This is a genomic window from Heyndrickxia acidiproducens DSM 23148 (assembly GCF_000374345.1).
GTDB classification, from domain to species: Bacteria; Bacillota; Bacilli; order Bacillales; family Bacillaceae_C; genus Weizmannia; species Weizmannia acidiproducens.
This window is the reverse complement of record NZ_KB893977.1, coordinates 57,672-113,279: the sequence shown is the minus strand read 5'-3', so window position 1 is coordinate 113,279 and position 55,608 is coordinate 57,672. Positions and strand designations below refer to the sequence as shown.

Genomic DNA, 55,608 nt, shown 5'->3' with positions numbered 1-55,608 from the left:
TACGGGCCCGGCTCGATTATCCGGGCGGTGTCGCTGCTTGACGCCGGGCAGGCGCTGGACCGCGCCAAAAAGATAGGAGGGCATTATAAATGAGTGAGTATTTGCACCGCGGAAACAAGCTTTGGGAGGGATCACGCATGTTTTTGCCGGAACACAAGCAGGCGATTTTGGAACGGAAAAGGCGCCAGCAGAAACGGGAAAAACCCGAATTGGATGAGCAGCAGCTCGAAAAGATGAATGAAATGATCCAGCTGTCGAGACAGAAAAAGCTGCCCGTTTCGGTCCGCTGTTTCGAAGCGGGTGCCTTCCGTAAAGTAACAGGCATCGTTTTGGATTTCCGCCCGTTTGAGCAGGAGGTGAGAATGCTGGATGAAACAGGGGGGCACATCCTTTTAAAAACAGCCGGCATCATCGATGTCAGCCGTGTTTAGCGCCGTACAGCAAAAAAATCCGGCATCCTTTTCCTCAGGAGGGGCAGGCCTGAAAAAAATGCCGGTTTCTTGCAATTAAAGTTTTCTTGCCCGCACGAGGTCTTCCTGCACAATCCAATTTTGCGGAAACGGGTTGCCAAGCACCCAGTAGCTGATGCCGCGCAGGCCGTACTGGTTCAGCAGATTGATTTTTGCCCGCATGCTGCGCGCGTCTTCAAACCACACTTCATGCTGCTGGCCGCTTTCGTCGGTGTAATTGAAATACGGCGATTGGGATGTTGGATGGTAACGGATAGAAGCGCCGTATTTCACCGCTAAAGCAACGGCTTCCTGCGGGCTTACGGTCCGTGCGAGCGTGCCCTGCTGCCACGGGATTTTCCAGTCACGGCCGTACAGCGGCGCACCCATCATAATTTTTTCAGGCGGGATAACGGTGATGGCATAATCGAGAACGCGCTTTACTTCGTTTAACGGCGCGATCGCCAGCGGCCTGCCGCCGGCCCAGCCCCATTCGTATGTCATCAGGATGATAAAATCAACAATCGCAGCGTGCGCTCCATAATCATGGGCTTCATAAAGCAGGCCTGTTTGGGTTCCGGAAGTTTTCGGGGCGAGCGCAGTCGAAACGAGAAAGCCTTCCGGGTGAAGACGCTCGGTAACCCGTCTTAAAAAAGCGGTATAACGGTCGCGGTCTTCCGGGTAGACATATTCAAAATCGAAATTTACACCACCGTATCCTTTTTGCCTCATCACTGTTAAAAGATTGTTTATCAGCGTGTTTTGAATCGCTTCATTCCGCAAAAGCTGTGCCGCCAGGTCGGAACTAAAGCCGTTTTCTGCAAAATTGGCAAGAATCAACAGCGGCAGGACGCCATGCGCCCGGGCTGCTTCCAGAACCGGGCGGTCATTCAAAGAGGTCAGGCTGCCGTCTGCCCGAAAAGCGTAGCGGAAAGGGGACAGGTAAGTAAGATAAGGCCCTAAGCGGCTGACTTCGCTGATTCCCCCGGCGCCAAAACCGGTTGTATAAGTATTGATTTCTTTTACCGGCCGCAGGGGGGGCGGAATCCGCAGCATCCGGTTTACCATGAGGGTGTCTGCGCTCCCAAGCTGGTTGGCCCGGATGATTCTTTGCAGGCTTACCCCGTAGGTTTGGGCGATACTGTATAAAGTTTCACCCGCTTTCACCGTGTGATCGCGGTAAGGCATGGTTAACATCCGCCCGGGAGAAATCGCAGCCGGATTTCTAATCTGATTGGCCTGTGCAAGCGCCTGTACTGTTACGCCATAGCGTGCGGCAATTGTGCCGAGCTGGTCGCCGGGCTGGACGATATATTGCCATACCGGGTTCGGCACTGCCAAAGCCTGGCCGGGCACAAGCCTTGATGTAGCAGTTAACCCGTTGGCCGAAAGCAGTTGTGCGAGATCTACGTTCAGCCGGTTTGCGATCCGCCAAAGTGAATCGCCTTGCTGCACCACATAAACTTCCATCTGAAAACACTCCCCATTTAACATATTCTTATTACTTTATTCAAAATCATGGGCGAATGTTATGGAAAACGGCGGGATAGCGAAGAACCGGCAAAAAAAACAGGGGGAAGCGGTCCCGCCTGCCTTGTTAAGAGTGATTGTGAGCACGGACAATATGTTCAAGAAATGCATCAATTGCCTTTTCGTACATTTCCCGGTTTAAATTAAAAGACTGCGCGTGGGCGCCGTTTTTGGCAATAAACAGTTGTTTTGCCCCTTTTTTCTTTTCGTACAAAGCCTTCGTCATTTCCGGAAGGATGTAGTCATCCTGCTCACTGTGGATAAATAAGACCGGTTTTTGGATGCGATCCACCACATCGAGGGGCGAAACATGGCGAAGAGAGTAGCCGTCACGGATCCGGATAAACAAATCGGCGAGCGGAAAGAACCATTTTCCCGGCAGTTTTAATTCGTGGGTGAACTCCTGGATCAATTGCGTACGGAAGCTGGAGAAGGGGCAGTCAGCAATATAGAAGTCTGCCCGGTCTTCCACCATCCCGGCATACAGTAAAAGCGTCGCCGCGCCCATTGATTCGCCGTGGATGCCGAAAAAGACATCCGCGCCTTCGCGGGCAACCAATTCATCCACGACTGCTTTTAAATCAAATTTTTCGTAATAGCCGTAACTGGTTGTCTTCCCCCCGGATTCGCCGTGGCGCCTGTGGTCGTAAATAATGGCATTGAATCCCCTTTCGAGAAAGAGATTCATATATTTAATGGAGTTCATTTTATTTTCAGTGACCCCGTGGCAGAAAATCATAAACTTTTTAGAAGATACATGGGGTTTGACCCATATGGATTTAAGCATATAGCCAAAAGGGGATTGAATCCATACTTCTTCTTTCGGCAGTAACTTGTAATCATTCAGATTCAGGCGTTTTGCTGAAACTTCGCGGCTGATAATCAATTGTTCATTTTTTTTCCGCATATGCATGACCCGTTCCGACATGTAAAAGCCGAGCCCGGAAGCGAGCACTGCCGCACTGCCCAGCCACGATAAAACTGTTTTCAAATGAAAATCCCTCCAAAAGCTTAACTAAAGTGAAACTTCCAGGCTGCCTGCATTATTTTAAATCTAGTAATTTTTGTTTCAACTCGTTTTCCATCGTGACCAGTTCCTGTTCAGCCTGGTGGCGTTTCGCACGGCCTTCCTGCTGGATGCGCAGCGTTTCTTCTAAAGTGGAAACGAGGCTTTCCTGCGTTTTTTTCAACGTTTCAATATCGACAAGGCCGCGTTCGTTTTCCTGTGCAGTTTCGACTGTATTGGCCTTCAGCATTTCCGCATTTCGTAAAAGCAATTCATTTGTCGTTTTCGAGACCTGCTTTTGCGCTTCAACTGCATGGCGCTGACGGATGAGCGTCAAGGCAATTGCGATCTGGTTTTTCCACAGCGGGATCGCGGTCATAATCGATGACTGGATTTTTTCCGCTAATGTCTGGTTTGTATTTTGAATCAGGCGGATTTGCGGCGCGCTTTGGATTGTGATCTGGCGGCTTAATTTCAAATCATGCAGCCGTTTTTCAAGGCGGTCGGTAAACTGGATCATATCATTGACTTCCTGAAATGCCATCTGATCCCCGGTTTCTTCCGCCTTCTTTTTCAGTTCGGGAATCGTCCTGGTCTGCAGTTCCTCAACTTTTAATTCCCCGGCCGCAATATAAATGTTGAGAGCATGGAAGTAATCCTTATTCTTTTCATAAAGCTGCTCAAGCATTTGGATGTCTTTCAGCAGCGTTTTTTTGGATAGGTCGAGTTTGACACTGATACGGTCAATCTGTGCACTTGTTTTCTGGTATTTGGATAGTATTTCCTGGACCGAATTGGAGATTTTCCCGAACATGCGCGAGAAAAAGTTTTTCTTTTCGGGCGCCAGTTCTTCCGGGTTAACCTGATCCAGCTTGCGCATCAAATCATTTAAAATATCGCCAATTTCACCAATATCCTTCTTTTGCACCTGATCGAGCATCGTGTGCGAAAAGTTGAGCAGCTTGGATTGTGCCTGCGTGCCGTATAGAATCACAGCCTGATGGTTGGCCGGGTCAATTTGTTTAGCGAGTTCATACGCTTTCTGGCGGTTTTCTTCCGGAAGCATGTCCACCAGCCGGGCTGGTTTCCGGCTGCCGGCATTCTGCACGCTGCTGTTTGCCTGCTCTTCTGCAAGTTCCCGGCCGCCAAAAGGGTCGGCAAGCAAATCGTCAAGTTCACCGCTTGTTTCCTGCCACAGCGGTTCTTTTGCTTCTGTCATTTCTTAACACTCCTTTCATTTTGGAGAGGGGGGTTGCGCTTTAGCGAATGTTTTGCATAAGCCAGTTCAAAGTCAAGTTCATCGATGTCAGTGGAGAGCATATGGTATAAATCTTTCTCCGTTTCATGGCTCAATTGTTTTAATGTTTCAGTGGTAGCCTCGATGCTGTCCTCGATTTCTTTATTTTTAACCGGCTGCGTATTCAGGAGCGCAAATTTTTCCGCGAGTTCCACCATCGAATCCAAATGGTAGAAATAAAAAGATTCTGCCTGGTAAAAGCGTTTTGGCTCCTTCTTCACAAGGGCATGAATTTTTTTGATTACTTTATTCATATCATAAAAGAGCTTGAAAGTTCCAATTTTGCGGACGGAAAAAAACGTTTTTTGCAGGCGTTTGATTTTTGGTTCCGCTTCCTTCAAGTTTTTACGGATATAGGCATAATCCTGTTTGGACAGCTGCTGCTCTTTCAGGAAACTTCTCAGCATCCGCCATTTGATGAAACGGTTGATCAAAAATCCGCCTGCAAGCGATACAAAAAGTGACAACCAAAACAATTGGTGGAAACTGAAATAAACCAGGGCCCATAGCAAGACCATGCAGGGAATTGTGATTGTGGTACGGATGAATGTGTCAAAAAAAGATTTCATACATGGACACTCCTGTCTGTCAATCGAAAGTGAGACATCTGTTACTTGACGAAAAGATAAGGCGGAAAGGATTCAAAAAGGGCAGGCATAAACGATACCTTTACTGATACTATACCAAAGTTTGCATCAGTTTTTAAAGGCGAGTTCTGTCAATCATCATTTTTTTTAAACCATCTCCAGTGTATAATGATAGAAACGAATGAATTTAAGTGAAGAAAGGTGGCGGATCTGCCTGTAAATCCGTGTACACAACAGCAGGGCGGCGTCTATGAAAGCAGCCGCGCGCAGGCTTTGCAGGCAGGAAAAAATGGCGAAAAAGAAACAGGTGCGGTCTAAAAGCGGGAAACGTGAAGAAAAATTACGTTTGCAGGATGCACTCGGGTCTGATGTTTTGGCGAAACTGAAACAGGCCAAACAGGAATTGGCCACGGCCGAGGAGAAGAAGAAAAAAGCGGAAGCAGAAAAGAAAAGGGAAGAAAGAAGGCAGCGGGACAAAAATAAATCGTTTGCTGAACTGCTGGATGAGTCGCCAATGGATTGGCATAAATACAAATAATGTCCCGGCCGGGCGCAGATATAAAAGCACGGGCAGCCTGCGAAAGAGCAGCTGCCCGTGCTTTTATTTTCTGTGCAATTTCCATTTGTTAAATTCAAGAAACTCGCGAAACTCTTCTTTAGACACGCCGGAATTCATGGCTTCTATTACAAGCTGCTCCCATTCGGCATCCAGTTCAGCCGTTGTTTCATCTATTTTATCATGGAGTAAAGTATTCACCGGCACTCCGAGTACTTGCGAAATTTTTTCGAGAAACTGAATAGATGGATTAGATTGGATATTGCGTTCAATCGAGCTCAGATAAGATTTTGCCACTCCTGCCTTTTCGGCTAATTCAGATAAAGACAATTCCTTCTGCAGGCGGTAGCTTTTAATTCGATCTCCAATCATGCAGTTCACCTACCTCCGTTATATTATAACATATAACGGAGCGTGTGTTTGATATACAGAACAAAAGGGGCACAAAGAATCAGAAGCTTGTTCCGTGCCCTGTTAAGCCCTGTAATTTGCTGAATCTTTTTTTCTTAAAAACGATTGGACCTCAGAAACCGTAAGCCCTTTCTCTTTTGCCAAACTGATCAAATCGACCCATTCTTTGTCCAGTGGTTTATTTGAATGATGGATATTTTCCCCCATTAACATCCCCCTACATATATCTTATTCCATCCAGCCGTATGCGCTCATACTTTCGGCCTGCAGCTTTTTTTTGCCCTCTTTTTCAAAAGGTCTGCCTGTACCTGTATTTCTCCCTGAATACCTGAAGGCCTATCATGAGTATAGATATTTTTTCCTAGTAGGGGTGGTGAAACTTGTCGAGTGTTCTTGAACTTTATTCCGACAAAATGATCTCTTTTCTTTTCCGAAAAATGAAAAGGGTATCAGGATTTCATTATTTCTTTCCTTTATTTGGGATTTCGACAGACAGAGGTGTCGGTTGTAAAAGAAAATTGTAGAAAATACGGGCGTAAAAGTTTTTCTTCCGGGCTGGGGGAGTCATAAACGTCCGGATATCGTACAAAGCAAAGAACGGCATGTCCGTTCTTTGCTTTGCAGCGGGGAAAGGTCAACGATGTGACTGGTAGGTATTTTGTTTCGTGATAGAAGACAACCGCGTGAGTTCACGGCTGCTTAACGGCCTGGCCTGAACCGCTTTTGCATTGGCGCGGACCTGCGCGGGCGAGCTGGCGCCGGCAACCACGGCGGCAACAGGGGCATGTGCAAGATTAAACTGGAGAGCGAGTTCCAGAATTGTCCGGGCTCCGCCTGATGTCATGTCTTTTATTTCTCCTAAAAGTTTTTCAAGTTCTTCATAGGAATAGTCAAGAAAACCGCTGCCCGGCACTTTCGCCAGCATTTTTTCGCTTAAAATTCCTTTGGCAACAGGCCCTCTTGTGACCATACTGATCTGGTTATCTGCCAGCAGGTCCATCACCGACTCTTCCGGGCGGCGGTCCAATAAACTATACTGCATCATGACGCTTGTGATATGGGATCGCTTTACATACGCCCGGATCACATTCGGGCGGATCGATGAAATCCCGTAGTGGCGGATGATGCCTTCTGATTTTAATTCTTCAAAAGCTTCAATTGTTTCATCAATTGGATCATCCAAAGTGCCGCCGTGCAATTGGTAAAGATCGATATAATCGGTACCCAGCCGCTTTAAACTTTGTTTTGCAGCCTCTTTCATATAGGCTTTCGATGCGTCCCAATGCCACCCTTGGCCGTCATCATCCCAGCGGTTCCCGGCTTTTGATGCGATGATGACTTTTTCTCGCACCGGCTGCAGGGCCTTCCCGACTATTTCTTCATTTACCCCGTGATCGTAAAGATCGGCGGTATCAAAATAATTGATGCCTTCTTCAAGGGCCGTTTCGATGATCGCCCTTGCGTTTTTTTCATCTGTTCCGATTGACATACAGCCGAGGCCGAGTTTTGATACATAAAGATCGGAAGTGCCTAAGCGGTTTTTTTCCATATTCAACTCCCCTTTTTTCTTCTATTGTAACGGGAAGAGGGGAAGAAAACAAAAAAGAAGTTATGCACCGGCTTTTTTAATCCATTCGGCTACAGTCGTAAACTCGCGGCTGTATTTTTTCAGCTGTTCACGGATTTCCCAGGCTTTCCCTTTCATGATGATGCCTTTTTGATGGACAATAATCGTCAAATGATTCCCTCCCGGTTTCGGCATACCGATAACGAAGTCTGTTTGTGCTAATATATATGAGAGAGATTTCGATTAAGAACAAGGAGATTAGGACATGCATAAATTTGAAGAAAAGACTTTAAAGACAGAAGAAATTTTTAACGGCAAGATTGTGCATCTCAAGGTGCTGGATGTCAAACTGCCGGACGGAAAAACGTCCAAGCGCGAAGTTATTTACCATCCCGGTGCAGTTGCGGTGCTTGCTGTTACTAAGGAAAATAAAATTGTGCTTGTCGAGCAGTACCGGAAAGCGGCGGAACGTGCCTTGATTGAGATACCGGCGGGAAAACTGGAACCGGGGGAAGAGCCGGTAAAAGCAGCGCTCCGCGAACTGGAGGAAGAGACGGGGTATGCGTGCGAAAAACTGGAACCTGTTACCGCTTTTTATACATCGCCCGGCTTCGCCGATGAGTGGATCCATCTGTACCTGGCTACAGGCCTTGAAAAATTGGCGAACCCGAAAGCAACGGATGACGATGAATTTGTTGAAATTACGGAATTCACAAGGGAAGAAACGAGGCAGTTATTGGCGTCCGGAAAAATATGCGATGCCAAAACACTGATTGCGATCCAGCACTGGCTCATGACAGAGGCGCAAAAATGAGTTTGCAGCGATTTTTTGCGGATCTTCATATCCACATCGGCCGTACCCGTACAGGCAAGGCAGTGAAAATTACGGGGTCTCGCACGTTAACTTTGTCAAATATTTTACAGGCTGCCAAACAGCCGAAGGGATTGGATATTGTCGGCGTTATTGACTGCCACTCACCCGAAGTCATTTTGGAATTGAAAACGCTGGTTGATACAGGGGATTTGGTGCCGCTTACGGCGGGCGGTTTCCGGTATCAGGATAAAGTGACGCTGATTCCGGGGGTAGAGGTGGAAGTCAACGATGCACATTGCCTTGGCCCGATCCATGTGCTTGGCTATTTTCCAACGCTGGAAGCGCTTGTGGCATTTTCCCGGTGGTATGCCGCAAAAGTGTCGAATCTGCATTTGAGCACGCAGCGGATCCGGGCATCTGCTTCCGAACTGCAGGAAAAAGTAAAAGCACTGTCCGGGATGTTTATTCCCGCCCATGTCTTTACGCCTTTTAAAAGTCTTTACGGAAAAGGCGTCCATCGTTCGCTCACAGAAGTACTTGATCCGGACCTGATCGATGCCGTTGAATTAGGCTTAAGCTCAGACACCTCGATGGCAGACCGGATCGGAGAACTGCACCGCTATACTTTCACCACCAATTCGGATGCGCATTCGCTCGCAAAAATCGCAAGGGAGTACCAGGCACTGCAGCTTAAAGCCCCCGATTTCGATTCTGTGTTACAAGCGTTCCATGGCTGCGGGGATCAAAAAGTCCTCGCCAATTACGGGTTAAATCCTTTGCTTGGCAAGTACTACACCACGACCTGCGCAAAGTGCCGGATGCCTGCCGGTGAGGAAAGATGCCTGCACTGCGGTTCAACGCAAAAGGTAAAAGGTGTTTCAGAAAGAATAACGGAACTGGCCGATGCTGTGCCGCTTGCAACGCGTCCGCCTTATATCCACCAGGTGCCGCTTGAATTTTTGCCGGGGCTCGGGCCGAAAACCATGGCCGGACTTCTCGACCATTTCGGAACGGAAATGGATATTTTGCACCGGGTACCGGCGGCTGCGCTTGCAGAAGTCGTGAAACCGGAACTGGCTGATATGATCGTGAAAGCGCGGGAAGGCACACTTCAGCTTGAATCAGGCGGAGGCGGGAAATACGGCAGGGTAAAAAATGGGCAGATGGGCTAATATGCGGCCGGGGGACCGCCCCCTGGCTGCAGTGATAAGAAAAAACGTTTAAACTGAAAAACTTATCGCCTGCAAGTGATTTCCGGCAGAAACCCTGTTTTTCGCAAAAATATTAAAAGCATAAAAAGCTTCCCTGCGCCATAAATTGTCCATAGAGATGATTTATGATCCAGGGGGGAAATCCATGCGGAAATTAAACGAGCCAGCTAATCCAATCAGTCGCCATATCCAAGAAAACTCCTCTATCTATTCTTTTATTATTGTACTCTTTTTGATGGGCGTCATATTTGGGGCAATTATTGTGAACAGCTTGTCCATTGCCCAAAAAGAAGATTTATTCTTTTACTTGAAACAGTTTTTCGGACAAGTGTCGGCCGGTAAAGTTGCTGCCGCTGAAGATTTGTTCCGGTCCAGCTTTTTTCACAATATGAAATTTCTCGGGCTGATCTGGGTGCTTGGCATTTCCATTATCGGCCTGCCGCTGATTTTGATCCTGCTATTTTTAAAGGGGCTGGTTGTCGGATTTTCAATTGGGTTTTTGGTCAACCAGATGGGCTGGAACGGATTTTTGCTGTCATTTGCCACCGTCCTGCCGCAAAACCTGCTGATTATTCCCGTATTCATCTTTACTTCCGTCATGGCGGTGATGTTTTCCTTAAATTTAATCCGTAAAATTTTTATGAAGCAAAACGTTCATTTTGCGTTTTTCCAGCTGTTCATGAAGTACTGCATGGCCCTTGTTGCTGCCTTTCTGATCGCCCTTATGGCTGCAGGCATCGAAGCGTATATTTCTCCTGAATTAATGCAAACTGTGATGAAAATCATAAATGAATAATCATTCCTTAATAGTAATCATTATATTTAATAGTTTATAATCATTTCATTTTGATTATTTCCCTTAATCTGCTATAATGTCATAGACAGCGGCAAGGGGGAGAAAAAATGGAAGAAGCTCGCATAGAGAGAATAAAAAAACAATTACACTCGGCCAGCTACAAGTTGACACCACAACGGGAAGCGACAGTGCGTGTTTTGCTGGAGCATGAGACAGACCACTTGAGTGCGGAAGATGTTTACCTCCTTGTAAAAGAAAAGTCTCCGGAGATCGGGCTTGCCACCGTCTACCGCACACTGGAATTATTAACGGAACTTAAAGTTGTCGATAAAATCAATTTTGGCGATGGAGTATACCGTTATGATCTCAGGCAAGAGGGCGCTGCGCATTTCCATCATCATCTTGTCTGTATTGAATGCGGCGCTGTGGATGAAATTCAGGAAGATTTACTGGAGAACGTTGAGAAAATTGTCGAGACCCGCTGGAATTTTATGATAAAGGATCATCGCCTGACTTTTCACGGGATCTGCCACAGGTGCCAGGCAAAGGAAAAAGAAGCCCGGAAAAAAGAAAATACGGATGAAAAATAAACAAGCCTTTTCAATCAGGAAAAGGTTTTTATTATTCGCAAACCTGCCTGAAGGTTATTCTAATCTCAGACGGGCAGGATGGAAATTTTACTTGATTTCGGAAAAAATGTATAAAACGGCAAAAGTCTGTCATAGCTTGTATTAGGACAATACGGGAAAGGACGGGCGGACAATGCCGTGGTTTAAAATGATGCTGCATGCACTTAAAATCTTTATTCTGTTTTCGGGTTTCACACTGCTTTTTTACTTTGCTATTATGTGGGTGAATCAGGAATATGAAAGCTACCACCGCTATCAAAAACCAAAGGGGGCTGCAGTGAAAGTGAGTGCAGAGTCGCCGGAACAGCCGGCATGGGTACAGCGCCTGCTGCTCTTTTATTTGGACGGGGAGTAATGAAAATGGAAGATCAATTGAAAGACTTTATGCATTTTATGGTTGTTGAAAAAGGGCTGGCGGACAATACGGTCAAATCGTATGAGCGTGACCTGCACAGTTATATCCGGTACATGCAGAAAGTGGAGCAGCTCGGTTCTTTAAATGATGTGACGCGTGTCCATATCCTCCACTTTTTGAATTTTTTAAAGACACAAGGTAAATCATCGAAAACGATCGCACGCCATATTGCTTCCATCCGTTCTTTTCACCAGTTTCTTCTGAGGGATAAGGCAACGGACCAGGATCCGACCGTCCATATTGAAACGCCGCGCCCGGAAAGAAGCCTGCCGAAAGTTTTAACGATCCAGGAAGTCGAAGCGTTGCTTGCCGCGCCGAAAGGGGACACACCTCTCCATATGCGTGACCAGGCGATGCTCGAAATGCTGTATGCGACCGGGATGCGGGTTAGTGAATTGATCCAGCTGAATTTAGATAGCCTTCACTTGACTATGGGATTTATCCAGTGCATCGGCAAAGGCGACAAAGAAAGGATTATCCCGATCGGCAGGACAGCCGCCAGCTCGGTTGAACGCTACATAAAAGACGGGCGCCCAAAACTGATATCCGCGCAGCACAGGACGGATGCGCTGTTTTTGAACCACCACGGCCGCCGTTTGACGAGACAGGGGTTTTGGAAGATTTTAAAAGGGCTCGCGAAAAAGGCAAACATTGAAAAAGATATTACGCCGCATACGCTCAGGCATTCTTTTGCGACCCACCTGATCGAAAACGGCGCCGATTTAAGGGCGGTCCAGGAAATGCTCGGCCATGCCGATATTTCCACCACCCAGATCTACACCCATGTTTCAAAAACGAGATTAAAAGATGTATACGCAAAGTTCCACCCGAGGGCCTAGCACCGCTTTCTTAAAGTGGACGGAAATTTCCGTCCCGATGAAAACCGGTGCCCGGCCTTTTTTTTCTTTTTGAAAGAGACGAGAATAATGAAGAGATAGGCGCAAAGTCAATTCGGTGCCGCATTGCCTGAATACGGATCTTGCTTTTTAGCGGATTACAATGGTTTTGCACCGATAGCGGCCTGCATGATCCCTCTCCCAGGAGTGTTGTTGCTCCGGTTTTTTTGTTTTTTGCTTTCCTGCTTGTTTCGGTAATATGCCTCCAGTTGCTGTTCTTATTTTTCTAAAGGAAAACGCTGTATAAAAATCATGATGTTGGAAAAACTGGTTCTGTATATGCAGGAATTGAATCACCTTTTGATTCGTGGATGTTGCATGAAGGTTTTACTATTCTACAAGATGGAGGGTCATCATGAAGAAAATCGGAAGTCTCCTTATTTGTCTGATCTTTGCGGCCGCAGTTTTCCAGCCCCGTGCGGATGCCGCCGGGAAAAAGAATGAACTGGCTTCGAATGCCCGTTCAGCCATTTTGATTGAACGGGACACTGGCACGGTATTATACAGTAAAAACAGCCATGAAGAACTGCCGCCTGCCTCCATGACGAAAATTATGACGATGCTGTTAATCATGGAAGCACTTGATAAAGGCAGCATTAAAATGGACGAAAAAGTGCGGACCAGTGAGTATGCGGCATCAATGGGCGGATCGCAAATCTTCCTTGAACCGGGTGAAGAAATGACGGTTGAACAAATGCTGAAAGGGATCGCAATCGGATCGGCGAACGATGCGGCGGTCGCGATGGCGGAAAGGATCTCCGGCAGCGAAGAAGCATTTGTCGACCGCATGAATGAAAGAGCAAGGGAACTCGGGCTGAAAGACACCAAATTTGCAAATGTCACAGGGCTTCCTGTAAAAGGCCACTACAGTTCGTCCTACGATATGGCCATGATGGCGAAAGAACTTTTAAAACACGAGGAAGTCACGAAATTTACGGGCAAATATGAAGACTACTTACGGGAAGATACGGATAAAAAGTTCTGGCTTGTGAACACCAATAAGCTTGTCCGCTATTATCCGGGCGTGGACGGCTTAAAAACCGGCTTTACCAATGATGCGAAGTTTTGCCTGACTGCCACGGCCAAAAAAGACGGGATGCGGGTGATTGCTGTTGTATTTGGCGCACCGTCGACAAAAGACCGGAATGCCCAGGTAACGAAAATGCTCGACTTTGCCTTCAGCCAGTACATGACACATTCGCTTTATAAAAAAGGGGCCGTACTTGCTGAAGTAAAAGTCAGCAAAGGCAGCGCAAAACGGATCCGTGCCGTGACAACTGAGCCGGTTTCCGTCTTAACCAAAAAAGGCGAAAAATTATCGCGCATTAAGAAAACAGTAAAACTGAAGGAACATATAAAAGCGCCTGTAAAAAAAGGGGATCCGATCGGGACGCTGACCATCACGGAAGACGGAAAACAATTGGCAAAAACAACACTTGTTTCCAACCAATCCGTGAAGGAGGCCGGCTGGTGGCAGCTGTTCAAACGGACAATCGGCATGTTTGCCCGCTCAAACTAATGTCGAATGGGACCTATTTTTGTTGATTTCCTACTTCTTTTGTCAACAGGAAGGAAAATCGGGAACCAAAGTCGAATGACTCACTATTAAAAGCGAAGGAGGCTATTAATTGTGAGTCTAGCGATTGACTTGGAAGTGAAAAAAGATGTTTTATGTATCAGGCTTCAGGGGGAATTGGACCACCACACGGCTGAAGCGCTGCGCGAGAGCGTGACAAAGGCAATTGACCAGAACGGCATCCACCATCTTGTCCTGAACCTGGAACAGCTTTCCTTTATGGACAGCTCCGGTTTGGGCGTCATTTTGGGAAGATATAAGCAAATTAAACAGAAAAACGGGGAAATGGTCGTTTGCGCGATTTCTCCGGCCGTGAAGAGATTGTTTGAATTATCCGGCCTGTTTAAAATTATCCGCTTAGATAAATCCGAACAATATGCGCTCCACAGATTGGGGGTTGCCTGAATGAAAAATGAAATGCACCTGCAATTCACAGCGCTCAGCCAAAATGAATCCTTTGCCCGTATAACCGTTGCGGCTTTTATTGCACAGCTTGATCCGACACTTGACGAATTGACTGAAATTAAAACCGTTGTCTCAGAAGCGGTAACAAATGCGATCATCCACGGTTATGAAGGAAATCCGGAGGAGACTGTCTATTTGTCGGCGGCTATTGAAGAAGACGGGACAGTTGAACTGGTGATCCGCGACGAAGGCAAAGGCATTGAAGATGTGGAAGAAGCCCGCCAGCCCTTGTTTACAACAAAGCCTGAACTCGAAAGATCCGGGATGGGCTTTACCATTATGGAGAACTTTATGGACGATGTGGAAATCCAGTCACAACCAGAATCAGGCACCGTCGTTCGTCTAAAAAAGCATTTGGCCCTGAAAAATGCCTTATGCAATTAAGGAGTCGTGCCGATGGATGTAGAACTGAAAAAAGGCAAAAAACACACCTATTTAAAGGATGAAGAGGTCAAAGACTTAATCAGGCGCAGCCAAAGCGGGGAGCAGGCGGCACGCGATCTGATTGTTGAAAAAAATATGCGGCTGGTCTGGAGCGTTGTCCAGCGCTTTTTAAACCGCGGATACGAACCGGATGATTTATTCCAAATCGGCTGTATCGGCCTCCTAAAATCGGTGGATAAATTTGACTTATCCTACGATGTAAAATTCTCAACCTATGCGGTTCCCATGATCATCGGGGAGATTCAGCGTTTTTTGCGTGATGATGGTACCGTAAAAGTCAGCCGGTCTTTAAAAGAAACGGGCAACCGCATCCGGAAAGCACGTGATGAGTTAACGAAAAAGCACGGCAGGTCGCCCACCGTACTTGAGCTTTCCGAATGGCTCGGGATTACCGTTGAAGACGTTGTAATGGCGCAGGAAGCGGGAAAATCCCCTTCTTCCATCCATGAGACGGTTTATGAAAACGATGGCGACCCCATTACTTTGCTTGACCAGATTTCTGACCAGAATGACCAGAAATGGTTTGATAAAATCGCCTTGCAGGAAGCCATCAGGGGATTGGAAGAAAGGGAACGCCTGATCGTCTACCTCAGATATTACAAAGACCAGACCCAATCTGAAGTCGCCGACCGGCTTGGCATTTCCCAGGTCCAGGTTTCCCGGCTTGAGAAAAAAATATTGGAAGTCATGAAAGAGCGCATGGAGATGTAAAAAGCTATGCGCTTTTTTTGCGCGCAAAAATTCACCCCGAACGATCCATAACAGGGGCGGTTCATCCCCTTTGTTCCTCAAATCATTTCCCCTGTATGCATGAATTGCCCACATTACCGCATACTAACAACGACTAAGATATCGGCGGGGTGATTAAAATGGATGAAACGATATATTTGCGGCCGCGCCACCGGATCCGCGTAAAACCTGATAGTTTAATCCTTCTAACCCATATTGCACAAATCAATGCCCCCGGCCATTTGCAAGGCCTCCTTCCGCAAATTCCTATTTACCATCTTTCAAAAGCGGACCGGGAAACAGTTGTCATTGATTTAATGAAAATGATTACGGCGATAAAAAAACAAGTTCCGGCAGCTGAAATTTCGCCGGTCGGGCCTTCGCAAACCATCATTGAAATTGCCGGGCGGAAAAGGAAAGTGCCGTTCCTGTTATTTACATTGATATGGATCCTGCTTTTTCTCGGGTCAGCCCTTGCGATCATCAATTTTCATGTGGACGTGGGAATGCGGGCGGCCCAAGAGAAAATTTATTATATGATTACCGGTATTCATGACGACACGCCGCTGCTTTTTCAAATTCCATACTCTTTCGGGCTCGGGGCCGGGATGATCATTTTTTTTAACCATTTATTTAAAAAACGGTTTAATGAAGAGCCAAGCCCGCTTGAAGTGGAAATTTTTAATTACCAGCAGGATATCGACCGCTATATTTTGCTGAACGAAAACGAGGAGAACATCAAACACTTTGATGATGATCGTTAAAGATTTATTCGTGGTCCTGCTCGGCTTGGGCGGCGGGCTTGTCGCAGGATGCGGATTTGTAGCTTTTCTCACGGTACTGGGCATTGTACCGAGGCTGGTACAGCTGTCAAAAACAGCCCGGTTTATCCAATCCTATGAATGGTCTGTCGTATTAGGAGCGCTGGCGGGAACATGGGGCAGCCTGAGAAACCCGGCCGGGCAGTTTTCTCCCTTGCTTGCGGTACCTGCCGGCTTATTTTGCGGGGTTTTTGTCGGAATGCTTGCAGCGGCTTTAACAGAAGTCATTAATGTGATTCCAATTTTTGCAAAAAGAATCGGAATCGACGGCCAGCTGGCAAGCGCGCTGATGGCGATTGCCCTCGGGAAAATCATCGGATCCTTGTTCCAGTGGCTCTATTTTATAAATCTTTAAGAAAGGGGCGGATAAGCATGGATAATACGGGCAAGAAAAGGCCGATTCCGGACAACCCGGAAGTGTTGGAAACTTTTTTTAAAGAACATGTTGGTTTAGGCGTCAGCTATGACATCGGGGTAAGAAAGGTCCAAATTCTAAAAAAGGAGTTACAACTTTACTATCTTAACGGACTGGTGGATACCATGTCCATTATCCAAATTCTGAAAACACTCTTCGCGCTGAACAAAGGTGACCATCCTTCCAATAAAGCAGCATATGAGCTGATCCAAAATCAAATTGCCCATATGCAGGTCGAAACTGCCAAAACGCTTGATGAAATGGTGGACCGGGTTTTGTCAGGGCTGATTGCCATCGTTGTGGAAGGGGAAAATGAAGCGATTATCATTGATGTCCGCAATTATCCGGGAAGGACGCCGATGGAGCCGGATACAGAGAAAGTGGTAAGGGGATCACGCGATGGCTACGTGGAAAATATTGTCTTTAACACGGCTTTAACACGCAGGCGCATCCGTGACGAGCGCCTCCGGTTTGAAATGATGAAGGTGGGGGAACGCTCGAAAACAGATGTATCCATTGCCTATATTGATGGTGTTGCTGATCCGGAATTAATCGAAACGGTCAGGCGGGAGATCAAAGCGATAGATACTGACGGCATTACGATGGCGGACAAAACGGTCGAAGAATTTCTGCAAAAACAGGGGTTTAATCCATTTCCGCTGATCCGTTATACTGAGCGTGCAGATGTCGGCGCCGCCCACCTGCTTGAAGGCCATGTATTGATTTTTGTGGATACATCGCCAAGCGTGATGATCACCCCGACCACTGTTTTCCACCATATGCAGCATGCGGAAGAATACCGGCAGGCCGCAGCCGTCGGGACATTTATCCGCTGGGTACGATTTTTGGGGATTTTTACATCCATTTTTCTGCTGCCGCTCTGGTATTTGGTTTCGGTTGACACAGCATTGCTGCCGGACAAGCTGGAATATATCGGCCCCAATAAAGAATCCCACATCCCGCTTATTCTCCAGCTTTTGATTGCCGATCTCGGCGTTGAATTTATGCGGATTGCCGCGATCCATACACCGACGCCGCTGGCCACTGCGATGGGCTTGATTGCGGCCGTTATGGTGGGGGAAATTGCCGTCGAAGTCGGGCTGTTTGTATCAGAAGTGATTCTTTACGTATCAGCAGCAGCCATTGGCACATTTGTAACGCCAAGCTATGAATTAAGCGTTGCCAATAAGATCGCACGTGTTACGCTGTTGATTGCCGTCGGATTTTTTCAGGTGAAGGGATTTGTCATCGGCAGCACGGTGTTCCTTTTATTTCTGGTGTCCATCCGTTCATTAAATACCCCCTATTTCTGGCCGTTCATTCCGTTCAACCCAATGGCGTTTTTGCAAATCATCTTCAGAAGGCCGGTGCCGGGTTCGAAACTGCGGCCGAGCATCGTTCATCCCGGTGACCGGTTCAGGCAGCCGCCCGATGCATAAACTATTGCGGAAATCGCATTTTTATGATAAGTTTAGCATAATTTGATAGAAGATTAAGGCCGGCCCCTGGTGAAAAGATGGCCAGCCCGGTAAAAAGATAGACAGTTTCAATCACGGGCTGTCTATACTTCTTTTCGGCTGCTGCACGGCTTATTGATTCAGGGAAAAGCGAAAGGAATTTATTGTGAACGGTGGGGTTGAAACAATGATTGAATACGGAACGATGAAAGTAAATGGCAAGGGGCATTTGGAAATCGGCGGCGTCGATACGGTTGACCTGGCTGCCCGGTTTGGGACGCCCCTTTATGTATATGATATTGCTTTAATACGGCAGCGGGCCAGAGCATTTAAAGAAACGTTTCAAACGCTTGGGGTAACGGCGCAGGTGGCATATGCCAGCAAAGCTTTTTCGTCCATTGCCATGCTGCAGATTGCGAATGAAGAAGGTTTATCCCTCGATGTGGTTTCAGGCGGGGAACTGTATACGGCCCTGGCTGCTGAATTTCCAGTTGAAAAGATTCATTTTCATGGCAATAATAAAAGCCGCGAAGAACTGGAAATGGCTTTGGATGCAAATATTGGCTGTATCGTTGTCGATAATTTTTATGAACTGGACATGCTGGAAAGGCTGTGCCGCAGCAGAAAGTGCAAAGTGCCGGTTTTATTGCGGGTAACGCCCGGGATAGAGGCACACACGCATGATTATATATTAACGGGCCAGGAAGATTCAAAATTCGGCTTTGGCCTCCAGAATGGGCAGGCTGAAGCCGCACTCAAACAAGCCTTGCAGTCAAATTCTTTTGAACTTCTCGGTATGCACTGTCATATTGGGTCACAAATTTTCGAAACGACCGGTTTCGTTTTGGCGGTGCAAAAAATTATGGCAAAACTGGTGGAATGGAATCATAAATACCATTACTTCCCTGAGGTGCTGAATTTAGGGGGCGGGTTTGGCATCCGCTATACAAACGAAGACCATCCGCTTCCACCCGGTTATTATGTTGAAGAGATTGTAAAAGAAGTAAAAAAACAGGCCCGGGACAACGGCCTCAAGGTACCTGAAATCTGGATTGAGCCTGGACGCTCACTTGTCGGAGAAGCCGGAACGACATTATATTCTGTCGGATCAAGCAAAGAAGTGCCGAATGTCAGAAAATACCTGGCTGTAGACGGCGGCATGAGCGATAATATCCGCCCTGCGCTTTATGATGCCAAATATGAAGCTGTATTTGCCAACCGCCCGCTGGAAAAATGTGAAGAAACCGTGTCAATTGCCGGGAAATGCTGCGAATCCGGGGACATGCTGATATGGGATTTGCCTGTCCCGAAGCCCGAAAGTGATGATTTGCTTGCTGTATTCTGTACCGGCGCTTACGGCTACTCGATGGCCAACAATTATAACCGGATCCCGCGCCCGCCGGTGGTTTTTGTCGAAAGCGGCAGGGCAGAACTTGTCGTCAAACGGGAAACTTATGCCGACTTAATCCGAAATGATATCCGCCTCCGTGTATCCCTGACTTAAGATGCCATGCTTGTTTTTCTGCCATGCATATGGTAAATATGAAGTTGGGTATTTTCCTGTTTACATTCTCTAAAATAAGAATATACTAATAAGTAAAGCGTTTTGAATTAAAACGGATAACATGACGAGGGATATATATGCTAATTCGGTATAAAAAATCATTTGATAAGATCGCAATGGGTCTTTTATCGTTTATGCCAGATGAAAAAGATTTAAAAAAACTCCAGCAAACGAAAAATTTGTATGAAACAGAAGAAAACTGGCAGCTTTTTCTTTGGAAGGAAGATGATGATATCATTGGCCTGATCGGGGTCGTGGTAAACGATGACCGTGTCGAAATCCAGCATATTTCTGTTAATCCATCCTATCGGGACCAGGGGATCGGGAAAAGCATGGTCAAGGCATTGAAACAACTGTATGAAGAAAAAGAAGTGATTCCGAACAAATACATTGTCGATTTTTTTCATAAGTGCAATGAAAAAGAAGACCGGTCATGATCAGGTCTTCTTTTTGCAGACATGATTTTCTTTAAAAAGCGGGAATCATCAGCCAATATAAAGGAACCCCGGTTTTTTCCGGAGTTCCTTTACGGTGGTTACCAGATATAGGCACTGCCGACAATAATCAACAAAATAAAAAGCACAACGATCAAAGCAAAGCCGCTGCCGTAAGCAAATCCGTCTGACATGAGAAACCCTCCCTCAACATTCATTTCATGGTATACTATGTAGACGCCCCCGCTGTTGTATGGGCCTGTGCCTATCCCGGCGGATGCGTTTTGTTTGCATGCCTGTATTGGAAAATGAGTGCTGCTGGAAAAGGAACGGTGTAAGGATTTTATGGAATATAAGGTGAAAATAGATGCGTTTGAAGGCCCGCTTGATCTTCTGCTGCATCTGATCAATCAGCTGGAAATTGATATATATGATATCCCGATGGCTGACATCACAGAGCAGTACCTGGATTATATACATATGATGAAAACGTTGGAACTGAATGTTGCCAGTGAGTATTTGGTAATGGCCGCCACTTTGCTGGCAATCAAAAGTAAAATGCTGCTTCCAAAGCAGGAAACAGAACCGCCCGGGGATGAACTGGATAATGAAGAAGATCCGCGTGATGACCTTGTCGGAAAATTACTGGAATATAAGAAATACAAGGAAGCAGCCCGGGAACTGAAACAACTGGAAAACAACCGCAGCGACATGTTCACAAAACCTCCAAGTGATTTGTCGGAATTTGCCAGCGATATGAATGTAAAAAAAATACCCGCCGATGTGACGATTTATGATATGATCGGCGCATTAAATAAATTGCTGCGCAGAAAAAAATTGCAAAAACCGCTCTCAACGAAAATTACTAGGCAGGAGTTTTCCATCGAAGAGAGAATGGAAGAAGTATTAAATGCCCTGCCGGAAACTCCGGATAGAAAAAGATTCAGCGACTTATTTCCTTTTCAAGATAAAGAATATATCGTCGTCACTTTTTTAGCGATCCTGGAATTGATCAAAAGGCATGAAATCATCGCAGAGCAGGAGAAAAATTTCGGCGAGATCATGGTTGCAAGAAAAGGAGAGAACCGTTAGTGGAGATGATGAATGGGAAGGGGATCCTGGAGAGCCTGTTGTTTGTCGCAGGCGATGAGGGCTTGTCATTAAAGCAGATTACACATGTGATGGAAATAGAAGAATCTGAGGCTGCTGAAATGATTGAAAGTTTAAAGGAAAGTTATGAAAAAGATCCTGATCGGGGAATTATGATGATTGAACTTGCCGGCACCTATCAGCTGGCAACGAAAAAAGAAAACGCGGCCTATCTAAAAAAACTTGTTGAATCGCCGAATACAAATACACTGTCACAGGCCGCGCTGGAGACGCTGGCCATTATTTCTTATAAACAGCCGATTACGAGGATTGAAATAGAAGAAATCCGCGGCGTTAAAACCGAACGCCCGCTGCAAACGCTGATGTCCAAGGGCCTGATCCGGGAAGTCGGCAGGCAAAACGGCGCGGGACGGGCGATTCTTTACGGAACGACAAAAGAATTTCTGGATCATTTCGGCTTAAAGGATTTAAAAGAACTGCCGCCGTTTCCCGAACCGCTGGAAGATGACTTTCCTGAAGAAGAAGCGGATTTGTTTTTTGAAAAATTTAATGAAGAAAAGGATTGAAATCATGTTTCAATCTGCCAACAGGTTTGCAAGCGTTCCGGCTGCAGGCCTTTTTTAATGGTGTTTTTTTATTCTTATGCTGCCGGTTCATGCATAGACTTGTACAAAAGAAAATTGTCCAGCAAAGCTGAAGAAAAAGGAGCTTTTTTATGAAACGACTATTCCTTTATGCAGTGGCGGGATTTGTGTTTTTTGCAGCCCTGCCCTCTTATCCGGCAAAGGCCGCGGATTTATCGGTGCAAGCCGGAAGCGCGATATTAATGGATCAGGATACAGGGAGGATTTTATACGAGAAAAACGCGTATGAACCGCGCAGCATTGCTTCGATCACCAAAATTATGACGGCCATCCTCGCGATTGAATCCGGAAAAATGGATCAGAATGTAGCCGTGACGAGCCGCGCGATTCGTACGGAAGGCTCGTCCTTGTATTTAAGGGCGGGAGATGAATGGAAACTGAAAGATCTCGTGTACGGATTAATGCTGAGATCCGGCAATGATGCCGCGAATGTCATTGCCGAAAGCGTTGGCGGCAGCATTGAAGGATTTGTTTTTATGATGAATGAAAAAGCAAAGGAACTGGGGATGGTGAATACGCATTTCGCCAATCCGAGCGGGCTCGAGGATCCGGACGGGGAGCATTATTCCACCGCTTACGATATGGCCATTTTAACCCGCTATGCCATGCAAAATAAAACGTATCAAAAAATTACCGGCACAAAATTTTACAAAGGCTGGCGCAACAAAAACCGGCTTCTCACCGAGAAATACAAGTATAGTACAGGCGGAAAAACAGGGTTTACAAAAGCGGCGCGGCGTACACTTGTATCAACGGCAGCAAAAAACGGGGAACATCTGATTGCTGTCACGTTAAATGATGCAAATGACTGGGATGACCATATTGCCATGTTTGAATACGGGTTCAGCCATTACGGAAAAAAGTTAATTGCTGAAAAAGGAAAAATTGATGCAGTGACCCATCCATACTTAAAAAATCATGTCTACCTCAAACACGATATCACCTATCCGCTGTCAAAAGACGAAACAGATGCGGTTAAAGTCAAATATAGCGTAGTGAAACCGGAGAAAAATTGGGAAAAACAGGAAAATATCCCTCCTGTTGTCGGGAAAGCCGTGGTCTACCTGAATCGCCAGGTTATCCGCAGCACCCCGATTTATTATAGCCGGAAACCGGTTCCAGAAAAGAAAACGTGGATACAACTGTATAAAAAAGCACTGTTTATCCAACTGGGGATGAGACAGCATGGTTAACTACATTTGGGTCGGTATGGCAATCATCGGGCTGGTGTTTGCGGCGGTAAACGGCAGAATGAAGGAGGTAAATGAAGCGATTTTCCATGCCGCTAATGAAGCAGTAACCATCAGCATCGGTCTCATCAGCGTCCTTGTATTCTGGCTGGGGATGATGAAAATCGCGGAAGCATCCGGGCTGCTTGAAAAGCTTTCGCATTTATTCCGCCCGCTTATTACCAAACTGTTTCCCGAGGTTCCGGAAAATCATCCGGCCATCGGTTATATTTTGTCAAATATGATTGCCAATATGTTCGGGCTCGGGAATGCGGCAACCCCGCTCGGCATCAAAGCAATGGAGCAGCTCTACGAATTGAACGGGCGGAAACGCGAGGCCAGCCGCTCAATGATTACATTCCTTGCCTTAAATACTTCAGGGCTGACGCTGATCCCGACAACGGTGATCGCCATCCGCATGAATTACAATTCCGCGTCCCCTACGGAAATTGTCGCGCCGACTTTAATTGCCACATTCGCCACAACCATCGCAGCGATCGTGATTGACAGATATTTTTACTACCGCAGGGCAAAACGCAGGAGGTGAAGCGGATATGCAGTGGATTTCGCTGATTTCCATCTGGATGATTCCGGCTATGATCGGGTTTATTTTAGTATACAGCACGTGGAAAAGAATTCCTTCCTACGAAGTTTTTGTGGAGGGCGGGAAAGAAGGAATTAAAATTGCTTTTTCCATCATTCCGTTTTTAGTCGGGATGCTGGTGGCTATCACGATTTTCAGGGCATCCGGCGCATTGGAGTTTTTTGTCGGTTTTTTAAAGCCGGTCTTAAGCGTGTTCGGGATCCCCCCGGAAGTCGTGCCGCTTGCCTTCATCCGCCCCATATCCGGCAATGCCGCGCTTGGTATGTTGAGCAGCCTGCTTGAAGCGCATCACCCTGATTCATTAATCGGCAGAATGGCTTCCGTCATCCAGGGCAGCACCGATACAACGCTGTATGTGATCACCGTTTATTTTGGGGCGGTCGGCATTAGAAAAATGGGGGATGCTTTAAAAGTCGGCCTGCTGGCTGATTTAGTCGGGATGGTGATTGCAATGGCGGTGGTGCTTTTATTATTTTGAAACGATATGAAAAATGGCGCCGGCCTGATAAGGCACTTATGAGACTTTCTTTGCTTTTTCTTTCGGGTATGTAATAATGCTAAAAGGAAGGCTTTGTAAAAACGAATATTGAGGTGTAACAGATGGAACGTTTACAAAAAGTAATCGCCCAGGCAGGCATTACTTCCCGGAGAAAAGCAGAACAATTAATTATAGAAGCAAAAGTGAAAGTGAACGGAGAACTGGTAACGGAGCTTGGCACAAAAGTTTCACCGTCCGATAAGATCGAAGTGGAAGGCATTCCAATCGAACGGGAAGAAAAAGTATATTACTTATTTTATAAGCCAAGAGGGGTGATTTCAGCTGTTGACGATGATAAAGGCAGAAAAGTGGTCACTGATTATTTTCAGGAAATCGCAGAAAGGGTGTATCCTGTCGGGCGCCTTGACTATGATACATCCGGCCTTCTATTGGTGACAAATGACGGCGAATTTGCCAATCTGCTGATGCACCCAAGTTTTGAAATTAAAAAAACATATGTGGCAAAAATTGCGGGCATCCCATCAAAACAGGAATTAAGAAAGCTTGAACAGGGGATCAAACTGGAAGACGGAATGACAGCGCCGGCAAGCGCAAAAATGCTCTCCCTCGATAAACGAAAGCAAAAATCGATTGTCGAGCTCACCATCCATGAAGGCAGAAACCGCCAAGTCCGGCGAATGTTTGAGGCAATCGGGTACAAGGTGCAGAAGTTAAGGCGGGAATCGTTCGGCACATTGAAACTGAAGGGAATGAACGCAGGTGAAAAAAGAGAATTAACGCCGCACGAAGTCAAACAATTGCGGGCGCTTGCGCAAAACGGTGAAAAAGGACTGCGGCAGTAGTAAGGCGGGAGGTGTCCGGCAAACGGCGCCTTCATTTTTCAATATCTATTTACAAAACTTTCAAAAATCAGTGAAAAAACGGGAGAAAATGTTATAATGTATGATAGTTATGTGACAGTTTGAAGACAGGGGGATAAGAAATGTCACAAACGAAACAAAAACGCCTGTGGATCCGGACGATTATTCTTGCGCTTTTACTGGCAGCAGTTGCGTATACACTGTATGCAAACCTGACGAAGGAGTCACGCGGAAAGCTGCAGGTTGGAGATCAGGCCCCTGATTTTGTGCTGAAAGATATGAAAGGCAAAAAGCATCAGCTGTCAGATTATAAAGGCCGGGGCGTTTTATTGAATTTCTGGGGAACATGGTGCGAACCCTGCAAAAAAGAAATGCCATATATGAATGAGCTATACAAAACCTACGATAAAAAGGGCGTGAAAATTCTCGCCGTCCATGTCAAGGATACCAAATTTCTTGTCGATGCTTTCGTGAAGCAGTACGGTTTGAATTTTCCGGTTCTGATCGATAAAACCGGTGATGTCCAAACGGCTTACAATATCGATCCGCTTCCCACGACGGTTTTAATCGGACCGGACGGGATTGTAAAAAAAATCGTCATCGGGAACCAGCAGCTGTCGAAAACAGACATTCAGGGTATGATGGAACTTATCAAACCATAACCGAGGAGAAATTTTATGAAAGAGATCAAATGCGAATGCGGCCATGTCAATCCGCCGGGCACTGTGCTGTGTGAAGCATGCGGCAAAGCGCTGACGGAAAAAGCGATGAATGAAAAGCTGCATGATATGCGGTATGAGGGGAGCGCACGCCGGTCACAGACGTACAAAAAAACGGTGGTAGATAAGACCTGGAACTTTTTCTCTTCCGTAAAGACCGGTGTATGGCTGATCATCCTGACTTTGGCTGCCTCATCACTGGGGACGATTCTGCCGCAGCAGGATTATATCCCATCCAACGTTGACCCTGCCGCCTATTACCAGGAGCAGTACGGCTGGTTTGGCTGGCTGTGGTACAAACTCGGATTTGAAGACTTATACGGCTCATGGTGGTATTTGCTGCTGATCGCGCTGATCGGCGTTTCCCTTGTGATCTGCAGCCTGGACCGCTTTATACCGCTGCGGCGGGCTTTGTCCAACCAAAAAGCTTCGCGCCATGAAGGCTTTTTGAAACGGCAGCGCCTGTACCTGAAAACGGATACCGCGATGACGAAAGAAACCTATCTTCATCTCAAGGAGAAGCTTGCGTCCAGGCATTACAAAATCCGCGAAGAAAACGGGAATTTATTTGCGGAAAAGAACCGTTTTTCCCGCTGGGGCCCGTATGTCAACCATATCGGGTTAATCATTTTTCTGCTTGGCTGCATGCTGCGGTTTATCCCCGGCATGTATGTGGATGAACTGGTCTGGGTACGCGAAGGTGAAACAAAAGTCCTTCCCGGCACGAACGAACAGTATGCGATCAAAAATAAAAAATTTACGCTTCAGGTTTACGGCAAAAAGGACAATCAAAATTTTAAGGAGGCCTTAAACACAGCCGGCAAAGTCGCAAAAAATTTCCAGACCGATGTCGTGCTGTATAAACAGAATCCAAAACGCGTCTTGGGGGAAGAAAGGCCGCTTAAAAAAATACAATCCTACTCCATCCAAGTCAATAACCCCCTGAAATTCGGCCATTACGCCGTCTATCAAATGGACTATAAATTAGACGAATTCCAGGAAATGTCGTTCTTATTTGAGCACAAAAGAACCGGAAAGGTATACGGGACTGTAAAAATAGACTTAATCAACCCAAAAAGCGTATATCATCTCGGCCACGGTTATATGGTGAAACTATTAGGCTATTACCCTTCTTTTACAGGCTTTGCGAAAAGTGGGGAACCACAGACAGACTCTTATATTCCAAATAATCCCGCCTTCCTGTTCAGCTTAATTTCTCCGCAGCATCCAAAGGGCGAAAAAAGCTTTGTCGCAATTAAACAGACGGTGGAACCGCTTGGAAAGAACGAGTATAAACTGGCTTTTGCCGGTCTTAAAACGCGGAATGTTTCAGCACTTGCCGTCCGCAAAGACATGACACTCTGGATCCTTGCCATTGGCGGCGCTATTTTTATGATCGGCGTCATTCAGGGAGCGTACTGGAACCACCGCCGTTTTTGGCTGAAACGTTCCGAGTCGGGCATTCTGGCGGCTGCCCACACCAATAAAAACTGGTACGGCCTGAAAAAGGAAATGCAGCTGGTACTGGACGGTACGGGTATGCCGGCTCTCGCCGACCAGCAGGAGAAAAAGAATCGCGGAGGCTGACTACTGATTCCTGCCGGCCGAAAATCGCGGCCCTGTCGCAGCGGTCATGTCATCGGAATGGAAACTGCCAGTCTAATAGGATTAAGGAGGGGGAAAAATGGAGAATCTGGTTACTGTAAGCAGCCAATTGTTATTTGCCGCTTTTATGCTTTATCTCGCCGGGACGCTGTTGTTTGGCGGCGCCATCCGTTCTCCGGGAAAAACGGGCGGCGCAGCAGGAGGCAGCCGGCGCTGGGGGAATCTCGCCATCACGATAACGATGGCAGGATTTATTTGCCAATTGGGCTACTTTGTTACAAGGTGGGTGGCTTCCGGGCACGCCCCGGTGAGTAATTTGTTTGAATTCACTACTTTTTTTGGTATGATGCTTGTTGGAGCGTTTATGGTTTTGTATTTTATCTACCGGACGGCAGTACTCGGCCTGTTTGCCTTGCCGGTAGCCTTACTGATCATTGCCTTTGCCAGCATGTTCCCGACTGAGATCAATCCGCTTGTCCCGTCTTTAAGAAGTTATTGGCTGCAGATTCACGTCACGACAGCGGCAGCGGGGGAAGCGATTTTGGCGGTCAGCTTTGCGGCGGGCCTGATTTATCTCGTTAAAATGGTGGATCAGCAGCGATCAAGTAAACAGACTTTTTGGCTCGAATTTGTTATGCTTTGTTTAATCTGTATGTTGGGTTTTATCGTCGTATCTTCTCTTTTCAGCGCTTTAAAATACGAGGCAGCCTTTAACTGGGTGGATAAAAGCGGGACGGCGAATACAGGTGCCAGCGCCCTCGTTTACCATTTGCCCGCCCTTGCCGGCCCGCATGAAGGCGAGCTTGCAACCGCTGGAAGGATGGAACCGTTGTTTTATGTTCCGGCCTATATAAATGCGGTGAAGCTCAATACGGTCATCTGGTCTGTTTTATCCGGCCTTATCCTGTATGTTCTGATCCGCCTGATTGCCAGAAAACGGATCGGTGCACTGCTCAAGCCGCTCACGAAAAATATGGACGCGGATTTAATCGATGAAATCAGTTACCGTTCTGTCCTGATCGGTTTTCCGGTCTTTACGCTGGGGGCATTGATTTTTGCGATGATATGGGCACAGGTGGCCTGGAGCAGGTTCTGGGGCTGGGATCCGAAAGAAGTGTGGGCATTAATTACCTGGCTGTTTTATGCAGCATTTCTTCATCTGCGGCTGTCAAAGGGCTGGCACGGCGAAAAATCCGCGTGGCTGGCAGTAGTTGGCTTTGCGATTATTTTATTTAATTTGATTGCCGTTAACCTGGTGATTGCGGGATTGCATTCGTATGCGTAATTTCAATTGCGGGCAGCCTTCACATTTGGTGCAGGTTGCCTCCGCATTTAAACATATGGCAGGCATTTGTCAAAAAATATGCCGGCCGGGAACAGAAAGGAAAAGGCCGCAAAACCGGCGGGCAATGTTTTAGGAGGAATATCCATGGATCAAGATGTAAAAATTTTAGTCGTTGACGATGAAGAAAGAATCCGGCGGCTGCTTAAAATGTATTTAGAGAGAGAAAATTATCTCATTGATGAGGCAGAAGATGGTGACACGGCATTACAGAAGGCACTGGAAAATGATTACAGCTGCATTCTGCTCGACATTATGATGCCCGGTAAGGACGGTATTGAGGTCTGCCAGGAGCTGCATGAGAAAAAAGCCACTCCGGTGATTATGCTGACAGCAAAAGGTGAAGAAGCAAACAGGGTGGAAGGGTTTGAAGTAGGCGCAGACGATTATATTGTCAAGCCTTTCAGCCCGCGGGAAGTAGTGCTGCGGGTCAAAGCGCTGCTGAGGCGGTCTTTGCAAACCAGCTTTTTAAGCACCGATACAAAGGCAAAGGATTTGGTTGTATTCCCGCATATTACAATTGACAATGATGCGCATCGCGTCACCGCAGACGGGAATGAAGTCAACTTAACCCCGAAAGAGTATGAATTATTATATTTTCTGGCCAAATCGCCGGATAAAGTGTTTGACCGTGAACAATTGCTGAAGGAAGTCTGGCATTATGAATTTTTCGGTGATTTGCGCACTGTTGATACCCATGTTAAGCGGCTCCGCGAAAAACTGAACAAAGTATCCGAAAACGCAGCAAAAATGATTGTGACCGTTTGGGGAGTGGGCTATAAATTCGAGGTAACGGCCGAATGAGGATCTGGAGGACGGTCGTCGGAAAACTTTGGATGACCATACTGTTTATGGTGGCTTTTGTTTTACTGATTCTGACGATTTTACTGCTGAAGTTTTTCGAAGACTACCATATCAATCAAATTGAACAGGATTTGTCAAATACAGCACAAAAGATCTCCAATATTATGGAAGAACACCCGGGTGATGCCATGGGGAAAGAAATTGCCCTTGGCGTACTGGATAAGCATGAAAAGGTAATGATCTTCTATCCCGATAAAGCGTACACTTATCCGGCCGGATCAAAAAGCTACAAAGGCATATCCTATCAGTCTATTCTAAAGGACAAGCAATTATCGAAAGTTTTTACGCAAAATAAAAAAGTAACAAAGGAATTGGTCCCGCCCAATGGTTCACCCCGGAACAAATACAATCATGTGATTGTTACAGCCGTTCCGCTACATACCGATAACGGAAAGCCCGGCGCCGTTTTTGTCTACCAGTCGCTGGAAGTCTTAAAAGAGACATCTGAGCAAACAACAAAACTCATTCTGCTGGCAGCCGGCATCGCTATCATTTTAACGACCGGATTTGCCTTTTTCTTATCAACCAGGATCGGCGGCCCACTTCACAAAATGAGGGAAGCGGCTTTTGAAGTTGCCAAAGGCAGATTTGATAAAAAAGTACCGATTTTAACCCATGATGAGATTGGAGAACTCGCAACCGCATTTAATACAATGGGGCGGCAGCTGGCCTTTAATATGGACGCCCTCAGACAGGAAAAAGAGCAGCTTAGGAGTATCATGAGCAGTATGGCGGATGGCGTGCTCACGTTCAACCGGGATGGCACGATATTAATTATGAACCCGCCGGCGGAAATGTTTCTGCAGCATTGGTATCATGAACAGGAAAAAGAGGATGAGGCGCCATTGCCGGAAGGCCTTTCCGCACTCATGCAAAAAGTGGTAGATACGGAAAAAGAGCAAACCGGTGAAATTGAAATCAACGGAAGGCATTATGTGCTCATTATCAGTCCGTTATACAACCAGTCACGTATCAGAGGTGTGGTAACGGTTATCCGTGATATGACAGAAGAACGCCGGCTCGATAAACTGCGTGACGATTTTATTGCAAATGTTTCACACGAACTAAGGACACCGGTCGCGATGCTGCAGGGATACAGTGAAGCGATTATTGATGACATTGCGGCGAGCGAAGAAGAGAAGAAGGAATTCGCAAAAATTATTTATGATGAAACGTTAAGGATCGGCCGCCTTGTCAATGAACTGCTGGATTTGGCAAGAATGGAAGCGGGCCATTTTTCGTTCCATATGGAATCTGTCCCGTTTAAAAATTTTGTAGAGCGTGTGACCCATAAGTTTAACGGAATCGCAAAAGAAAAAGGCATAACACTGTCATGTGCGGCGGCATCGGATCACGCACTTGTAATTAATATGGATGCGGACCGGATTGAACAGGTTTTGACGAATCTAATTGATAATGCAATCCGCCATACTGCGCCCAATGGCTATGTGAAAGTGGCAGAGGAGGAAGTGGAAGACGGCGTCTATATCCATGTAGAAGACAACGGTTCCGGCATTCCAAAAGAAGACCTGCCGTTTGTATTTGAGCGCTTTTATAAGGCGGATAAAGCGAGGACACGCGGGAAATCAGGAACAGGTCTCGGGCTTGCGATTGCTAAGAATATTGTCGAAGCGCATAACGGCAGAATTTTTGTCAAAAGCAAACTGGGACAGGGAACGACATTTTCCTTTTTCTTGCCGAAAAAAGCGGATATCCATGCAGAATGACCGCGAAAAATCTTGTTTCATGAGTAACGCTTTTGCCGAAATGTCCGCCGCTCAACCAGGATACGTCTGGAGGGGCGGGAAAATAGAAAAGCAGGCAAAATGACTTCACAAATTTGTTGCATTTATGTATAATAAAGTTGTAATGAAAATTCAATACGATTTATCTTCGGGGCTGGGTGAAATTCCCGACCGGCGGTGATAAAGCAAATGCTTTTAAGTCCGCGAGCCTTTCGGGGCAGAATTTGGTGAGATTCCAATACCGACAGTAAAGTCTGGATGGGAGAAGATGAAGGTTGCCGGTGTTTAATTGGGTACCGTTAAACGCTTATTTGATTGCGCCAAATCTACTCCCTCAAATATTGATTTGAGGGTTTTTTATTTGGCCGGTCTTTGGCGCCTTTCTTCCTTTAGATGATGAATCGATCAAAAGGAGAGAGGGTTTACCATGAAAAAATGGAGATTAAAGTCTTTTGTTTCCATTGCACTGCTTAGCAGTCTGGCTTTCATTTTAATGTTTATTAAATTTCCAATTCCACCGTTTCCTTCATTTTTAACGGTGGATTTCAGCGACATTCCGGTACTGGTGGCTGCGCTTCTTTACGGGCCTGCTGCCGCGGTTCTTACAGAATTGCTTAAAAATATTTTAAACTACTTGTCGCTTGGCAGTGAAGCAGGTGTACCAATCGGGCAATTGGCCAACTTTTTTGCCGGCATGCTGTTCGTGCTCCCCACTTATTTTATATACCGGAAGATCAAAACGAAAAAAGGCATGACGTTTGCTTTAATTGGCGGTACTTTATCGATGTCCGTTTTTATGAGCATCTTAAATTATTTTGTCATTTTGCCGGCATATCTTTATTTCATGAACTTTTCTGTCGGAAATGCTAAAAAATATATTGTGGCAGGTGTATTGCCTTTCAATATGATAAAAGGCATCCTTGTAACGGCATTGTTTATGGCTATGTTTACAAAAATGCAAACATGGATTGAAAAGCAATCAGCAGCCCATCTTAAAAAGATATAATGAAAAGGCAGGCATCTTATGGGATGCCTGCCTTTTCATTAAACCGGGATTATTCATATTTTAACGGATCGCCGTCAAATGATTTTTCAGCTACTTTAATTGACTCAGTCGGACAGCCTTCAAAAGCGTCCATCAAGTCTTCTTCCAAGATATCCGGAACTTCCGCAGTTCCTTTATTATTATCTAAGATCACGAATGAAAGGCCTTCGTCATCATAGTCAAAAATATCGGGAGCAGCTGCTGAACAAGCGCCGCATGCAATGCAAGTATCTTTGTCTACAATTGTAAACTTTGCCATCTTCTTTCCTCCTCGCTTGCTGAATCTTTCTGCCATGGCAGGCCCGGCCATACGGAAATGGACAGCCATCCGAAAAGTCCGGCCGTAAAACATGGCCTCCGGGTGTCTACATTATTGTAAATCTATTTTTTTCACATTTCAATAGTTTACAGGTCTTCCGGACAAGCGGGGTTGTCGAAAAGTGGAAATTTGTAAACAAAACAGGCGGATTCATGATAAAATAGAACATATTCCCCCCTTAGAACCTCTTATTGAAAGGCCCCTAAAACGGATGAAAAAGAAAACGGAACGGAGAGATGCTGATGTCTTTTTTACAGGCCGTCGTGCTCGATTGCTTTGATAAACTGAACGGCGAGCGCACGCCGTTTTCAATCTACCATTTATTAAAAGGGAAAAAATCCGCACAAACGATCCAGGATGCCCATCTTTTTCATGTGGAGAACATCTTTCAAACCTATCAAGCCTTCACAAGGGATAACTATGAGCAATTCGTCAATCTGCTGCTTTCTTCGGGATATCTCCGGCAGACAACGGGCGGTGCGTACATCGCCACCGGAAAAGGAAGGACATTTGCCCGCGGGTATAAGCTTGCGCAGAACTTCCCTTATTTGAACGGATTGAAATATCAGGAAACCGCCGCCATCTTTTGGAAACGGCTCAGTTTAATTACGCAAGTTGCTTCCCATTTTGTCTATCAAAACCGCTTTTATTATCCTGTACAAAGAGATCCCCGCCTGCAAGCGTGGGTAAAAAGCTGGCTGCGGCAGTTTGGAAGGGAGCGCGGCATGCTGGCGGAAATGCTTTACGCAGACCTGTACCGCCTCTTTTCCAATCATCCTGCAGAACAGCCGGAAATTCTTGTTTTAAGGCTGACAGGCGCAAACCGGATCGGAAAAACAATCGGACAGGCGGCGTCACTTTTACAAATCGAAACAACAGAGTACTGGTACCGTTTTTTGCATTTGCTGCATTTTATGGTGCAGTACATGATGAAGCACCCCGGGGAATGCCCGCTTTTATATACAATGGTAAAAGATGTATACCAGGAAATACCGCTGACCCGCTCCGCATTCAGGACATACGAAATGCTCAAGAAAGGCAAAACGGTTTCGGAAATTGCAGCAGCCAGGCAGCTGAAACAAAGTACAATCGAAGACCATCTTGTTGAAGCCGCCTTAAATGATGCCCATTTTCCGCTGAACGATTATGTTTCGAAAGAAATTGAAGAAAAGATCCTAAAAGCAGCCGGTAAGCTGAAAACGAGAAAATTAAAGCCAATCAAAGAAAGCATCGGCGATATTTCCTATTTTCAGATCCGGCTGGTAATGGCGGGAAGGATGGTCCGGCATGAAACTTCATGACCTGTTAAAAGAAAAATTCGGCTTTGATTCATTCCGTGAAGGACAGGAGGAAGTGATCCGGTCTGTTCTGGGCGGCAAAGATACCCTCGCGATGCTTCCGACCGGAACAGGCAAATCTCTGTGCTACCAGTTGCCCGCTTATTTGGTAAGCGGGGCGGTGCTGGTTGTATCGCCACTGTTGTCTTTAATGCAGGACCAGGTGGAGCAATTGAAAGGGAGGGGCGAAAAAAGTGTTATTGCGCTGAATTCATTTTTAAGCGGGCAGGAGCGGAGAGAAGCCCTGTCCCGGCTGCATGCGTACCGATTTATCTTTATCTCGCCGGAAATGCTGCACCAGCCTTATATCCTGCAATGTTTAAAAAAACTTGTAATTGGCTTATTTGTTGTTGACGAAGCCCATTGTATTTCGCAATGGGGCTATGATTTCAGGCCGGAATATTTAAGCCTGGGAGCGGCCAGAAAAGAATTGGGCATGCCGCTCACCCTGGCGCTGACAGCAACCGCAACCGAACAGGTACGCGCGGATATTTGTGATTCCCTTCAGCTAAAGCAGCCGGATCAATATATTTATTCCGTGAACCGCCCCAATATTGCGATGGTAGTGGACAAGTCCGAAAGTTACAGGGAAAAAGAAGAGAAGCTTTTGGCCTATACGCGGAATTTGCAAAAGCCGGGCATTATTTATTTTTCCAGTAAAAAGGCGGCAGAAGAAGTAGCAGCCCGCCTTGCAGAGGAAGGAATTGCGGAAACAGCTGCCTATCACAGCGGAATCGACCAGGAACAAAGGATATTGATCCAGCAGCAGTTTTTATACGGACAGATCGGCATCATTTGTGCAACAAGCGCGTTTGGCATGGGCATCAATAAAGCAGATATCCGTTTTGTCATCCACTTCCATTGTCCATTGCAAATCGAGTCCTATTTGCAGGAAATCGGCAGGGCCGGCCGTGACGGATTGCCCAGCATTGCGATCCTTTTGTATATGGCCGGTGATGAATTACTGCCGCTCCAGCTCATCGAATCGGAACTTCCAAGCCCTGCGCAGATTGCAGCCTATTATGACTGGAAAGGGGATCTTAAAGATGCCCAGGCCGTTTTAAAGTGTTCAGAACAGCAAATCCGTTTTTTGCATCATTGCCGTCTCCGTGACAGGCCGAGAAATGAATGGATTCAGGAAGTTACCCGCCTGCGTGATGAAAGGCTCGTACATAAGCGTGAAAAATTACTGGAAATTGAGCGCTGGATTCAGTCGGAACAATGCCGGAGACAAACTGTTTTGCATTACTTTGATGAATCTCTGTCAACGAAGCCTGCAGATTGCTGCGATCGCTGCGGAATGGATATGGGTAAATATTATGGAAGCAAGGCGGAACATCCACATCCCGGGCCTGTCCTGAAATGGGAGCTGCTGCTCAAAAGTTTATTGATAAGAAGTGAACCAACCGATGGCTAGACGAAAACAGGCGGACATTATACAGGAATTAACAGACCGCGAGCTGGTTTTCCATCTGCTCCTGACCCAGTTTATCCTGCTCCTTATTTCAGCCGTCGCAGGCTGGGTTTTATTTCGGGATGCAGTCTCTTTTTTAAAGCATTTTCGAATAGATTCGTCCATATGGGCATATGGTCTGGTAAGCGGCATTTTGGTGGTAATGCTGGATTCCATTCTAATGAAAGTCCTGCCCAAAGCATATTATGATGATGGCGGTGTAAATGAACGGATTTTCCGCCGTCTTACTGTGCCGAACATCTTTTTCATTACCATGCTGGTTGCCTGCGCTGAAGAATTGCTTTTTCGCGGGGTCATCCAGTCCTGTTTCGGGCTGATTGCGGCCAGTTTCATTTTTGCAGCCGTACACATCCGCTACTGGAAGCATTGGTACCTGATTGTAAATGTTGTATTGTTAAGCTTTTGGCTCGGGCTGGTGTATGAGCTTTCAAATGAAAATCTGTTATCAACGATGGTGATGCATTTTACAATTGATTTTTTACTGGGTATCCGTATAAAAAAATGGGGTACTTAAGCGATATCGTTTGAAGAAGGGGTTATCAATGTCCATTGAAACATTTCAGGAGCAGGTTGAGAAAAAAAGGCAGAAGCTTGAAAAAGTGAAAACCGAAACCGGACAGCCGCCCGGTTTGGAAACAGAGCAGTTCACTTCGCGGGTTGAACGGCACCGTAAAGCGCGCCAAGAGAAAAAAATTCATATCCCGCTGGTGAATCTTCTGCTTGCTTTTTTTATCTTTTTACCAGTGGCCGTATTTTTTCTTTATTCTTATTTAATACATAGGTAGCAAGAACTGCGGTTGCTTCATATTTTCGTTTCCCGCCCGGACAAGGGTCTAGGGGGACAGACTGTTGCATATAGTGGTAGGGGTGATGCAAATGGAACCATCGATTGTCCGGTTAGGCGAAGGGACGGATGAGGCAACCAAACAGATGCTTCAAAATGTGGTGAAACGGAAACGAGAATTTGAACGTTACCGGAAACGCCATCTTTTGATCATGTGGACGAGCATTTTTTACACTTTTGGATGGGCTTATTATCTTTATGCCGCCTTTATTGAACCATTTTCCTATTCATTGTTTAAAATCTTTTCCATCATTGCCGCCCACCAGGTCCAGTTAGGCCTGCTGCTCGTAACAGCTGCTTTGTGGGGCATGAGCAAAATATGGTTTGACAAAAGAGAAAAAGCTGAGAAAGAATACCACGCTTTACGCTGTGAAATTGTCGATAGAAGCAAAGACTTGTGGAAAGGCGAAAGCTGGCAGTCCCGCCATAAAGTGTTCGAAATGATGCAAAAAGAATTTGACATCAACTTATACCATGAAAACAAATAGCAAAGTGCCTTCGTGTTTACTGACCGGCGCCAAGCCACAAAAAAAGGAAGATGGCAAGCCATCTTCAAGCCATCTTCTTTAAAAAAAGTGTTTCTTATCTTTTTCTTCTATTAATATTTGTGCGGCTTCACGGAATCTTTGGGAATGGACGATCTCACGCTCCCGCAGAAAACGCAATCCGTCATTTAAATCCGGATCATCGCTCAGATTGATGATCCACTGGTAAGTGGCCCTTGCCTTTTCCTCGGCTGCAATATCTTCATAAATATCCGCAATCGGGTCGCCTTTTGCCTGGATATATGTTGCTGTCCACGGTGCCCCGGCCGCATTATGATAATGAAGCGCCTTGTCGTGGTCAACATAATGCTGGTCCAGCCCGGCTGCTTCCAACTGCGCCGGCGTGGCGTCTTTTGTGAGTTTATAGACCATTGTTGCAATCATTTCCAAATGGGCAAATTCTTCAGTGCCGATATCGTTTAACAGGCCCACCACTTTATCCGGTATGGTGTAGCGCTGGTTTAAATACCTGAGCGCTGCAGAAAGTTCTCCGTCCGCGCCCCCGTATTGCTCGATTAAAAATCTTGCCAGTTTTGGATTGCAGGAACTGACTCTGACCGGATATTGGAGCTTTTTTTCATAAACCCACATACTGAATGCTCACTCCTTCCAAAATTGTCTGTATGTTAAACCTGCCACGGCCATGGTGCTTCCTTCCAATGGAAAGGATAAGGGGAATAACTGTAACCGAAGCTTGTAAGCGGGCCAAATTGTTTTTCAAATTCCCGTTTGACTTTTTTTCGGCTCCTTACTGTGGCATTATACTGTTCAACGGCAGCCTGGTCGTCCGGATGGGTATCCAAATAAAGATTCAGCTCAACGATGACAAAATCAAGCGATTGCAGCTCTTCCAGCAGTGTGTAATATTCTTTCGGCAGCTTTTTCATGCTGGCTCACTCCTTTGCCCGTTCGTAGGGGCTGTAATACGGATCATAAAGCGGCAACCAGAGCGTCCCTCTTGCCAGCGCTTCCTTGGGCGGAAACTGCGGTAAATTCGGCGGCTGGAAACCCATATACACGTTTGGCGGTGTGGAGTACACTTTTTCTTTCATTGGAGGGCAGGGGTCAAACGGGCTTATAAAAGGATAATAGGTTTTAAATGGTGTGTTCATTTCAAATCCTCCTGACATATAGAATCATTCCATTTTATGTGCGAGTTCTTTTGATCATGCAAAAGTTGCCGGAATTCTTTTCATCTGTTGGAATTAAGCTATAATACAAATAGAGGTGGTGAACAATGTTTGCGAAAAATTTGCGTTTGGTTTTAAAGATTTGTATCTGGTGAGCCGGGCCGGGAAGATACGAATCGGAAAAATTTTTAGCAACACTAAAAAAGTGCAGGCTTTCAGGCATGATTGTACACAAAAATGAACACGAATTCAGATGCTGGCCGTACGGGGGGTCGGCTTATTAGGATGTGAATAGGAGTTTAATGATGCACGGGATGATATGGTTTGTGCTTTTATTTGCAATCGCATTGCTGATTTATATGGTAAACGAGGCTTTTCAAAACAGGATTATTGAGCACCGGTTTTGCCTTGAAGCTTATCCGGCCGGCGTGGATGCATGTACTTTCTTTTTTATCTCGGATATTCACAGAAGAAAAATAAAACCCGCATTGGTCGACGCGGCTGCCGGGGCTGCACAGTTTGTTGTGATCGGCGGTGATTTACTGGAAAGGGGCGTGCCCGCCGGGAGAATTGAAGCCAACCTCAAGCTGTTAAAAAAAATCGGCCCTGTCTTTTTTGTCTGGGGCAACAATGATTATGAAATGGATGAACAAAAATTGGAAAGCCTTTTTTCCCACCTTGGTATCCATACGCTGCGCAACTCCACATATTTTTTCAGCTTAAAAGGGAAAGGGCGAATTGCGCTGATCGGTGTGGATGACTTATCTAAAGAACAGGAAAATCTGGATGAAGCCCTTGAAAGCGTCCATGCTGATGATTTCCGCATATTAGTGAGCCACAACCCAAAGATGGTCCATCAGCTCAATGAAATGGATCATATCCATCTTATGTTAAGCGGACATACGCACGGGGGCCAGATTCATCTGCCGGGATACAGCCCGTTTAAGCACGGCGGCGTGAAAAAAACCGGAAGTATGATCCACCTGATTAGTAATGGTTACGGCACGACCGTGGTTCCGATGAGGCTCGGAGCAAAACCGGAAACCCATTTGATTACCATCAAAAATGTCCGGAATTGTGGATGAGTGTGAAGAACCATCTTTTTTCCCCTACATATGATATTGGTAAGAGCCATATGCAGGGGGCGAAGTAAATGAAATTAGAACGTCTTTCGTCAAATAAAATCAAATATTCCATCTCATTTGATGAGTTAACAGAACGTGGCATTGGAGAAGAAAATTTAGACTCCTCTATCTGGAACCTTTTATTTGATGAAATGTTGGAACTTGCAAATCAAACATATAATGTAGAAGGAAGCGACACGCTTTCAATTGAAATATATTCTTTCAACTCCCATGAAATTATTTTAATCCTGACACTTGGGGATGCGGAAGATGGACTTGCGCCTGAAGCTTTGGAAGAAAGCCGGGTGTCAACAGATACGGTTTACAGTTTCCAATCCATTGAAGATGTGATCTCGCTGGCCGCCTTTTTGAAAAATACCGGCCGGCTTCCGGACAGTTGCCTGTACCAGTTTGAACAGCAGTTTTTACTGCTGCTGGCGGAAGAAGCAGAACACTGTCTGCCGCTTTTTCTTGAGTATGGCGATCGCTCGGCCCTGTCGCCTTATATGATACGGGAGTACGGCACAGCCATCTTTGAAGGCCATGCATTGGAAAACTTGCTGTCCTATTTTCACTGACTGTTTTTGCCTGAATGAAAACGTTTCTTTTCATATTGCATATATGGGTTAAAGATGTATACTAATTTTAAAAGCAGAAATTTCTTTCGTATCTAGGAGGTTTGCGATAATGGCAGCCGAAAAGGGTGCAGATCACCAAACAATGGAAGCAAGCAGAGATGTATTACATTCAACACAAACGATAATCCATGAAGCTCTTGAAAAATTAGGATACCCTGAAGAAGTATACGAACTTTTGAAAGAGCCGATTCGTATGTTAACAGTTAAAATCCCGGTCAGAATGGATGACGGCACGGTTAAAATTTTTACCGGCTACAGGGCCCAGCATAATGATGCAGTTGGCCCGACAAAGGGCGGAGTCAGATTCCACCCTGATGTAACAGAAAATGAAGTGAAGGCATTGTCCATTTGGATGACGCTGAAATGCGGGATTGTCAACCTCCCTTATGGCGGTGGAAAAGGCGGTATTATCTGTGATCCGCGGAAGATGTCTTTCCGGGAACTGGAAAGCTTAAGCCGCGGCTATGTAAGAGCCATCAGCCAAGTCGTCGGCCCGACAAAAGACATTCCGGCTCCGGATGTCTTTACAAACTCGCAAATCATGGCCTGGATGATGGATGAGTACAGCAGGATAGATGAATTCAATTCCCCGGGTTTTATCACCGGTAAGCCGCTTGTTCTTGGCGGTTCGCACGGGCGTGAATCGGCAACAGCCAAAGGCGTAACGATTTGTATCCGCGAGGCGGCAAAAAAGCGCGGCATCAGTCTGGAAGGCGCAAGGGTCGTTATCCAGGGCTTCGGCAATGCCGGCAGTTTTCTGGCAAAATTTATGCATGATGCCGGCGCAAAAGTCATCGGGATTTCGGATGCATACGGAGGCCTTTATGATCCGAAGGGCCTTGATATCGATTATTTGCTGGACCGCCGCGACAGTTTCGGCACGGTGACAACTTTGTTTAAAAATACAATCTCCAATAAAGAGCTGCTTGAACTGGATTGCGATATATTGGTTCCGGCTGCAATTGAAAATCAAATTACGGAAGAAAATGCGAATCAAATACAGGCAAAAATTGTCGTGGAAGCAGCGAATGGGCCGACTACTTTAGAAGCTACCGATATTCTGACAAAACGCGGCATATTGCTTGTCCCGGATGTGCTGGCGTCTTCAGGCGGCGTCACCGTTTCCTATTTTGAATGGGTGCAGAATAACCAGGGCTATTACTGGACGGAAGAAGAAGTGGATGAGAAACTGGAAAAGGTGTTGGTTCAATCGTTTCAGACGGTCTACCGGACCGCTGAATCCCGCCGGATCAACATGCGCCTTGCTGCCTATATGGTCGGCGTCAGAAGGGTTGCAGAGGCATCCAGGTTCAGGGGCTGGATTTAAGGATTTGTGCTTTTAAGCAAGAACACGCGGACAGGCGCAAAAATAATCTCCTATCATCCTTGGTGGGAGATTTTTAAATGACATCTTTTGCTCTGCGGGTCCTGTCCATCCCCCGTGGAGCAAGCAGCAAGTACATACATTGAAAAATAAGAAATAAAGGATGATGATGATGTTCAAAGAGGATTGTATCGTAATTGGCGGCGGGCCGTGCGGGCTTTCAGCAGCCATTTCTTTGCAGGAAATTGGAAAAAACCCGCTCGTGATTGAAAAGGGAAATGTGGTGAATGCCATTTATCACTATCCAACCCACCAGACATTTTTCAGCTCAAGCGACCGCCTTGAAATCGGCGGTGTCCCGTTTATTACAGAGAACCTGAAACCGAAGCGTAATCAGGCGCTTACATACTACCGGGAAGTGGTGAAAAGAAAACAACTGCGGATCAACCGTTTTGAAACTGCACGCCACGTTGAAAAAAAAGCAGACGGGCATTTTATCGTCAAGACTGAAAAAGCCGAATATGAAACGCCGTATGTCATCATCGCAACCGGTTATTATGATCAGCCAAACTGGATGGGTGTGCCTGGCGAAGGGTTAAGCAAGGTTTATCACTACTTTAAAGAAGCACATCCGTTTTTTGATACCGATGTCGTTGTGATCGGCGGAAAGAATTCAGCTGTTGATGCTGCGATCGAATTGAATAAGGCGGGGGCGCGTGTAACGGTGCTTTACCGCGGCTCGAGGTATTCCGAGAGTGTGAAGCCATGGATTCTTCCGGAATTTGACTCGCTTGTCCGCCATGAAAAAATAAAGCTGGAATTTCATGCTGAAGTCAGGGAAATTACTGAAAAAAGTGTCCGCTATGCAGTCAATGGGCGCGAAAAAGAGATTCCAAATGATTTTGTTTTTGCCATGGTTGGCTATCATCCCGACCAGGATTTTCTGCACAAGACAGGCATTGAGATCCACAGTGACACAGGCCGGCCGGTATATGCGGAAGATACGATGGAGACCAATATCAAAGGGCTTTTTATTGCCGGCGTCATTGCGGCAGGGAATAATGCAAATGAAATATTTATTGAAAACGGGCGTTTCCACGGGGAACTGATCGCCCGCGCCATCCAAGCCAGAGAATGAGGCAAAAGGCAGCGAATGAATCCGGGCAGGCCCCGGGGGAAAAGCGGCGCCTGCTTTTTTTGCGGAAATCATCCGGCTGTTTTTATGCCGGATATTGCGCAGCAGTCTGAACAAGGAACGAGACGTATACTTTAAAACGAACCAGTATTTTGATAAAGCAGCCGGAACGGTACCGGCTGCTTTTTTTGAATAAAATCCCTGCTTTCTCCAGAAACTATCGTTAATTCTTATCATTTTGGGGGTTATCTGGAATGAAGCGCAGTATCTTAATCAAGTTTCTGTTCTTAACCTGTATTTGTTTTGCCGCCATGCTGTCCGGATTCGAAAAACAAAACGCCTATGCCTTCAGCGGGCAGGTCATCCAAAGAGGCGCGGTTGGGGACGATGTTATAGAATTGCAGGCAAGGCTGCAGTATACCGGCTATTATAAAGGAACAATTGACGGCGTCTTTGGTTGGAGTACATACTGGGCGCTGAGAAACTTCCAGGAAGCGTACGGGCTGCCGATTGACGGGCTGGCAGGAGGAACCACAAAGGCAAAACTTGTGAAGGCTTCCAAATATGACGCCGCCTATGTGAAAGGCCAAATCAACAAGGGCAGAAAGTTCACCTATTACGGCGGCGTCGATTTGAAGAAACAAACATCGAATGCAAAGGCAAAAAATAGTACAAAGAAAACGGGTGCAACCACAGTAAATGTTCCAAACGGTTTTTCACAGAATGATATCCGCCTGCTTGCCAATGCTGTATACGGGGAGGCACGCGGGGAGCCATATGAAGGGCAGGTGGCTGTTGCAGCCGTGATTTTGAACCGTACCGAGAGCCCTTCATTCCCAAGGACGGTTTCAGGCGTCATTTTTGAGCCGGGCGCTTTTACAGCAGTATCGGACGGGCAGATCTGGTTGACGCCGAATGACACGGCTAAAAAAGCTGTTCTGGATGCCATCAACGGCTGGGATCCTTCAGGCAATGCGCTTTATTACTTTAATCCTGAGACGGCGACAAGTAAATGGATTTGGACACGGCCGCAAATCAAACAGATTGGAAAACATATTTTTTGTAAATAAAGGGGTGGAAACAATATGTTAAGAGGGATACTCATTGCAGTATTGGCGCTGGGGATAGCAGGTACGGCCATATGGGGATATCAGGAGCACCGCGAAAAAAAGGCGGTTTTAATCCATGCTGAAAATACGTACCAAAGGGCCTTTCATGATCTCACTTATAAAATGGACCTGCTTCATGACGAAATCGGGAATACGCTTGCGATGAATTCAAGAAAGTCGCTTTCCCCGGCATTGGCGGAAGTATGGCGCTTGACATCGGAAGCCAATGCAGATGTCGGGCAGCTGCCTTTAACACTGCTTCCTTTCAATAAAACAGAGGAATTTCTATCAAATATCGGGAATTTCAGTTACCGGACAGCGGTACGGGACCTGGATAAGGAGCCGCTATCCGACAAAGAATATGCGTCATTAAAAAGATTATATTCACAAAGCAGTGATATCCAGGATGAACTGCGCGATGTACAGAAAAAGGTACTGAAAAATAATCTGCGCTGGATGGATGTCGAAATGGCGCTTGCATCTGGAAAAGAAGCTTCGGATAATACCATAATCGACGGATTTAAAACAGTGGAGAAAACGGTAAAAGGGTACGAAAATGCAAATCTGAATGAACCATCCTTTACAAGTTTTCAAAACCGCGACGAAAACTATGACCATTTAGAAGGCAAAACCATCTCAAAACAGGATGCGATTCGAATTGCAAAAGAATATGCCGGAATAAAACATGCCAAATCACAGAAAGTTTCAAAAAACGGGAATGGCGCCAATTTCAGTTTTTACAGCGTCAATCTTGTGGACAATAACGGGAATGAAGTCACTGCCGATATTACAAAACGGGGCGGCTATCCGATCTGGCTTTTCCAAAAGCGCAGCATCGGTAAACAGTCCATTAGTTTAAATGAGGCGGCACAAAAAGCCTCCGCTTTTTTAAACAAGCACCATTTTGAGAAAATGGAAATATTCGAGAGTTCCCAATATGATAACATCGGTGTCTTTTCTTTCGTGGCAACCCAGGGAAATGTGCGCATCTATCCGGAAACTGTCAATATGAAAGTGGCACTTGATAATGGGCAGATAGTGGGATTTGCAGCCAATGATTTTCTAAGCAGCCATCAGAAACGGTCGATCCCGAAAGCAAAGCTGGCAGAGAAGGAAGCGAGAAGCCGGGTAAACCCGAAACTTCAAGTTATGGAGAGCCGTTTGGCCATCATCCGCAGTGATTTAAACAAAGAAGTGTTGTGTTATGAGTTTTTAGGTACTATGAACGAAGATACGTACCGGATTTACATTAATGCACAAAACGGGAATGAAGAAAAAGTGGAAAAACTAAAAGATACAGAACGGATCTACGGAAAATCCATTTAAACAATACGGATAGATGAAATAAATGTGGCCCGGCGGATATAAGCCGGGTTTTTTTGCAAATTCCGGTACAGATCAATAGCGGATATGTCATAATAAAGTGAAACTTCCATCATGGTCCGTTATGTTGGGATAAAATTTGGCAAACGTTAGAAGGGATTTTGGAACATGTTGAAGATTGGCATGCCGCTCATGCTTGAAGCAAAAGACAGCGGAAAAAAGTATAAATGTAAAGTCGCCGATATCCGGGATGGCCGTCTTTTTATTGATGATCCGATTGATATTGAAACGAACCGGACCCAATTTTTATTAAACCAGGAGGTAATGGATGTAGAATTTGTCTCGGACGAAAATATTGCCTGGCGGTTCACGGGAAAAATCATCGGCAGGGAGTATGGCAGTATTCCGCTTTTGGTCATGCTGTACCCGGAAGAAAGCCAAATCCGCAAAATCCAGCGCCGCCAGTATGTAAGAGTCGAAACAGCCCTTGATATTGCAATCCGCTTCCCAAAATCAGACCTGAAAATTATCACGATCACAAAAGATATCAGTTCAGGGGGATGCGCGGTTTTTCTGCCTGAAGACTGCCCTGTGAAAGTAAATGATGAGGGGCATGCCAGAATCGTACTGCCGATGAAAGAAGGACACCAATACCTCCGTCTGATGTTTTCCGTTGTAAGGCTTTTTGAAAACAACGGAAAAGCCTGTGCCTCGTTTCAGTTTTTTCATACAAGCGCGCTTGAAAGACAGAAGATCATGCGGTACTGTTTCGAACAGCAGATCCTGCTGCGTAAAAAGGGCCTTGCAGATTAGCATAAGAACTTCTTACATAGGATCAAGTGCAGTTTTATGTTAAACTAGAAAGGGAATATAAAACAAGTATCCATTAAAAGACGATAAGTGGGTATGATAATAGTAAGATGTGCAGATTGGGTGGAAAATGTGTATGAAAAAAATCAATATTGCGATTGACGGCCCTGCGGCGGCAGGAAAAAGTACAGCTGCAAAAAAAGTTGCCGAGAAATTGAATTATATTTATATCGACACCGGCGCCATGTACCGGTCGCTGACATACAAAGCACTGCAACGGCGCGAAAACCTTGAGGATGGCCAGGCACTTGCGGATTTACTGTACCAGACGTCAATCGAACTGCAGCCTGGCGAAAAAGGGCAGCTGGTTTTTGTTGACGGCAAAGATGTTACGGCAAAAATCAGGGAACGCGATGTCACCAATTCCGTGTCCATCGTTTCAAAACACCGGGTTGTCCGCGAAGAAATGGTGAAACGGCAGCAGGCCCTTGCATCAGGCGGCGGTGTCGTGATGGATGGAAGGGATATCGGCACGCAGGTTTTGCCGGATGCCGAACTGAAAATTTTTCTGCTTGCAAGTGCCGATGAGCGTGCGCAAAGGCGCCATGCTGAAAATCTTGCAAAAGGCTATCCTTCAGATTTAAGCGAGCTAAAAAGCGAAATCGAACGGCGTGACAAGCTGGATTCAGAAAGGGAAGTTTCGCCGCTTTGCAAGGCAGCCGACGCTATAGCACTCGATACGACAAGCATGGGTATCGATGAAGTAGTCAGCCGGATGCTGGAACTGGCACAGGAAAAACTGGCGCAGAAGCAGTAAAATGCAGGTTTGGATTTCCTTTGCTTGACAAAATGCAAAATTTGTTAGAAGTTAGTATAAAAGAGTTTCTTTTTGAATAATACGAATTTAACCAGAGAACAGGTATATTCAATTATAGTTGAAGCAGCCGGATAAGGAGGATGTACATATGTCAGACGAAATGAATGAAATAGAAGTAAAGTCCCTTTCTGTAGGGGATCAAGTAAAAGCGACTGTCATAAAGGTCGAGGAAAAACAAGTCCTCGTTTCAATTGAGGGAAGCAAAGTGGACGGGATTATTCCGATCAGCGAGCTTTCGAATCTCCATATTGAACAGGCAGCGGATGCTGTCAAGGAAGGAGACGAGCTGAATCTGATTGTGACGAAAGTGGAAGAAGAAGCCGTTATCCTTTCAAAACGCAAATTCGATGCTGAAAAAGCATGGGATGACTTGAAGGAAAAATACGAAAATCACGAAATCATTGAAGCCGTTGTAAATGAAGTTGTAAAAGGCGGCCTTGTTGTTGATCTCGGCGTGCGCGGATTTGTCCCTGCCTCATTGGTTGAGGATCACTTTGTCGAGGATTTCTCGGATTATAAAGGCAAAAAGATGGCTTTTCTGATCGTTGAATTCGATCAGGATCAAAACCGTTTGATTTTATCGCACCGCGCAGTCATTGAAAAAGAAAAAGAAGAAAAGAGACAGGAAATTCTCGATCACCTTGAAGCCGGACAGGTTTTGGAAGGAACCGTCCAAAGGCTGACGAGTTTTGGCGCTTTCGTTGATATTGGAGGGATTGACGGCCTTGTCCATATTTCGCAGCTTTCCTATGAAAGGGTGGAATCCCCTGCAGATGTTGTAAAAGAAGGCGAAAAAGTAAATGTTAAGGTATTGTCAGTTGACCGGGATAGCGGGCGGATTTCGTTATCCATTAAAGAAACACTGCCGGGCCCTTGGGAAGGCATTGAACAAAAAGCTGCGAAAGGCACCGTTTTGAATGGTGTTGTAAAGCGTCTTGTTTCATTCGGTGCTTTTGTTGAAGTGTTCCCGGGTGTAGAAGGGCTTGTCCATATTTCGCAAATCTCGCATAAACACATTTCAACACCGAATGAAGTGCTGAAAGAAGGACAGGAAGTTAAGGTTAAGGTCCTTGAAGTAAACGAAAAAAATCACCGCCTGTCTTTAAGCATGAAAGAACTTGAAGAAGCAGATTCCCATGAGGACTATAATCTGCCGGAAGAAAATACAGGCTTCCAGCTTGGAGATATGATCGGAGACCAGTTGAAAAAATTCAGGTCTTAAAAAAAAGAGTGCGTATTGCACTCTTTTTTTGTCCGTGATAAGATACCGCTTTCTTTATTGTCTTTTACGTACTTCTTCAGGGCTTTCAAGACGCGTTGCCCCCTGATAATGGAGGGCCTGGTCACGGTCGCTTTCCACTCTTCCGCTTTTGCGCAGCTTTTTCTCCTGCCGGTCTTTTCCCATCGTCCATTTCACCTCCATTCTTATTATGGCTAAAAAATTCAGTTCAAACGCGATTAGCACGCTGGAATATTTCCCATAATGGGGAATAGGGAGGGCGTGATATGCAAGGAGTGTTATTTTTAGGAGTTATGTGGGCGGTTTGGGTCATTGCTACCTTTTTCATGGACAAATCGGATCCGCTGCGGCGGCGAATGGCCTTTGCTTCTTTACTTTTTATCATTGTATTTCCTTACCAGCTGAAAATTGGCGGGTTCAGCGTACAATGGACTGCAGTCTTTTTGATTGCTGCCGGGTATCTTTACTTTGCACGGTTCAGGGGAATGAGACTGGCTTACCAGCTGGTATATGTATGGATTGCCATGACGGGATACACGGGCATGCTGCTGTTTGAACTGTATGATCCTGTTTGGATAATGGCAAACCGTATGATATTCTACAGCATTTTTATATTTATTATCGCACAATTGGCGTCATCATCTTTTTTTACAGGGACCATGTTTGTAGTGCTGGGGACAGCGCAGGGTGAAATAGGGTATGCACTGGCCATCATGAAATGGGGGTTTCACCAGACGGCCGGGAGCTATTCCTATTTGGATATCATTGCACTCTTTTTGTGCCTGCAGTGCGGCTGGGGTGTGCTGAACCATTTGATAACCGCACTATCAGAAAAATATGCGCTGAAAAAAGAAAAAGGGGTTTAAATCGCCATCTGCGGTGAAACTTAAAACGCAGCTGGATATTGATTACATAGGTAATTATTGTTAAACTACTAAGGTTGGCACCTGCAGCTTTTTAAGGGCCGTAGTTGGAATAGAAAGGGTGAATCATGTGACAAAACCGGTTGTTGCAATTGTTGGACGCCCAAATGTTGGAAAATCGACAATTTTTAATCGTATTGTCGGAGAAAGAGTATCGATTGTGGAAGATGTCCCGGGGGTAACAAGAGACCGTATCTATAGTTCTGCTGAATGGTTAACCCATGAGTTTAATCTGATTGATACAGGCGGGATTGATATCGGGGATGAACCATTTTTGGAACAGATCAGGCAACAGGCAGAAATCGCTATTGACGAAGCTGATGTGATTATTTTTATTGTAAGCGGAAGAGAAGGCGTAACCTCGGCTGATGAAATGGTTGCCAAAATTTTATACCGCTCCGGAAAGCCGATTGTGCTTGCAGTAAATAAAATTGATAATCCGGAAATGAGAACGCAAATATATGATTTCTATACATTGGGTTTCGGCGAGCCGTTTCCGGTTTCCGGAGCGCACGGCATCGGCCTTGGGGATCTGCTGGATGAAGCGGCCAGGCATTTCCCGGATAAAAGTGATGAAGACTACGGAGAAGATGTGATTAAATTTTGCTTTATCGGCCGTCCAAATGTCGGAAAATCCTCATTGTTCAATGCCATTCTCGGTGAAGAACGCGTGATTGTCAGCGATATCGAAGGCACAACAAGGGACGCAGTGGATACCGTATATACTTACCAGGGCGAAACCTATGTTATGATTGATACAGCAGGGATGAGGAAAAAAGGAAAGGTTTATGAGAATACGGAAAAATACAGTGTGCTCAGGGCCTTAAGGGCAATTGAACGGTCGGATGTAGTCTGCGTTGTTTTGAATGGGGAAGAGGGCATTCGTGAACAGGACAAGCGTATTGCCGGATATGCCCATGAGGCAGGCAGAGCCGTGATTATTGTTGTGAATAAATGGGATGCCGTTGAAAAAGACGAAAAAACGATGAAAGAATTTACAGAAAAAATCCGCGACCATTTTCAATTTTTGAGTTATGCGCCGGTGATCTTTGTATCGGCGAAAACGAAAAAAAGGCTGCAAAATCTGCTGCCGCTGATCCAGGCTGTCAGTGAAAGCCATGCGATGCGCGTCCAGTCGAGCATTTTAAACGAAGTTATAGCAGATGCAGTAGCCATGAATCCGACACCGACCGATAAAGGCAGAAGACTGAAAATTTTTTATGCAACACAAGTGGCAGTCAAACCGCCGACATTTGTTATTTTTGTGAACGACCCTGAGCTTCTCCATTTTTCCTATGAACGTTTCCTGGAGAATCGTATCCGGGATGCGTTTGAATTTTCGGGAACACCGATCAGGATCATCGCGCGTGCAAGAAAATAAGAAAAGAAGGTGCTTGTATTGTCCAATCAAAAGAATATAGCAGTGCTGGGGGCAGGCAGTTGGGGAACTGCGCTATCGATGGTATTAGCCGACAATGGTTACCATGTCCGTTTGTGGGGCAATAAAAAAAAGCAAATAGACGAAATTAATGAACAACATTCAAACAAACATTATCTGCCTGACATTGCGCTCCAGCCGGAAATTTCCGGTACCCTTTCGCTGGCAGAAGCGCTTGCCGGGCTGGATACAGTCGTGCTTGCCGTGCCGACAAAAGCAGTCCGCGATGTTTGCAGGCAAATTGCCGGCATCAGGCAGGCGCCGCTTTCAATTATTCATGTCAGCAAAGGGATTGAACCGGATACGCTGCTTCGTATTTCCGAAATGGTGGAGGAAGAAATGCCGGAAACGCTGTTGAAAGACGTGGTTGTGCTGTCCGGGCCGAGCCATGCCGAGGAGGTCAGCTTACGGCACCCGACGACTGTAACCGTCTCCTCAAAAAATATGCAGGCCGCCAAAAAAGCGCAGGATATCTTTATGAATTCACATTTCCGCGTGTATACTAATCCGGATATTATCGGAGTTGAATTGGGTGGTTCTTTAAAAAATATTATTGCGCTGGCTGCAGGGATCTCTGATGGACTTGGCTACGGCGATAATGCAAAAGCGGCGCTGATGACCAGGGGCCTGGCGGAGATTGCGCGTCTCGGCACGAAGATGGGCGCCAATCCGCTCACCTTTTTAGGGCTTGCCGGCATCGGCGATTTAATCGTGACGTGTACAAGCGTTCATTCACGCAACTGGAGAGCCGGCAATATGCTTGGCAAAGGCAAAGAGCTTGCAGATGTTCTGGATAGCATGGGGATGGTTGTTGAAGGTGTGCGAACGACGAAAGCAGCCTACCAGCTCGCCTCTAAATACCAGGTGAAGATGCCGATTACGGATGCTCTTTTCCATGTTTTGTTCAAAGGCTTAAATCCAAAGGAAGCGGTGGATAACCTGATGGGCCGCCTGAAGAAGCATGAAATGGAAGATTTGGTCGTGATGCTGGATGAACAATTCCAGGATTAGTTTAGCGGACTGCCTTATATCGTCCTGAATCCCGGGGCACATGGGCTTTCTTATGATGCCAAGTAGCAGCTTGCGGCATACACTGCATGGAAAGTTAAAATGCTTTAAACTAAAAGGCTGGGTATTTGTCGAACGATTAAACTGAAGTAAAGCTGACGCTCCTTTACTTCAGTTTTTTCTATGTTTTTGAGCTGTGCACAGCCCTCTAAAAAAAGCAGGTCTGAAAATTTGAATATGTTTTACTTTTATGGTATAATGCAGCAAGAGATTTTTGGACGACAGAAATGATTGCGTTTACAGTGTGCCCTGTTTTTTCGGTGCCGGAAGGGGGAATCGGTTTGTCGCCGGGGATGGTAAAAATGTGGATTTCTATGATTGGGATGGGATTCATGCTGGTTGCGATGGCGGCCATCTTTGCAAGCAGGTACAAATTGAAATCAGCTTTCTTCAGAGGGGTTACAGCCGTATTTGCGTATGCCTGCTTAATCCTCGGCGGCCTGCTCATGGCGATCATTGTGCTGAGCGGGCCGGCTGATTAAGCGGATTGGAAGGGGGAATGGATTTGTACATGCGAAAACTGTCTTTCCTTGTTCTGATAACCCTTATTTGCAGCGTTTTAAGCGGATGCTTGTATCCGGAAGCGCAAAAGGCGGACAGCCAAGTTTCAAATGATGAACAGCTCAAGGCCGTCCAAAAAGCAGTCGATCAGTATAAAAAAGCCAATAAAGGGCTGCTGCCGATCAAAACGAAACCGGAAAATACACCTGTTTACATGAAATACCTAATTGACTTTCACCAATTAAAAGCGCCGAAAACTGATTTGGCAGCACCACCAGCGAACGCTTATGAAAGCGGCGGCGTATACCAGTATGTTATCATTGATGCCGAAAAAAACCCGGTCGTGAAAGTTTTTGATGTCCGGATTCCGGAAAAAATAAGAGAATTAGAGATCAGGATCAGGTCTCAGGGTTATCCGCCGTTTAAAAAGGAACTGGCCCGCAATGTGTACACACTTGATTTTAAGAAACTGGGCTATCAAACGGCTCCAAAAGTGATTTCTCCCTATTCCGGCCGCAAGCTCCCGTTTGTGGTCACCGGGAAAGGGGAAATCTATGTCGACTACAGCAAGGACTTAAAACAGGCGCTGGAGCACAGCACACAAAATTTTAAAGCAGGGGAAGATATCCGCTCCCTCTTAACCGAAAATACCCCCTATGTTCCCGCATATTCCCTGCCTTATACGGTTAACAGAAAAAACGAGCCGGTATTTATGGCAAAATAGTCATATCCCTTTCCCTTCCCAATATATTGTAGAGGAAGGGTTTATTTTTTTCCTGAAATCTATAAAAAAATTATTTTATAGACATAAGTATATCGGACAACATCATAAACATATATTGTCCAATCATCATTTAAGGATGGAATGTCCCGGGAACTAACGTGGGGAGGGAATCTTTTTGGAAAAAGTAGATATTTTTAAAGATATTGCCGAACGTACAGGAGGCGATATCTATTTAGGAGTAGTAGGCGCTGTAAGAACCGGAAAATCCACTTTTATTAAAAAATTTATGGAATTGGTTGTGCTTCCGAATATCACAAATGAAGCGGACAGGAACCGGGCACAGGACGAATTGCCGCAAAGCGCAGCCGGAAAAACGATCATGACGACAGAGCCAAAATTTGTACCAAACCAGGCGGTGACCGTGCATGTGGATGAGGGACTTGATGTCAATATCCGGCTCGTCGATTGTGTAGGATATACGGTGCCTGGGGCAAAAGGCTATGAAGACGAAAACGGGCCGCGGATGATCCACACGCCATGGTATGAAGAACCGATTTCGTTTCATGAAGCAGCCGAAATCGGGACACGCAAAGTGATTCAGGAGCACTCCAGTATCGGGGTCGTGATTACAACAGACGGTACGATCGGGGAAATTCCGCGTTCCGATTATATTGAAGCGGAAGAAAGGGTCGTTGCCGAGTTAAAAGAAGTCGGAAAGCCTTTCATCATTGTTGTAAACTCAGCGAAACCGTACCATCCGGATACCGAAATACTGCGCAAAGAGCTGCAGGAAAAATACGATCTGCCGGTGATTGCGATGTCGGTTGAAAGTATGCGTGAAGCGGATGTGATGAACGTTCTCCGCGAAGCCCTGTATGAATTCCCGGTACTTGAAGTCAATGTAAACCTGCCAAGCTGGGTGATGGTATTAAAAGAAAACCACTGGCTGCGGGAAAACTACCAGAACGCCGTAAAAGAATCGGTAAAAGATATCAAGCGGCTGCGCGATGTCGACCGTGTTGTCCAGTCGTTCACCGAGTATGACTTTGTCGAAAGCGCAAGCCTTGCCGGCATTGAAATGGGGCAAGGGGTAGCGGAAATCGACCTGCAGGCCCCCGATGAACTGTATGACCAGGTGTTAAAAGAAATTGTCGGTGTTGAAATCCGCGGGAAAGACCATTTGCTTGAATTGATGCAGGATTTTGCCCACGCCAAAACAGAATACGACCAAATCTCCGATGCGTTAAAAATGGTCAAACAAACGGGTTACGGAATCGCATCGCCGTCCCTGCAGGATATGAGCCTGGATGAACCGGAGATCATCCGCCAGGGATCACGCTTCGGGGTCCGCCTGAAAGCTGTCGCGCCTTCCATCCACATGATTAAAGTCGATGTGGAATCGGAATTTGCGCCGATTATCGGGACCGAGAAGCAGAGTGAGGAACTGGTGCGTTATCTCATGCAGGACTTTGAGGATGACCCGTTGTCAATATGGAACTCGGATATATTCGGCCGCAATTTAAGCTCAATTGTCAGGGAAGGTATCCAGGCAAAACTTTCGCTAATGCCGGAAAATGCACGTTATAAACTGAAAGAAACGCTGGAACGGATTATTAATGAAGGCTCGGGAGGATTAATTGCCATCATCCTGTAAAAGGTCCGGCCCGTTTTTGGAGAGCAACACACCCAAAAATGGCGCCGGACCCCTTTTATGTGGAAAAAAGATGAAAACTTTCCCAGTATAAGCGAATTATTCTTGCGTACGCAAATCTATTATGATAATCTTTTATCAGAATTGGTATTGAAGCAAAATACTGGTTCTATCCGGTTTTAAACGTTTATAAAGATGAAAAACCGTATACAATGTTATTAGAAACCTGAATTATGTTCAGTTTCTCTGGGAGGAGGTGAATGGAATGAATAAAACTGATTTAATCAATGCAGTGGCTGAAGCTACAGAACTTTCCAAAAAAGATACAACAAAAGCAGTGGATGCTATTTTCGATACAATTCAAAATGCATTGGCAAGTGGAGATAAAGTCCAATTAATTGGTTTTGGCAACTTTGAAGTACGTGAACGTGCAGCCCGCAAAGGCAGAAATCCTCAAACCGGAGAGGAAATCGATATTTCAGCAAGCAAAGTGCCTGCTTTCAAACCGGGAAAAGCGCTTAAAGATGCAGTGAAGTAATTACATATTTTGACTTTGAGCGAAAAAAGGCTGCTTTTGCAGCCTTTTTTTAATTGCCGGATTACAAGGATGCCGGCCGGCCCGTTTAGGCGGGAGAAAATCATTCAAGACGCTTTGCTGCACATGGGTACTATGGTAAGATAAACCATATACAGGTGCTTATACGTTTGCATAACGAAAAGAAAGGGGCTGTTTGTTCGTGGAACCGGACGCGCGTTCTGATTTTATTGTTGTCAAAGCATTGGCGAACGGTGTCAGCGTCATCGGGCTTTCAAGAGGTTCGGATACGAAATTGAACCATACGGAAATCCTGGATGAAGGGGAAGTGCTGATTGCGCAATTTACCGAACATGTATCTGCCATAAAAGTCCGCGGCGATGCACAAATTTTAACCAGCATCGGCGGGTTGGAAAGCTACACCGATGAATGAACGGGCAAGACAAGTTTTTAACGTCATATTCTCAGTTATGCTATAATAAATTACGACTTGTTTTTAGGTTACATCAACGAAGAAATGGGGAAGGGTTATGTCATTGTATGAACGCAGCCAACAACTTTCAGCAATTAAACAACTGATCGAACAGGAAGTAAATCACGATTTTTTACATCAATATATTGATGCGCCATACATAGATGAAGACCGCATTCTGCTTTTGATCAACAGTCTGGCCGGACATACTTATTCGGATCATGAAGCGGCGCAATTTGTTGCAACTGCGATGCTGATCCAAATCGCCCTTGACACCCATGAGAGAGTAACCAATTTAGACGATAAGCAGAAAAACCGCCAGTTGACGGTCCTCGCAGGTGATTACTTCAGCAGCCTGTACTATAAGCTGCTGGCGGGCGTCCGCAATGTTAAGCTGGTCGGGGTTCTTGCAGAAGGGATTAAATGCGTGAATGAGTATAAAGTGCTGCTTTATCAGTTTGATGAATCAGACGCAGAATCCTTTTTATCCCATTTGAAAAAAACAGAGTCGGGGATTATTACGAAATTCATGCAGTTTTTTGGTTCACAGCCGCTCATTCGCCTCAGCGAGGAATTGCTGTTATTCAACCGTCTTGCTTTGGAAAAAGAAAGAGCTATGAAAGGGAAGAGCTCCATTCTGTTTGAAGCACTTAAGAAGTTTTCTTATCCGAATGAAGAACAGCCCTTTCAACAATTGCCGATGGATAAAAAGCTTGAGCTGTTGTATAAAAG

The 55,608-nt window shown here is 45.8% G+C and carries 67 protein-coding genes and 1 riboswitch (2 of these 68 running past the window's edge); of the genes, 53 read left to right on the top strand and 14 right to left on the bottom strand.

Features of this window, described 5'->3' with window-relative positions:
* Positions 1–93, top strand: the 3' portion of a protein-coding gene (locus C232_RS0101585; protein ID WP_018660560.1) for a DNA polymerase IV. The gene continues 1,143 nt to the left of window position 1, outside the view; only the last 93 of its 1,236 coding nucleotides appear in the window; its start codon lies off the left edge, out of view; the stop codon is at positions 91–93.
* Positions 90–431, top strand: coding sequence for a YolD-like family protein (locus C232_RS0101580; RefSeq protein WP_018660558.1), 342 nt, complete (start codon positions 90–92; stop codon positions 429–431). The genes C232_RS0101585 and C232_RS0101580 overlap by 4 nt, the downstream gene beginning before the upstream one ends.
* Before the next feature lie 75 nt (positions 432–506).
* Here C232_RS0101580 and C232_RS0101570 read toward each other — a convergent pair whose 3' ends face one another.
* From C232_RS0101570 to C232_RS0101555, 4 genes are all read right to left on the bottom strand, one after another.
* Entirely contained in the window at positions 507–1,919 is a 1,413-nt protein-coding gene (locus C232_RS0101570; RefSeq protein WP_018660554.1) for a glycoside hydrolase family 18 protein, read from the bottom strand.
* Positions 1,920–2,046: 127 nt separating this feature from the next.
* Positions 2,047–2,970, bottom strand: a complete 924-nt coding sequence (locus C232_RS0101565; RefSeq protein ID WP_018660552.1) for an alpha/beta hydrolase — start codon at positions 2,968–2,970, stop codon at positions 2,047–2,049.
* Between the two features lie 52 nt (positions 2,971–3,022).
* On the bottom strand, positions 3,023–4,204 hold the full coding sequence (locus C232_RS0101560; protein WP_018660550.1) for a toxic anion resistance protein: 1,182 nt from the start codon (positions 4,202–4,204) through the stop codon (positions 3,023–3,025).
* Positions 4,201–4,851, bottom strand: coding sequence for a 5-bromo-4-chloroindolyl phosphate hydrolysis family protein (locus C232_RS0101555; protein ID WP_018660548.1), 651 nt, complete (start codon positions 4,849–4,851; stop codon positions 4,201–4,203). Before C232_RS0101555 ends, C232_RS0101560 begins: the two co-directional genes overlap by 4 nt.
* Positions 4,852–5,119: 268 nt before the next feature.
* On the opposite strand from C232_RS0101555, the gene C232_RS0101550 reads away from it, so the two are divergent.
* On the top strand, positions 5,120–5,407 hold the full coding sequence (locus tag C232_RS0101550; RefSeq protein WP_018660546.1) for a YqkE family protein: 288 nt from the start codon (positions 5,120–5,122) through the stop codon (positions 5,405–5,407).
* Positions 5,408–5,470: 63 nt separating this feature from the next.
* Here C232_RS0101550 and C232_RS0101545 read toward each other — a convergent pair whose 3' ends face one another.
* The 4 genes from C232_RS0101545 to mciZ form a co-directional block, all read right to left on the bottom strand.
* Positions 5,471–5,797 carry a helix-turn-helix domain-containing protein gene (locus C232_RS0101545; protein ID WP_018660544.1) on the bottom strand — a complete coding sequence of 109 codons (327 nt, stop codon included), beginning with the start codon at positions 5,795–5,797 and terminating at the stop codon, positions 5,471–5,473.
* A gap of 102 nt (positions 5,798–5,899) precedes the next feature.
* Entirely contained in the window at positions 5,900–6,043 is a 144-nt protein-coding gene (locus C232_RS19165) for an anti-repressor SinI family protein (protein ID WP_018660543.1), read from the bottom strand.
* A 427-nt stretch (positions 6,044–6,470) separates the two neighbouring features.
* Positions 6,471–7,385: an aldo/keto reductase gene (locus C232_RS0101535; protein ID WP_018660541.1), complete on the bottom strand. Its 915-nt coding sequence runs from the start codon at positions 7,383–7,385 to the stop codon at positions 6,471–6,473.
* Between the two features lie 60 nt (positions 7,386–7,445).
* Positions 7,446–7,574, bottom strand: a complete 129-nt coding sequence (gene mciZ / locus C232_RS0101530; RefSeq protein WP_018660538.1) for a Z-ring formation inhibitor MciZ — start codon at positions 7,572–7,574, stop codon at positions 7,446–7,448.
* 94 nt (positions 7,575–7,668) lie between these two features.
* Between mciZ and C232_RS0101525 the strand changes: the two genes are divergently transcribed.
* From C232_RS0101525 to C232_RS0101450, 15 genes are all read left to right on the top strand, one after another.
* A complete protein-coding gene (locus C232_RS0101525; RefSeq protein ID WP_018660536.1) occupies positions 7,669–8,217 on the top strand; it encodes an NUDIX hydrolase in 549 nt (182 codons plus the stop codon).
* On the top strand, positions 8,214–9,389 hold the full coding sequence (locus C232_RS0101520; RefSeq protein WP_018660535.1) for an endonuclease Q family protein: 1,176 nt from the start codon (positions 8,214–8,216) through the stop codon (positions 9,387–9,389). The genes C232_RS0101525 and C232_RS0101520 overlap by 4 nt, the downstream gene beginning before the upstream one ends.
* A 184-nt stretch (positions 9,390–9,573) precedes the next feature.
* The gene (gene spoIIM / locus C232_RS0101515; protein ID WP_018660534.1) at positions 9,574–10,224 is read left to right on the top strand and encodes a stage II sporulation protein M; all 651 of its coding nucleotides are present in this window, start codon (positions 9,574–9,576) and stop codon (positions 10,222–10,224) included.
* Between the two features lie 107 nt (positions 10,225–10,331).
* Positions 10,332–10,814 (top strand): ferric iron uptake transcriptional regulator, encoded by a 483-nt coding sequence (fur, locus tag C232_RS0101510; protein WP_018660532.1) that lies wholly within the window; start codon positions 10,332–10,334, stop codon positions 10,812–10,814.
* A 172-nt stretch (positions 10,815–10,986) separates the two neighbouring features.
* Positions 10,987–11,208: a YqzK family protein gene (locus tag C232_RS0101500; protein WP_018660528.1), complete on the top strand. Its 222-nt coding sequence runs from the start codon at positions 10,987–10,989 to the stop codon at positions 11,206–11,208.
* Positions 11,209–11,213: 5 nt separating this feature from the next.
* Entirely contained in the window at positions 11,214–12,107 is an 894-nt protein-coding gene (gene xerD, locus C232_RS0101495) for a site-specific tyrosine recombinase XerD (protein ID WP_018660526.1), read from the top strand.
* A gap of 412 nt (positions 12,108–12,519) precedes the next feature.
* A complete protein-coding gene (locus C232_RS0101490) occupies positions 12,520–13,683 on the top strand; it encodes a D-alanyl-D-alanine carboxypeptidase family protein (RefSeq protein WP_018660524.1) in 1,164 nt (387 codons plus the stop codon).
* Between the two features lie 111 nt (positions 13,684–13,794).
* A complete protein-coding gene (gene spoIIAA / locus C232_RS0101485; protein ID WP_018660522.1) occupies positions 13,795–14,145 on the top strand; it encodes an anti-sigma F factor antagonist in 351 nt (116 codons plus the stop codon).
* A complete protein-coding gene (gene spoIIAB, locus C232_RS0101480; protein WP_018660521.1) occupies positions 14,146–14,589 on the top strand; it encodes an anti-sigma F factor in 444 nt (147 codons plus the stop codon).
* Positions 14,590–14,601: 12 nt separating this feature from the next.
* Entirely contained in the window at positions 14,602–15,360 is a 759-nt protein-coding gene (gene sigF, locus C232_RS0101475) for an RNA polymerase sporulation sigma factor SigF (protein ID WP_018660519.1), read from the top strand.
* Positions 15,361–15,518: 158 nt separating this feature from the next.
* Positions 15,519–16,142 carry a stage V sporulation protein AA gene (locus C232_RS0101470; RefSeq protein WP_018660518.1) on the top strand — a complete coding sequence of 208 codons (624 nt, stop codon included), beginning with the start codon at positions 15,519–15,521 and terminating at the stop codon, positions 16,140–16,142.
* On the top strand, positions 16,132–16,554 hold the full coding sequence (locus C232_RS0101465) for a stage V sporulation protein AB (protein WP_026314428.1): 423 nt from the start codon (positions 16,132–16,134) through the stop codon (positions 16,552–16,554). Before C232_RS0101470 ends, C232_RS0101465 begins: the two co-directional genes overlap by 11 nt.
* Before the next feature lie 17 nt (positions 16,555–16,571).
* On the top strand, positions 16,572–18,053 hold the full coding sequence (locus tag C232_RS0101460) for a spore germination protein (protein ID WP_018660514.1): 1,482 nt from the start codon (positions 16,572–16,574) through the stop codon (positions 18,051–18,053).
* A 205-nt stretch (positions 18,054–18,258) separates the two neighbouring features.
* Positions 18,259–19,575: a diaminopimelate decarboxylase gene (lysA, locus tag C232_RS0101455; protein WP_018660512.1), complete on the top strand. Its 1,317-nt coding sequence runs from the start codon at positions 18,259–18,261 to the stop codon at positions 19,573–19,575.
* A gap of 137 nt (positions 19,576–19,712) precedes the next feature.
* Positions 19,713–20,072 (top strand): GNAT family N-acetyltransferase, encoded by a 360-nt coding sequence (locus tag C232_RS0101450; RefSeq protein ID WP_018660510.1) that lies wholly within the window; start codon positions 19,713–19,715, stop codon positions 20,070–20,072.
* A 98-nt stretch (positions 20,073–20,170) separates the two neighbouring features.
* On the opposite strand, the gene C232_RS19160 is transcribed toward C232_RS0101450, so the two are convergent.
* The gene (locus C232_RS19160) at positions 20,171–20,263 is read right to left on the bottom strand and encodes a YjcZ family sporulation protein (protein ID WP_018660508.1); all 93 of its coding nucleotides are present in this window, start codon (positions 20,261–20,263) and stop codon (positions 20,171–20,173) included.
* A gap of 151 nt (positions 20,264–20,414) precedes the next feature.
* On the opposite strand from C232_RS19160, the gene C232_RS0101440 reads away from it, so the two are divergent.
* From C232_RS0101440 to C232_RS0101375, 12 genes are all read left to right on the top strand, one after another.
* Positions 20,415–21,161: a segregation/condensation protein A gene (locus C232_RS0101440; protein WP_026314427.1), complete on the top strand. Its 747-nt coding sequence runs from the start codon at positions 20,415–20,417 to the stop codon at positions 21,159–21,161.
* 5 nt (positions 21,162–21,166) lie between these two features.
* Positions 21,167–21,745, top strand: a complete 579-nt coding sequence (gene scpB, locus C232_RS0101435) for an SMC-Scp complex subunit ScpB (RefSeq protein ID WP_422723649.1) — start codon at positions 21,167–21,169, stop codon at positions 21,743–21,745.
* A gap of 149 nt (positions 21,746–21,894) precedes the next feature.
* The gene (locus tag C232_RS0101425) at positions 21,895–23,016 is read left to right on the top strand and encodes a D-alanyl-D-alanine carboxypeptidase family protein (RefSeq protein ID WP_018660500.1); all 1,122 of its coding nucleotides are present in this window, start codon (positions 21,895–21,897) and stop codon (positions 23,014–23,016) included.
* A complete protein-coding gene (locus C232_RS0101420) occupies positions 23,009–23,599 on the top strand; it encodes a nucleoside recognition domain-containing protein (RefSeq protein WP_018660498.1) in 591 nt (196 codons plus the stop codon). The genes C232_RS0101425 and C232_RS0101420 overlap by 8 nt, the downstream gene beginning before the upstream one ends.
* Positions 23,600–23,606: 7 nt before the next feature.
* Complete coding sequence (locus C232_RS0101415) at positions 23,607–24,134, top strand: spore maturation protein (protein WP_018660496.1); 528 nt, start codon at positions 23,607–23,609, stop codon at positions 24,132–24,134.
* 122 nt (positions 24,135–24,256) lie between these two features.
* Entirely contained in the window at positions 24,257–24,997 is a 741-nt protein-coding gene (locus C232_RS0101410) for a pseudouridine synthase (RefSeq protein ID WP_018660494.1), read from the top strand.
* Between the two features lie 140 nt (positions 24,998–25,137).
* Positions 25,138–25,677 carry a thiol-disulfide oxidoreductase ResA gene (gene resA, locus C232_RS0101405; protein WP_018660492.1) on the top strand — a complete coding sequence of 180 codons (540 nt, stop codon included), beginning with the start codon at positions 25,138–25,140 and terminating at the stop codon, positions 25,675–25,677.
* A gap of 15 nt (positions 25,678–25,692) precedes the next feature.
* Positions 25,693–27,321, top strand: coding sequence for a cytochrome c biogenesis ResB family protein (locus C232_RS0101400; RefSeq protein ID WP_018660490.1), 1,629 nt, complete (start codon positions 25,693–25,695; stop codon positions 27,319–27,321).
* A 97-nt stretch (positions 27,322–27,418) separates the two neighbouring features.
* Complete coding sequence (gene ccsB / locus C232_RS0101395; RefSeq protein WP_018660488.1) at positions 27,419–28,624, top strand: c-type cytochrome biogenesis protein CcsB; 1,206 nt, start codon at positions 27,419–27,421, stop codon at positions 28,622–28,624.
* A gap of 144 nt (positions 28,625–28,768) precedes the next feature.
* Positions 28,769–29,485 carry a response regulator transcription factor gene (locus C232_RS0101385; protein WP_018660484.1) on the top strand — a complete coding sequence of 239 codons (717 nt, stop codon included), beginning with the start codon at positions 28,769–28,771 and terminating at the stop codon, positions 29,483–29,485.
* Entirely contained in the window at positions 29,482–31,272 is a 1,791-nt protein-coding gene (locus C232_RS0101380) for an ATP-binding protein (protein ID WP_018660482.1), read from the top strand. Before C232_RS0101385 ends, C232_RS0101380 begins: the two co-directional genes overlap by 4 nt.
* Before the next feature lie 158 nt (positions 31,273–31,430).
* Positions 31,431–31,564, top strand: a riboswitch (FMN riboswitch).
* A 153-nt stretch (positions 31,565–31,717) separates the two neighbouring features.
* On the top strand, positions 31,718–32,296 hold the full coding sequence (locus tag C232_RS0101375; RefSeq protein WP_018660480.1) for an ECF transporter S component: 579 nt from the start codon (positions 31,718–31,720) through the stop codon (positions 32,294–32,296).
* A 49-nt stretch (positions 32,297–32,345) separates the two neighbouring features.
* Here C232_RS0101375 and C232_RS0101370 read toward each other — a convergent pair whose 3' ends face one another.
* A complete protein-coding gene (locus C232_RS0101370) occupies positions 32,346–32,594 on the bottom strand; it encodes a ferredoxin (protein ID WP_026314426.1) in 249 nt (82 codons plus the stop codon).
* 302 nt (positions 32,595–32,896) lie between these two features.
* Here C232_RS0101370 and C232_RS0101365 point away from each other — a divergent pair, with 302 nt between their 5' ends.
* The 5 genes from C232_RS0101365 to C232_RS0101345 all read left to right on the top strand — a co-directional run bounded on the left by C232_RS0101365 (position 32,897) and on the right by C232_RS0101345 (position 36,797).
* Positions 32,897–33,955, top strand: coding sequence for a YpbB family protein (locus tag C232_RS0101365; protein ID WP_018660476.1), 1,059 nt, complete (start codon positions 32,897–32,899; stop codon positions 33,953–33,955).
* Positions 33,942–35,408 carry a RecQ family ATP-dependent DNA helicase gene (locus C232_RS0101360; protein WP_018660474.1) on the top strand — a complete coding sequence of 489 codons (1,467 nt, stop codon included), beginning with the start codon at positions 33,942–33,944 and terminating at the stop codon, positions 35,406–35,408. The genes C232_RS0101365 and C232_RS0101360 overlap by 14 nt, the downstream gene beginning before the upstream one ends.
* Positions 35,401–35,979, top strand: a complete 579-nt coding sequence (locus C232_RS0101355; protein WP_018660472.1) for a CPBP family intramembrane glutamic endopeptidase — start codon at positions 35,401–35,403, stop codon at positions 35,977–35,979. Before C232_RS0101360 ends, C232_RS0101355 begins: the two co-directional genes overlap by 8 nt.
* A 28-nt stretch (positions 35,980–36,007) precedes the next feature.
* A complete protein-coding gene (locus C232_RS0101350; RefSeq protein ID WP_018660470.1) occupies positions 36,008–36,250 on the top strand; it encodes a hypothetical protein in 243 nt (80 codons plus the stop codon).
* A gap of 91 nt (positions 36,251–36,341) precedes the next feature.
* Entirely contained in the window at positions 36,342–36,797 is a 456-nt protein-coding gene (locus C232_RS0101345; RefSeq protein ID WP_018660468.1) for a YpbF family protein, read from the top strand.
* 78 nt (positions 36,798–36,875) lie between these two features.
* Here the strand turns inward: C232_RS0101345 and C232_RS0101340 are convergent, their stop codons facing one another.
* The 3 genes from C232_RS0101340 to C232_RS0101330 are packed head-to-tail and all read right to left on the bottom strand — an operon-like array spanning position 36,876 to position 37,966.
* Positions 36,876–37,445, bottom strand: coding sequence for a manganese catalase family protein (locus C232_RS0101340; RefSeq protein WP_018660466.1), 570 nt, complete (start codon positions 37,443–37,445; stop codon positions 36,876–36,878).
* A gap of 35 nt (positions 37,446–37,480) precedes the next feature.
* Positions 37,481–37,741: a spore coat protein CotJB gene (locus tag C232_RS0101335; protein ID WP_018660463.1), complete on the bottom strand. Its 261-nt coding sequence runs from the start codon at positions 37,739–37,741 to the stop codon at positions 37,481–37,483.
* A 6-nt stretch (positions 37,742–37,747) separates the two neighbouring features.
* Positions 37,748–37,966: a spore coat associated protein CotJA gene (locus C232_RS0101330; protein WP_018660461.1), complete on the bottom strand. Its 219-nt coding sequence runs from the start codon at positions 37,964–37,966 to the stop codon at positions 37,748–37,750.
* A 323-nt stretch (positions 37,967–38,289) separates the two neighbouring features.
* Here C232_RS0101330 and C232_RS0101325 point away from each other — a divergent pair, with 323 nt between their 5' ends.
* The 9 genes from C232_RS0101325 to rpsA all read left to right on the top strand — a co-directional run bounded on the left by C232_RS0101325 (position 38,290) and on the right by rpsA (position 47,546).
* Positions 38,290–39,069 (top strand): metallophosphoesterase, encoded by a 780-nt coding sequence (locus C232_RS0101325; protein ID WP_018660459.1) that lies wholly within the window; start codon positions 38,290–38,292, stop codon positions 39,067–39,069.
* Between the two features lie 68 nt (positions 39,070–39,137).
* Entirely contained in the window at positions 39,138–39,686 is a 549-nt protein-coding gene (locus tag C232_RS0101320) for an adaptor protein MecA (protein WP_018660457.1), read from the top strand.
* Between the two features lie 109 nt (positions 39,687–39,795).
* A complete protein-coding gene (locus C232_RS0101315) occupies positions 39,796–41,073 on the top strand; it encodes a Glu/Leu/Phe/Val family dehydrogenase (RefSeq protein ID WP_018660456.1) in 1,278 nt (425 codons plus the stop codon).
* Between the two features lie 169 nt (positions 41,074–41,242).
* A complete protein-coding gene (locus C232_RS0101310) occupies positions 41,243–42,208 on the top strand; it encodes a YpdA family putative bacillithiol disulfide reductase (RefSeq protein ID WP_018660454.1) in 966 nt (321 codons plus the stop codon).
* Between the two features lie 308 nt (positions 42,209–42,516).
* Positions 42,517–43,275: a spore cortex-lytic enzyme gene (gene sleB, locus C232_RS0101300; protein ID WP_235801502.1), complete on the top strand. Its 759-nt coding sequence runs from the start codon at positions 42,517–42,519 to the stop codon at positions 43,273–43,275.
* 15 nt (positions 43,276–43,290) lie between these two features.
* Positions 43,291–44,640 carry a germination protein YpeB gene (gene ypeB, locus C232_RS0101295; RefSeq protein ID WP_018660448.1) on the top strand — a complete coding sequence of 450 codons (1,350 nt, stop codon included), beginning with the start codon at positions 43,291–43,293 and terminating at the stop codon, positions 44,638–44,640.
* Positions 44,641–44,805: 165 nt separating this feature from the next.
* Entirely contained in the window at positions 44,806–45,450 is a 645-nt protein-coding gene (locus C232_RS0101290; protein WP_018660444.1) for a flagellar brake protein, read from the top strand.
* A 133-nt stretch (positions 45,451–45,583) separates the two neighbouring features.
* The gene (gene cmk, locus C232_RS0101285; protein ID WP_018660442.1) at positions 45,584–46,264 is read left to right on the top strand and encodes a (d)CMP kinase; all 681 of its coding nucleotides are present in this window, start codon (positions 45,584–45,586) and stop codon (positions 46,262–46,264) included.
* A 148-nt stretch (positions 46,265–46,412) separates the two neighbouring features.
* Complete coding sequence (gene rpsA / locus C232_RS0101280) at positions 46,413–47,546, top strand: 30S ribosomal protein S1 (RefSeq protein ID WP_018660440.1); 1,134 nt, start codon at positions 46,413–46,415, stop codon at positions 47,544–47,546.
* Between the two features lie 54 nt (positions 47,547–47,600).
* Here rpsA and C232_RS19155 read toward each other — a convergent pair whose 3' ends face one another.
* Positions 47,601–47,729 (bottom strand): YpzI family protein, encoded by a 129-nt coding sequence (locus C232_RS19155; protein WP_018660438.1) that lies wholly within the window; start codon positions 47,727–47,729, stop codon positions 47,601–47,603.
* Between the two features lie 101 nt (positions 47,730–47,830).
* Between C232_RS19155 and C232_RS0101270 the strand changes: the two genes are divergently transcribed.
* From C232_RS0101270 to C232_RS0101230, 9 genes are all read left to right on the top strand, one after another.
* Positions 47,831–48,430, top strand: a complete 600-nt coding sequence (locus C232_RS0101270; RefSeq protein WP_018660436.1) for a YphA family membrane protein — start codon at positions 47,831–47,833, stop codon at positions 48,428–48,430.
* Between the two features lie 127 nt (positions 48,431–48,557).
* Positions 48,558–49,868 (top strand): ribosome biogenesis GTPase Der, encoded by a 1,311-nt coding sequence (gene der / locus C232_RS0101265; RefSeq protein WP_018660433.1) that lies wholly within the window; start codon positions 48,558–48,560, stop codon positions 49,866–49,868.
* Between the two features lie 18 nt (positions 49,869–49,886).
* On the top strand, positions 49,887–50,936 hold the full coding sequence (locus C232_RS0101260; RefSeq protein WP_018660431.1) for an NAD(P)H-dependent glycerol-3-phosphate dehydrogenase: 1,050 nt from the start codon (positions 49,887–49,889) through the stop codon (positions 50,934–50,936).
* Positions 50,937–51,220: 284 nt separating this feature from the next.
* Positions 51,221–51,475, top strand: a complete 255-nt coding sequence (locus C232_RS0101255; RefSeq protein ID WP_306301562.1) for a DUF2768 domain-containing protein — start codon at positions 51,221–51,223, stop codon at positions 51,473–51,475.
* 29 nt (positions 51,476–51,504) lie between these two features.
* Positions 51,505–52,218 (top strand): hypothetical protein, encoded by a 714-nt coding sequence (locus C232_RS0101250; protein WP_026314424.1) that lies wholly within the window; start codon positions 51,505–51,507, stop codon positions 52,216–52,218.
* A 175-nt stretch (positions 52,219–52,393) separates the two neighbouring features.
* Complete coding sequence (gene spoIVA / locus C232_RS0101245; RefSeq protein WP_018660425.1) at positions 52,394–53,872, top strand: stage IV sporulation protein A; 1,479 nt, start codon at positions 52,394–52,396, stop codon at positions 53,870–53,872.
* Positions 53,873–54,134: 262 nt separating this feature from the next.
* Complete coding sequence (locus tag C232_RS0101240; RefSeq protein ID WP_018660424.1) at positions 54,135–54,407, top strand: HU family DNA-binding protein; 273 nt, start codon at positions 54,135–54,137, stop codon at positions 54,405–54,407.
* A gap of 199 nt (positions 54,408–54,606) precedes the next feature.
* The gene (mtrB, locus tag C232_RS0101235) at positions 54,607–54,837 is read left to right on the top strand and encodes a trp RNA-binding attenuation protein MtrB (RefSeq protein ID WP_018660422.1); all 231 of its coding nucleotides are present in this window, start codon (positions 54,607–54,609) and stop codon (positions 54,835–54,837) included.
* A gap of 97 nt (positions 54,838–54,934) precedes the next feature.
* A protein-coding gene (locus C232_RS0101230) for a heptaprenyl diphosphate synthase component 1 (RefSeq protein ID WP_018660420.1) crosses the window boundary here: on the top strand, positions 54,935–55,608 show its 5' portion. It continues 145 nt past the right edge of the window; the window shows 674 of its 819 coding nt (coding positions 1–674); its start codon is at positions 54,935–54,937; its stop codon lies off the right edge, out of view.

Excerpts from the sequence above, each read along its gene's own strand:
- C232_RS0101580 (WP_018660558.1), top strand. The coding sequence starts at position 90 with ATGAGTGAGTATTTGCACCGCGGAAACAAGCTTTGGGAGGGATCACGC.
- C232_RS0101570 (WP_018660554.1), bottom strand. The coding sequence starts at position 1,919 with ATGGAAGTTTATGTGGTGCAGCAAGGCGATTCACTTTGGCGGATCGCA.
- C232_RS0101560 (WP_018660550.1), bottom strand. The coding sequence starts at position 4,204 with ATGACAGAAGCAAAAGAACCGCTGTGGCAGGAAACAAGCGGTGAACTT.
- C232_RS0101555 (WP_018660548.1), bottom strand. The coding sequence starts at position 4,851 with ATGAAATCTTTTTTTGACACATTCATCCGTACCACAATCACAATTCCC.
- C232_RS0101550 (WP_018660546.1), top strand. The coding sequence starts at position 5,120 with ATGAAAGCAGCCGCGCGCAGGCTTTGCAGGCAGGAAAAAATGGCGAAA.
- C232_RS0101545 (WP_018660544.1), bottom strand. The coding sequence starts at position 5,797 with ATGATTGGAGATCGAATTAAAAGCTACCGCCTGCAGAAGGAATTGTCT.
- C232_RS19165 (WP_018660543.1), bottom strand. The coding sequence starts at position 6,043 with ATGGGGGAAAATATCCATCATTCAAATAAACCACTGGACAAAGAATGG.
- C232_RS0101535 (WP_018660541.1), bottom strand. The coding sequence starts at position 7,385 with ATGGAAAAAAACCGCTTAGGCACTTCCGATCTTTATGTATCAAAACTC.
- C232_RS0101525 (WP_018660536.1), top strand. The coding sequence starts at position 7,669 with ATGCATAAATTTGAAGAAAAGACTTTAAAGACAGAAGAAATTTTTAAC.
- C232_RS0101520 (WP_018660535.1), top strand. The coding sequence starts at position 8,214 with ATGAGTTTGCAGCGATTTTTTGCGGATCTTCATATCCACATCGGCCGT.
- spoIIM (WP_018660534.1), top strand. The coding sequence starts at position 9,574 with ATGCGGAAATTAAACGAGCCAGCTAATCCAATCAGTCGCCATATCCAA.
- fur (WP_018660532.1), top strand. The coding sequence starts at position 10,332 with ATGGAAGAAGCTCGCATAGAGAGAATAAAAAAACAATTACACTCGGCC.
- C232_RS0101500 (WP_018660528.1), top strand. The coding sequence starts at position 10,987 with ATGCCGTGGTTTAAAATGATGCTGCATGCACTTAAAATCTTTATTCTG.
- xerD (WP_018660526.1), top strand. The coding sequence starts at position 11,214 with ATGGAAGATCAATTGAAAGACTTTATGCATTTTATGGTTGTTGAAAAA.
- C232_RS0101490 (WP_018660524.1), top strand. The coding sequence starts at position 12,520 with ATGAAGAAAATCGGAAGTCTCCTTATTTGTCTGATCTTTGCGGCCGCA.
- spoIIAB (WP_018660521.1), top strand. The coding sequence starts at position 14,146 with ATGAAAAATGAAATGCACCTGCAATTCACAGCGCTCAGCCAAAATGAA.
- sigF (WP_018660519.1), top strand. The coding sequence starts at position 14,602 with ATGGATGTAGAACTGAAAAAAGGCAAAAAACACACCTATTTAAAGGAT.
- C232_RS0101470 (WP_018660518.1), top strand. The coding sequence starts at position 15,519 with ATGGATGAAACGATATATTTGCGGCCGCGCCACCGGATCCGCGTAAAA.
- C232_RS0101465 (WP_026314428.1), top strand. The coding sequence starts at position 16,132 with ATGATCGTTAAAGATTTATTCGTGGTCCTGCTCGGCTTGGGCGGCGGG.
- C232_RS0101460 (WP_018660514.1), top strand. The coding sequence starts at position 16,572 with ATGGATAATACGGGCAAGAAAAGGCCGATTCCGGACAACCCGGAAGTG.
- lysA (WP_018660512.1), top strand. The coding sequence starts at position 18,259 with ATGATTGAATACGGAACGATGAAAGTAAATGGCAAGGGGCATTTGGAA.
- C232_RS0101450 (WP_018660510.1), top strand. The coding sequence starts at position 19,713 with ATGCTAATTCGGTATAAAAAATCATTTGATAAGATCGCAATGGGTCTT.
- C232_RS19160 (WP_018660508.1), bottom strand. The coding sequence starts at position 20,263 with ATGTCAGACGGATTTGCTTACGGCAGCGGCTTTGCTTTGATCGTTGTG.
- C232_RS0101440 (WP_026314427.1), top strand. The coding sequence starts at position 20,415 with ATGGAATATAAGGTGAAAATAGATGCGTTTGAAGGCCCGCTTGATCTT.
- scpB (WP_422723649.1), top strand. The coding sequence starts at position 21,167 with ATGATGAATGGGAAGGGGATCCTGGAGAGCCTGTTGTTTGTCGCAGGC.
- C232_RS0101425 (WP_018660500.1), top strand. The coding sequence starts at position 21,895 with ATGAAACGACTATTCCTTTATGCAGTGGCGGGATTTGTGTTTTTTGCA.
- C232_RS0101420 (WP_018660498.1), top strand. The coding sequence starts at position 23,009 with ATGGTTAACTACATTTGGGTCGGTATGGCAATCATCGGGCTGGTGTTT.
- C232_RS0101415 (WP_018660496.1), top strand. The coding sequence starts at position 23,607 with ATGCAGTGGATTTCGCTGATTTCCATCTGGATGATTCCGGCTATGATC.
- C232_RS0101410 (WP_018660494.1), top strand. The coding sequence starts at position 24,257 with ATGGAACGTTTACAAAAAGTAATCGCCCAGGCAGGCATTACTTCCCGG.
- resA (WP_018660492.1), top strand. The coding sequence starts at position 25,138 with ATGTCACAAACGAAACAAAAACGCCTGTGGATCCGGACGATTATTCTT.
- C232_RS0101400 (WP_018660490.1), top strand. The coding sequence starts at position 25,693 with ATGAAAGAGATCAAATGCGAATGCGGCCATGTCAATCCGCCGGGCACT.
- ccsB (WP_018660488.1), top strand. The coding sequence starts at position 27,419 with ATGGAGAATCTGGTTACTGTAAGCAGCCAATTGTTATTTGCCGCTTTT.
- C232_RS0101385 (WP_018660484.1), top strand. The coding sequence starts at position 28,769 with ATGGATCAAGATGTAAAAATTTTAGTCGTTGACGATGAAGAAAGAATC.
- C232_RS0101380 (WP_018660482.1), top strand. The coding sequence starts at position 29,482 with ATGAGGATCTGGAGGACGGTCGTCGGAAAACTTTGGATGACCATACTG.
- C232_RS0101375 (WP_018660480.1), top strand. The coding sequence starts at position 31,718 with ATGAAAAAATGGAGATTAAAGTCTTTTGTTTCCATTGCACTGCTTAGC.
- C232_RS0101370 (WP_026314426.1), bottom strand. The coding sequence starts at position 32,594 with ATGGCAAAGTTTACAATTGTAGACAAAGATACTTGCATTGCATGCGGC.
- C232_RS0101365 (WP_018660476.1), top strand. The coding sequence starts at position 32,897 with ATGTCTTTTTTACAGGCCGTCGTGCTCGATTGCTTTGATAAACTGAAC.
- C232_RS0101360 (WP_018660474.1), top strand. The coding sequence starts at position 33,942 with ATGAAACTTCATGACCTGTTAAAAGAAAAATTCGGCTTTGATTCATTC.
- C232_RS0101355 (WP_018660472.1), top strand. The coding sequence starts at position 35,401 with ATGGCTAGACGAAAACAGGCGGACATTATACAGGAATTAACAGACCGC.
- C232_RS0101350 (WP_018660470.1), top strand. The coding sequence starts at position 36,008 with ATGTCCATTGAAACATTTCAGGAGCAGGTTGAGAAAAAAAGGCAGAAG.
- C232_RS0101345 (WP_018660468.1), top strand. The coding sequence starts at position 36,342 with ATGGAACCATCGATTGTCCGGTTAGGCGAAGGGACGGATGAGGCAACC.
- C232_RS0101340 (WP_018660466.1), bottom strand. The coding sequence starts at position 37,445 with ATGTGGGTTTATGAAAAAAAGCTCCAATATCCGGTCAGAGTCAGTTCC.
- C232_RS0101335 (WP_018660463.1), bottom strand. The coding sequence starts at position 37,741 with ATGAAAAAGCTGCCGAAAGAATATTACACACTGCTGGAAGAGCTGCAA.
- C232_RS0101330 (WP_018660461.1), bottom strand. The coding sequence starts at position 37,966 with ATGAACACACCATTTAAAACCTATTATCCTTTTATAAGCCCGTTTGAC.
- C232_RS0101325 (WP_018660459.1), top strand. The coding sequence starts at position 38,290 with ATGCACGGGATGATATGGTTTGTGCTTTTATTTGCAATCGCATTGCTG.
- C232_RS0101320 (WP_018660457.1), top strand. The coding sequence starts at position 39,138 with ATGAAATTAGAACGTCTTTCGTCAAATAAAATCAAATATTCCATCTCA.
- C232_RS0101315 (WP_018660456.1), top strand. The coding sequence starts at position 39,796 with ATGGCAGCCGAAAAGGGTGCAGATCACCAAACAATGGAAGCAAGCAGA.
- C232_RS0101310 (WP_018660454.1), top strand. The coding sequence starts at position 41,243 with ATGTTCAAAGAGGATTGTATCGTAATTGGCGGCGGGCCGTGCGGGCTT.
- sleB (WP_235801502.1), top strand. The coding sequence starts at position 42,517 with ATGCTGTCCGGATTCGAAAAACAAAACGCCTATGCCTTCAGCGGGCAG.
- ypeB (WP_018660448.1), top strand. The coding sequence starts at position 43,291 with ATGTTAAGAGGGATACTCATTGCAGTATTGGCGCTGGGGATAGCAGGT.
- C232_RS0101290 (WP_018660444.1), top strand. The coding sequence starts at position 44,806 with ATGTTGAAGATTGGCATGCCGCTCATGCTTGAAGCAAAAGACAGCGGA.
- cmk (WP_018660442.1), top strand. The coding sequence starts at position 45,584 with ATGAAAAAAATCAATATTGCGATTGACGGCCCTGCGGCGGCAGGAAAA.
- rpsA (WP_018660440.1), top strand. The coding sequence starts at position 46,413 with ATGTCAGACGAAATGAATGAAATAGAAGTAAAGTCCCTTTCTGTAGGG.
- C232_RS19155 (WP_018660438.1), bottom strand. The coding sequence starts at position 47,729 with ATGGGAAAAGACCGGCAGGAGAAAAAGCTGCGCAAAAGCGGAAGAGTG.
- C232_RS0101270 (WP_018660436.1), top strand. The coding sequence starts at position 47,831 with ATGCAAGGAGTGTTATTTTTAGGAGTTATGTGGGCGGTTTGGGTCATT.
- C232_RS0101255 (WP_306301562.1), top strand. The coding sequence starts at position 51,221 with ATGATTGCGTTTACAGTGTGCCCTGTTTTTTCGGTGCCGGAAGGGGGA.
- C232_RS0101250 (WP_026314424.1), top strand. The coding sequence starts at position 51,505 with ATGCGAAAACTGTCTTTCCTTGTTCTGATAACCCTTATTTGCAGCGTT.
- C232_RS0101240 (WP_018660424.1), top strand. The coding sequence starts at position 54,135 with ATGAATAAAACTGATTTAATCAATGCAGTGGCTGAAGCTACAGAACTT.